This window comes from Streptosporangium saharense, from assembly GCF_014203715.1.
GTDB lineage: Bacteria > Actinomycetota > Actinomycetes > Streptosporangiales > Streptosporangiaceae > Streptosporangium > Streptosporangium saharense.
In genome coordinates, this window is record NZ_JACHJP010000012.1 from 1 (window position 1) to 56621 (window position 56621).

General features: G+C 69.3%; 54 protein-coding genes, 1 tRNA gene and 1 riboswitch. Of the genes, 32 read left to right on the forward strand and 23 right to left on the reverse strand.

Going from position 1 to position 56621, the window contains the following annotated elements:
• Positions 1-270 precede the first annotated feature (270 nt).
• Positions 271-849, reverse strand: a complete 579-nt coding sequence (locus tag FHS44_RS35130; RefSeq protein ID WP_184723352.1) for a GNAT family N-acetyltransferase — start codon at positions 847-849, stop codon at positions 271-273.
• 10 nt (positions 850-859) lie between these two features.
• Positions 860-1513: a TetR/AcrR family transcriptional regulator gene (locus FHS44_RS35135; RefSeq protein ID WP_184723355.1), complete on the reverse strand. Its 654-nt coding sequence runs from the start codon at positions 1511-1513 to the stop codon at positions 860-862.
• A 115-nt stretch (positions 1514-1628) separates the two neighbouring features.
• Here FHS44_RS35135 and FHS44_RS35140 point away from each other — a divergent pair, with 115 nt between their 5' ends.
• The 4 genes from FHS44_RS35140 (at position 1629) to FHS44_RS35155 (ending at position 5646) form a co-directional block, all read left to right on the forward strand.
• Positions 1629-2438 carry an SDR family NAD(P)-dependent oxidoreductase gene (locus FHS44_RS35140; protein ID WP_184723358.1) on the forward strand — a complete coding sequence of 270 codons (810 nt, stop codon included), beginning with the start codon at positions 1629-1631 and terminating at the stop codon, positions 2436-2438.
• A 190-nt stretch (positions 2439-2628) separates the two neighbouring features.
• Complete coding sequence (locus FHS44_RS35145; protein ID WP_184723361.1) at positions 2629-3390, forward strand: nuclease-related domain-containing protein; 762 nt, start codon at positions 2629-2631, stop codon at positions 3388-3390.
• A gap of 56 nt (positions 3391-3446) precedes the next feature.
• Positions 3447-3520 (forward strand) — tRNA-Lys (locus tag FHS44_RS35150).
• 275 nt (positions 3521-3795) lie between these two features.
• Positions 3796-5646, forward strand: coding sequence for a DUF262 domain-containing protein (locus FHS44_RS35155; RefSeq protein WP_184723364.1), 1851 nt, complete (start codon positions 3796-3798; stop codon positions 5644-5646).
• Between the two features lie 483 nt (positions 5647-6129).
• Here the strand turns inward: FHS44_RS35155 and FHS44_RS35160 are convergent, their stop codons facing one another.
• The 3 genes from FHS44_RS35160 to FHS44_RS35170 all read right to left on the reverse strand — a co-directional run bounded on the left by FHS44_RS35160 (position 6130) and on the right by FHS44_RS35170 (position 9532).
• Entirely contained in the window at positions 6130-6582 is a 453-nt protein-coding gene (locus FHS44_RS35160) for a pyridoxamine 5'-phosphate oxidase family protein (protein WP_184723367.1), read from the reverse strand.
• Positions 6583-6651: 69 nt separating this feature from the next.
• The gene (locus FHS44_RS35165; protein WP_184723370.1) at positions 6652-8805 is read right to left on the reverse strand and encodes a hypothetical protein; all 2154 of its coding nucleotides are present in this window, start codon (positions 8803-8805) and stop codon (positions 6652-6654) included.
• A gap of 1 nt (position 8806) precedes the next feature.
• Positions 8807-9532: a hypothetical protein gene (locus FHS44_RS35170; protein WP_184723373.1), complete on the reverse strand. Its 726-nt coding sequence runs from the start codon at positions 9530-9532 to the stop codon at positions 8807-8809.
• A gap of 279 nt (positions 9533-9811) precedes the next feature.
• On the opposite strand from FHS44_RS35170, the gene FHS44_RS35175 reads away from it, so the two are divergent.
• Together FHS44_RS35175 and bla are read left to right on the forward strand one after the other, a co-directional pair.
• Entirely contained in the window at positions 9812-11620 is a 1809-nt protein-coding gene (locus FHS44_RS35175) for a glycoside hydrolase family 15 protein (RefSeq protein WP_184723376.1), read from the forward strand.
• A gap of 198 nt (positions 11621-11818) precedes the next feature.
• Entirely contained in the window at positions 11819-12769 is a 951-nt protein-coding gene (gene bla, locus FHS44_RS35180; protein WP_184723380.1) for a class A beta-lactamase, read from the forward strand.
• Here bla and FHS44_RS35185 read toward each other — a convergent pair.
• The 3 genes from FHS44_RS35185 to FHS44_RS35195 all read right to left on the reverse strand — a co-directional run bounded on the left by FHS44_RS35185 (position 12756) and on the right by FHS44_RS35195 (position 15277).
• Positions 12756-13394, reverse strand: coding sequence for a maleylpyruvate isomerase N-terminal domain-containing protein (locus tag FHS44_RS35185; RefSeq protein ID WP_184723383.1), 639 nt, complete (start codon positions 13392-13394; stop codon positions 12756-12758). The genes bla and FHS44_RS35185 overlap by 14 nt on opposite strands.
• A gap of 50 nt (positions 13395-13444) precedes the next feature.
• Complete coding sequence (locus tag FHS44_RS35190) at positions 13445-14389, reverse strand: sugar kinase (RefSeq protein WP_184723385.1); 945 nt, start codon at positions 14387-14389, stop codon at positions 13445-13447.
• Positions 14390-14491: 102 nt separating this feature from the next.
• Positions 14492-15277, reverse strand: a complete 786-nt coding sequence (locus FHS44_RS35195; protein WP_184723388.1) for an IclR family transcriptional regulator — start codon at positions 15275-15277, stop codon at positions 14492-14494.
• A 173-nt stretch (positions 15278-15450) separates the two neighbouring features.
• Here FHS44_RS35195 and FHS44_RS35200 point away from each other — a divergent pair, with 173 nt between their 5' ends.
• The 10 genes from FHS44_RS35200 to FHS44_RS35245 all read left to right on the forward strand — a co-directional run bounded on the left by FHS44_RS35200 (position 15451) and on the right by FHS44_RS35245 (position 24527).
• Positions 15451-16713, forward strand: a complete 1263-nt coding sequence (locus FHS44_RS35200; RefSeq protein ID WP_184723391.1) for an extracellular solute-binding protein — start codon at positions 15451-15453, stop codon at positions 16711-16713.
• Positions 16710-17669 carry a carbohydrate ABC transporter permease gene (locus FHS44_RS35205; protein ID WP_246436576.1) on the forward strand — a complete coding sequence of 320 codons (960 nt, stop codon included), beginning with the start codon at positions 16710-16712 and terminating at the stop codon, positions 17667-17669. Before FHS44_RS35200 ends, FHS44_RS35205 begins: the two co-directional genes overlap by 4 nt.
• On the forward strand, positions 17666-18505 hold the full coding sequence (locus tag FHS44_RS35210) for a carbohydrate ABC transporter permease (protein WP_184723394.1): 840 nt from the start codon (positions 17666-17668) through the stop codon (positions 18503-18505). The genes FHS44_RS35205 and FHS44_RS35210 overlap by 4 nt, the downstream gene beginning before the upstream one ends.
• The gene (locus FHS44_RS35215; RefSeq protein WP_184723397.1) at positions 18502-20088 is read left to right on the forward strand and encodes a beta-N-acetylhexosaminidase; all 1587 of its coding nucleotides are present in this window, start codon (positions 18502-18504) and stop codon (positions 20086-20088) included. The genes FHS44_RS35210 and FHS44_RS35215 overlap by 4 nt, the downstream gene beginning before the upstream one ends.
• A 205-nt stretch (positions 20089-20293) precedes the next feature.
• Complete coding sequence (locus FHS44_RS35220; RefSeq protein WP_184724089.1) at positions 20294-21121, forward strand: DUF4253 domain-containing protein; 828 nt, start codon at positions 20294-20296, stop codon at positions 21119-21121.
• Positions 21122-21391: 270 nt separating this feature from the next.
• A complete protein-coding gene (locus FHS44_RS35225) occupies positions 21392-21952 on the forward strand; it encodes a hypothetical protein (protein ID WP_184723400.1) in 561 nt (186 codons plus the stop codon).
• Positions 21953-21959: 7 nt separating this feature from the next.
• Positions 21960-22475 carry a DUF6879 family protein gene (locus FHS44_RS35230; RefSeq protein ID WP_184723403.1) on the forward strand — a complete coding sequence of 172 codons (516 nt, stop codon included), beginning with the start codon at positions 21960-21962 and terminating at the stop codon, positions 22473-22475.
• A gap of 10 nt (positions 22476-22485) precedes the next feature.
• Positions 22486-23334, forward strand: coding sequence for a helix-turn-helix domain-containing protein (locus FHS44_RS35235; protein WP_184723406.1), 849 nt, complete (start codon positions 22486-22488; stop codon positions 23332-23334).
• A gap of 142 nt (positions 23335-23476) precedes the next feature.
• Positions 23477-23680 carry a DUF397 domain-containing protein gene (locus FHS44_RS35240; RefSeq protein ID WP_184723409.1) on the forward strand — a complete coding sequence of 68 codons (204 nt, stop codon included), beginning with the start codon at positions 23477-23479 and terminating at the stop codon, positions 23678-23680.
• Between the two features lie 37 nt (positions 23681-23717).
• Positions 23718-24527, forward strand: coding sequence for a protein kinase family protein (locus FHS44_RS35245; RefSeq protein ID WP_184723412.1), 810 nt, complete (start codon positions 23718-23720; stop codon positions 24525-24527).
• Between the two features lie 188 nt (positions 24528-24715).
• Here the strand turns inward: FHS44_RS35245 and FHS44_RS35250 are convergent, their stop codons facing one another.
• The 4 genes from FHS44_RS35250 to FHS44_RS35260 all read right to left on the reverse strand — a co-directional run bounded on the left by FHS44_RS35250 (position 24716) and on the right by FHS44_RS35260 (position 29707).
• Entirely contained in the window at positions 24716-26026 is a 1311-nt protein-coding gene (locus tag FHS44_RS35250) for an alpha/beta fold hydrolase (RefSeq protein WP_184723415.1), read from the reverse strand.
• Positions 26027-26104: 78 nt separating this feature from the next.
• Positions 26105-26758, reverse strand: a complete 654-nt coding sequence (locus FHS44_RS41400) for a response regulator (protein WP_312863942.1) — start codon at positions 26756-26758, stop codon at positions 26105-26107.
• On the reverse strand, positions 26755-28695 hold the full coding sequence (locus tag FHS44_RS41405; RefSeq protein ID WP_312863943.1) for a sensor histidine kinase: 1941 nt from the start codon (positions 28693-28695) through the stop codon (positions 26755-26757). Before FHS44_RS41405 ends, FHS44_RS41400 begins: the two co-directional genes overlap by 4 nt.
• An 82-nt stretch (positions 28696-28777) precedes the next feature.
• The gene (locus FHS44_RS35260) at positions 28778-29707 is read right to left on the reverse strand and encodes a lytic polysaccharide monooxygenase (RefSeq protein WP_184723418.1); all 930 of its coding nucleotides are present in this window, start codon (positions 29705-29707) and stop codon (positions 28778-28780) included.
• A gap of 270 nt (positions 29708-29977) precedes the next feature.
• A riboswitch (cyclic di-AMP (ydaO/yuaA leader) is annotated at positions 29978-30123 on the forward strand.
• 244 nt (positions 30124-30367) lie between these two features.
• Between FHS44_RS35260 and FHS44_RS42565 the strand changes: the two genes are divergently transcribed.
• On the forward strand, positions 30368-30988 hold the full coding sequence (locus FHS44_RS42565; protein ID WP_184723421.1) for a hypothetical protein: 621 nt from the start codon (positions 30368-30370) through the stop codon (positions 30986-30988).
• A 151-nt stretch (positions 30989-31139) separates the two neighbouring features.
• On the opposite strand, the gene FHS44_RS35270 is transcribed toward FHS44_RS42565, so the two are convergent.
• The 6 genes from FHS44_RS35270 to FHS44_RS35295 all read right to left on the reverse strand — a co-directional run bounded on the left by FHS44_RS35270 (position 31140) and on the right by FHS44_RS35295 (position 35325).
• Positions 31140-31511 (reverse strand): hypothetical protein, encoded by a 372-nt coding sequence (locus tag FHS44_RS35270; protein WP_184723424.1) that lies wholly within the window; start codon positions 31509-31511, stop codon positions 31140-31142.
• 12 nt (positions 31512-31523) lie between these two features.
• On the reverse strand, positions 31524-31907 hold the full coding sequence (locus FHS44_RS35275) for a roadblock/LC7 domain-containing protein (protein WP_184723440.1): 384 nt from the start codon (positions 31905-31907) through the stop codon (positions 31524-31526).
• A gap of 70 nt (positions 31908-31977) precedes the next feature.
• A complete protein-coding gene (locus FHS44_RS35280; protein WP_184723443.1) occupies positions 31978-32898 on the reverse strand; it encodes a hypothetical protein in 921 nt (306 codons plus the stop codon).
• A gap of 6 nt (positions 32899-32904) precedes the next feature.
• A complete protein-coding gene (locus tag FHS44_RS35285; RefSeq protein ID WP_184723446.1) occupies positions 32905-33285 on the reverse strand; it encodes a roadblock/LC7 domain-containing protein in 381 nt (126 codons plus the stop codon).
• Between the two features lie 151 nt (positions 33286-33436).
• The gene (locus FHS44_RS35290) at positions 33437-34648 is read right to left on the reverse strand and encodes a DUF4032 domain-containing protein (protein ID WP_184723449.1); all 1212 of its coding nucleotides are present in this window, start codon (positions 34646-34648) and stop codon (positions 33437-33439) included.
• A 32-nt stretch (positions 34649-34680) separates the two neighbouring features.
• On the reverse strand, positions 34681-35325 hold the full coding sequence (locus tag FHS44_RS35295) for a class II aldolase/adducin family protein (protein WP_184723452.1): 645 nt from the start codon (positions 35323-35325) through the stop codon (positions 34681-34683).
• A 330-nt stretch (positions 35326-35655) separates the two neighbouring features.
• On the opposite strand from FHS44_RS35295, the gene ngcE reads away from it, so the two are divergent.
• The 5 genes from ngcE (at position 35656) to FHS44_RS35320 (ending at position 39911) form a co-directional block, all read left to right on the forward strand.
• Positions 35656-37113 (forward strand): N-acetylglucosamine/diacetylchitobiose ABC transporter substrate-binding protein, encoded by a 1458-nt coding sequence (gene ngcE / locus FHS44_RS35300; protein ID WP_184723455.1) that lies wholly within the window; start codon positions 35656-35658, stop codon positions 37111-37113.
• A 6-nt stretch (positions 37114-37119) separates the two neighbouring features.
• Complete coding sequence (locus FHS44_RS35305; protein ID WP_184723458.1) at positions 37120-38031, forward strand: carbohydrate ABC transporter permease; 912 nt, start codon at positions 37120-37122, stop codon at positions 38029-38031.
• Positions 38031-38909, forward strand: a complete 879-nt coding sequence (locus tag FHS44_RS35310; protein ID WP_184723460.1) for a carbohydrate ABC transporter permease — start codon at positions 38031-38033, stop codon at positions 38907-38909. Before FHS44_RS35305 ends, FHS44_RS35310 begins: the two co-directional genes overlap by 1 nt.
• A 113-nt stretch (positions 38910-39022) precedes the next feature.
• The gene (locus FHS44_RS35315) at positions 39023-39628 is read left to right on the forward strand and encodes a hypothetical protein (protein ID WP_184723463.1); all 606 of its coding nucleotides are present in this window, start codon (positions 39023-39025) and stop codon (positions 39626-39628) included.
• On the forward strand, positions 39615-39911 hold the full coding sequence (locus FHS44_RS35320) for a 4a-hydroxytetrahydrobiopterin dehydratase (RefSeq protein ID WP_184723466.1): 297 nt from the start codon (positions 39615-39617) through the stop codon (positions 39909-39911). Before FHS44_RS35315 ends, FHS44_RS35320 begins: the two co-directional genes overlap by 14 nt.
• Here FHS44_RS35320 and FHS44_RS35325 read toward each other — a convergent pair.
• Positions 39908-40126: a hypothetical protein gene (locus FHS44_RS35325; protein ID WP_184723469.1), complete on the reverse strand. Its 219-nt coding sequence runs from the start codon at positions 40124-40126 to the stop codon at positions 39908-39910. The genes FHS44_RS35320 and FHS44_RS35325 overlap by 4 nt on opposite strands.
• A 138-nt stretch (positions 40127-40264) precedes the next feature.
• On the reverse strand, positions 40265-40912 hold the full coding sequence (locus FHS44_RS35330) for a GntR family transcriptional regulator (RefSeq protein ID WP_184723472.1): 648 nt from the start codon (positions 40910-40912) through the stop codon (positions 40265-40267).
• Positions 40913-41022: 110 nt separating this feature from the next.
• Here FHS44_RS35330 and FHS44_RS35335 point away from each other — a divergent pair, with 110 nt between their 5' ends.
• The 9 genes from FHS44_RS35335 (at position 41023) to FHS44_RS35375 (ending at position 52616) form a co-directional block, all read left to right on the forward strand.
• Positions 41023-43017, forward strand: a complete 1995-nt coding sequence (locus FHS44_RS35335; protein ID WP_184723474.1) for a beta-galactosidase — start codon at positions 41023-41025, stop codon at positions 43015-43017.
• Positions 43014-44345: an aminomethyl-transferring glycine dehydrogenase subunit GcvPA gene (gene gcvPA, locus FHS44_RS35340; RefSeq protein ID WP_184723477.1), complete on the forward strand. Its 1332-nt coding sequence runs from the start codon at positions 43014-43016 to the stop codon at positions 44343-44345. The genes FHS44_RS35335 and gcvPA overlap by 4 nt, the downstream gene beginning before the upstream one ends.
• On the forward strand, positions 44342-45901 hold the full coding sequence (gene gcvPB, locus FHS44_RS35345) for an aminomethyl-transferring glycine dehydrogenase subunit GcvPB (RefSeq protein WP_184723481.1): 1560 nt from the start codon (positions 44342-44344) through the stop codon (positions 45899-45901). The genes gcvPA and gcvPB overlap by 4 nt, the downstream gene beginning before the upstream one ends.
• On the forward strand, positions 45898-47049 hold the full coding sequence (locus FHS44_RS35350; RefSeq protein WP_184723484.1) for an ATP-NAD kinase family protein: 1152 nt from the start codon (positions 45898-45900) through the stop codon (positions 47047-47049). Before gcvPB ends, FHS44_RS35350 begins: the two co-directional genes overlap by 4 nt.
• Positions 47046-47813, forward strand: a complete 768-nt coding sequence (locus tag FHS44_RS35355) for an SDR family NAD(P)-dependent oxidoreductase (RefSeq protein WP_184723487.1) — start codon at positions 47046-47048, stop codon at positions 47811-47813. Before FHS44_RS35350 ends, FHS44_RS35355 begins: the two co-directional genes overlap by 4 nt.
• Before the next feature lie 91 nt (positions 47814-47904).
• Positions 47905-49215 carry an ABC transporter substrate-binding protein gene (locus FHS44_RS35360; RefSeq protein WP_184723490.1) on the forward strand — a complete coding sequence of 437 codons (1311 nt, stop codon included), beginning with the start codon at positions 47905-47907 and terminating at the stop codon, positions 49213-49215.
• 68 nt (positions 49216-49283) lie between these two features.
• On the forward strand, positions 49284-50159 hold the full coding sequence (locus FHS44_RS35365; RefSeq protein ID WP_184723493.1) for a carbohydrate ABC transporter permease: 876 nt from the start codon (positions 49284-49286) through the stop codon (positions 50157-50159).
• 13 nt (positions 50160-50172) lie between these two features.
• Complete coding sequence (locus FHS44_RS35370; RefSeq protein ID WP_184723496.1) at positions 50173-51027, forward strand: carbohydrate ABC transporter permease; 855 nt, start codon at positions 50173-50175, stop codon at positions 51025-51027.
• Positions 51028-51029: 2 nt separating this feature from the next.
• The gene (locus FHS44_RS35375) at positions 51030-52616 is read left to right on the forward strand and encodes an amylo-alpha-1,6-glucosidase (protein WP_312863944.1); all 1587 of its coding nucleotides are present in this window, start codon (positions 51030-51032) and stop codon (positions 52614-52616) included.
• 5 nt (positions 52617-52621) lie between these two features.
• On the opposite strand, the gene FHS44_RS35380 is transcribed toward FHS44_RS35375, so the two are convergent.
• Both FHS44_RS35380 and FHS44_RS35385 read right to left on the reverse strand, forming a co-directional pair.
• Positions 52622-53584 carry a pirin family protein gene (locus FHS44_RS35380; RefSeq protein ID WP_184723502.1) on the reverse strand — a complete coding sequence of 321 codons (963 nt, stop codon included), beginning with the start codon at positions 53582-53584 and terminating at the stop codon, positions 52622-52624.
• Between the two features lie 53 nt (positions 53585-53637).
• Positions 53638-54219, reverse strand: a complete 582-nt coding sequence (locus FHS44_RS35385; protein WP_184723504.1) for a TetR family transcriptional regulator — start codon at positions 54217-54219, stop codon at positions 53638-53640.
• A gap of 149 nt (positions 54220-54368) precedes the next feature.
• Here FHS44_RS35385 and FHS44_RS35390 point away from each other — a divergent pair, with 149 nt between their 5' ends.
• The gene (locus FHS44_RS35390; protein ID WP_184723507.1) at positions 54369-55103 is read left to right on the forward strand and encodes an SDR family NAD(P)-dependent oxidoreductase; all 735 of its coding nucleotides are present in this window, start codon (positions 54369-54371) and stop codon (positions 55101-55103) included.
• A 19-nt stretch (positions 55104-55122) separates the two neighbouring features.
• Here FHS44_RS35390 and FHS44_RS35395 read toward each other — a convergent pair whose 3' ends face one another.
• Positions 55123-56490, reverse strand: a complete 1368-nt coding sequence (locus FHS44_RS35395) for a serine hydrolase (RefSeq protein WP_184723510.1) — start codon at positions 56488-56490, stop codon at positions 55123-55125.
• Between the last annotated feature and the right edge of the window lie 131 nt (positions 56491-56621).

The window sequence follows — 56621 nt, forward strand, 5'->3', positions numbered from 1 at the left end:
GGCTTGGGCGCGTCGGTGAGCTGGACTGAGGAGCGACGGAGCGAAGCGGAGGAGCGACGAGGGAAGTCACCGACTTCAGGCGCCCAAGCCCTGCGACGCCGCCAGGCGTCGCAAAGAGGCACAGCACGAGGGAAGTCACCGACTTCGGGCGCCCAAGCCCTGCGACGCCGCCAGGCGTCGCAAAGAGGCACAGCACGAGGGAAGTCACCGACCTCAGGCGCCCAAGCCCGCGACGCCGAAGGCGTCGCAAAGAGACACTGCCAGGCGTCGCTATAGGCACAATCTTGTGCGGTGCGCTGGCCACTCGTCATCCAGGATGCTGAAGTAGACCGTGTCGCGCCAGGAGCCGTCGGTCCTGCGGCGGTGGCGGCGCAGGACGCCCTCCTGGACGCCGCCGAGACGGCGGATCGCCTCCTGCGAGCGGAGGTTGAGGACGTCGGTCTTGAGCTGGACGCGGTTCAGGCCGAGCTTGCCGAAGGCGTGGTCGAGCAGCAGGATCTTGCAGGCGGTGTTCACCCCGGAGCGCCACACGGCCCTGCCGTACCAGGTCCAGCCGATCTCGATGCTCTCGTCGAAGCCGGGGGTGTCGATGTAGGTGGTCCAGCCGACCGCGCGGTCCGTCTCCTTGAGGATCACCGCGAACGGCACGACGTCCCGGTCGTCGATGAGTCCCGCCGCGATCGTGGCCAGTTCCGTCTCGGTGCGCGGGGTGGCGACCGGGAGCCAGCGCCACACCTCGTCGTCGCCCCCACCGGAGAGGAACAGGTCGGGGACGTGGGCGGCGGTCAGCGGTTCGAGCCGTACGGTCTCGCTTTCGAGGGTGACGGGAGCAGGCATGATCGCGGTCATGGAGACGACCCTATGACCGGTCGTGACCTGCGGGAAGGTCCACTCCTGGCGTGTCCTGGACGGCAGGTGGACCGGGCCGCCGGGGTGCCAGGCCGTACAGGAGGGTGTCGATGATCAGGGTGGCGAGGGCGTCGGGGTCGTCGGCGGCCTGAGGCTGCGCGGTGGTGGGGGAATGGTGCACGGCCTCGCTGATCAACGCGAGGTAGACTTGCCGCGCCCAGCGCGGGTCGGTGCCGGGGCGCAGCAGCCCGGCTTCGAGCGCGCGGGCGAACACCGCGTCGCACTTGGCCATCACCGCGTCGTGGATGCGCGTGGCCTCCTCGCCGGGCGGGGGCAGCGTGCCGAGGGCGAAGCGCCAACCGGACTTGATCTGGACAACGTTGGCGGTCGCCTGGTGCATGGCGACCAGCGGCGGCGCGGTGTACGGCCTGGCCGCGTCGACGGCGTCGTCGATCTCCTGCCACGCGGAGGTCGCCATGGTCTCGACGAGGGCCTCCCGGCTGGCGAAGCGCCGGTGGACGGTGGTTCTGGCGACTCCGGCGGCCTCGGCGATCTGCTCCATCGTCGCGCCGGGATTCTCACTGAGCAGGCGTTCGGCCGCCTCCAGGATCGTCCTGACACTGCGTTCCGCGTCCGCCCGTAGCCGCCGACCTGTCGTTGCCATGCCCAGAGGCTACAGCACCGCCCCACTTGGGAAGCTATCTGCTACATCACTGTTGCGGATAAATGCATAGCTGCTACCTTGATGACACAGGAAAGTGAGTCAAGGGAGTTTCACGATGAACAGCACAGCTCTCGTGACCGGAGCCTCCTCGGGCATCGGCGTCGAGTTCGCCCGTCAGCTCGCCGCGCGTGGTCACGACCTCGTGCTCGTCGCCCGTTCCGTGGACAAGCTGGAGAGCCTGGCCGAGGAACTGCGCGGGACGCACGGCGTGCGGGCCGAGGTCGTCGCCCAGGACCTCGCGGCGCCCGACGCCGCCTCACGGGTGGCCGACGAGGTGGCCGCCAGGGGGATGACCGTCGATCTGCTGGTCAACAACGCGGGCTTCGGCACCGCGGGCCGCTTCGAGGAGATCCCGGCCGAACGTGAGCACGACGAGCTCATGGTCAACGTCGTGTCCCTGGTCGGTCTGACCCACGCGTTCGTCCCCGGCATGGTCGCCCGTGGCGGTGGCGCGGTCGTCAACGTCGGATCGACCGCGGGCTTCCACATCACGCCCTACTTCGCGACCTACGGCGCGTCCAAGACGTTCGTGCTCAACTTCAGCCTGGCGCTGTGGAGCGAGTTCAGGGGACGGGGGATCAAGGTGCTCGCCGTCACCCCAGGACCGGTCGAGACCGCGTTCTTCGACGTGATCGGCACCAGGGACGCGGCGATCGGAGCGCGGATGAGCACGCCGGACCGGGTGGTCCGCAGCGCGCTGCGGGCGCTCGACCGTAACCGGGGTTACGTCGTGCCGGGAATGAGCAACTTCGCCATGGCCCACCTCGTGCCGGAGCGTCCGCGCAAGCTCTCCGCGCTGATCGGGCGGCTGGTCACCAGGAAGGTCGCGGAGACCTCCCCGGCCGTCACCGCGACGGCCGGGTAATCGGTGCCTCATCATGGGGTGAGGAGATCGGCTTGGTCGGACCCCGGAAAGCTATCCGAGTTGTGTTAGTTCCATCACCTTTGGCGGGTCCGGGGTGCCCCCAACCCCCCACCGGGTATTTGATGGCCAAGGATCTTCAACGTCGCAGATCCGCGTGCCTACCTGACCGTTCGACTCTCGGGAGTTCGCTGTGCCCGGCGGATCCATCTACGTGACGAGTGAGGACCCGGTCCACGGGTTGTCGCCCCAGGTCATGTACGAGCAGTTCTGGCGCAAAGAGGCTGACCAGCGTTGGAAGATGCGCGGACTCAAGGCGGCCGGAGGCCTGGCCGTGGGACTGGTGATCGCCTACCGGTTCGCCATCCCCTCTCCCGTCCTCTTCGGGCTCGTGTGCGGCCTGCTGGTCGGCGCCGGTGACATGTTCTGGGCCTGGCGCTCCTACGAGGCGACCGCGGTCTGGCGGGGCAGGCGCAGGGGCGAGACCATCACCGGGAGGCGGCTGCGCCGCAGTCTCCGCAGACACGGCTACCGCATCCTCGCCGGTCGCGCCGTGCCGGGGGAGGCCTCGATCGACCACCTGGTCATCGGGCCCGGCGGCGTGTGGGTGATCGACAACGAGGCCTGGTCCCCGGACACCGAGATCGCCAAGTACGGCGAGCGGCTGTTCCTCGGCGAGAAGTACGGCACATCGGTCGCCAAGGCACTCGTCAAGGCCGCCGACTCCCTGGCCGAGGTGCTCTCCCGCGAGTCCGGTATCCCCGTGACGATCGAGCCGCTGCTGGCCGTACACGGCGGCGAACTCAAACGAACGGTCAGCGCCGAGGGCCTCACCCTCCTCAAGCCACGCCTGGCCGCCCGCTGGATCCTGGCCGGGCCACGCATGCAACTCGACGAGGAGCAGGTCGAACTACTCGCCAGGACCGCCGCCCGCGTCCTGCGCAGGATGAACTGACTCCCACCGGATTACGAGCCCATGGCCGAAGTGCGCTATCCTTCAAGAGCTTTGAGGCGCCGCTAGCTCAGTTGGTTAGAGCAGCTGACTCTTAATCAGCGGGTCCGGGGTTCGAGTCCCTGGCGGCGCACCTGAGGAGCCCCAGGTCGGACGTAGTCTGATCTGGGGCTTCGTTGTTTGGCGGCTGTGCGAATCGCTTAAGGATCATGATTGCGGCTCAAAGTGGGCCAGAGCTCCAAGATCGTTGTAGATCCATGCTCGCGGGGATCGGTGACGCTGGTTGGATTGAGAACATCAGTCCTGACTCGTATGGTTCCGTTTTTTCGGACGGTGGTGGCCTTGCTGTGTCAAGATATTCGTCTTGAGCACGATCCTGACAGATGTCCCTCTCGCCCCTGAGGAACAATGAAGGCCGACACGCGCACGCCAACAGAAATCTTCAGTGCCCCCATCCGTTATGTCATCCCATTGTTCCAGCGTCCATACGTGTGGAACCGGGAAGACCAGTGGGGACCTCTGTGGGAGGACGTACGGAAGGTTGCCGAGCAGGTCCTTGAGGCCGCTGATGACTTCGAGGTAAGTACGCCACCCCACTTCTTGGGAGCGATCGTCCTGGAGCAGCAGTGGATCAAGTCTGGGGTCATCCCGATCCGGAATGTCATCGACGGTCAACAGCGGCTGACGACACTGCAGATCCTACTGGACGCGGCACAATTGATTGCGGAGCGACACGGGGAGGACATTGACTCGAGCGCGCTTGAGTCATTAGTGCTGAATGACCGCCGACTGGCCAAGGATCCCGACGAGGTGTTCAAGGTTTGGCCGACAGATCGGGATCAGGAGGCCTTTTGTGCGGTCATGAACAACAGTCGGGAGCTGCCCGAAGATCTCATCTCTAGTGGAATTGCGAAAGCGCACGCATTCTTTGTGAGCGAGATCGTCCAATGGGTGGAGCCCGAGGGAGACTCCGATAAATCCCAACAGAAGATTGCCGCTCTTACCAGAGCACTGCGTGACTACCTGCGTGTGGTGGTTATCGACCTTGAGCCAGGGGATAATGCGCAGGTTATCTTCGAGACTCTCAACCACCGTGGTACCCCGCTGCTTGCAGCAGATCTGATCAAGAATTTGGTCTTCCAGGTCGCCGCTCAGCAAAAGGGTGACCTGAAGCGTCTTTACGACCAGTACTGGAAGCCCTTCGATTCCAACTACTGGCGGCGCGACATTCGACAGGGTCGATTGAAGCGTCCCTATGTAGATATCTTCATGAACTACTGGCTGACAATGAAGTTGCTCCGGGATATTCCAGCGGACCGGGTGTTCACGGAGTTCCGTGATTATATCCGGATCGGAAAATATCCCGCCTGGGAAGTGATGCGTGATATTGCTGAGGACGCTCGTGTGTACGCGGAGTTGGAGCACCTACCGTGGGATTCTCCGGAGGGGACGTTCTATTACCGTGTCATCAAAGTCATGGAGGCATCGGTCGTTGGGCCTTTCCTGCTCTGGATCTTGCGTTGGACAGATCAGCAGATGCCAACTGAGCAGCGGAGACGAGCGCTTGCTGCAATGGAGAGCTGGCTGGTTCGTCGCATGCTCTGCAAATTGACCACAAAGAATTACAACCGGATAGTGCTCGACCTTCTTCGCGAACTGAACCGTGGTGGTCCGCAATTGGCTGGGGAGATCACGGAAGCGTACCTAGCCAAGAGTGACGCAACCGCTGTTTACTGGCCTTCCGATGAGCAGGTCATTAATTTTCTTCAGACGGTGAAGGCGTATACGGATCTCACTCGAGGCCGGTTGCGCATGGTTCTTGAGGCCATTGAAGACAAGACGAGAGACAAATACGCCGAGCACGTGCATTGTCCACGCGGTGTTCTAACCATTGAGCACGTTATGCCGCAGGCATGGCACGATCATTGGGAGGCTCCACCTGATCTGGCGGGGCGTCAACGCCGTGACCTGCTCGTTCAGACCCTCGGCAATCTGACCCTTGTAAACGAGTATCTCAATCCAAAGCTTTCGAATCGTCCATGGACAGATGCTGAGGCGCTCGCGGGTGAAGTGGATCCGGTGTTCGGAAAACGGACCTTGCTCAACAAGTACAGCGTCCTCAAGCTCAATTCTGAGATAGTCGCAGAGCATATAAACTCCTGGACGGATGAGGCAATCGTTGCCCGCTCCATCTCGCTTGCCCGGCGAGCAATTGCGATCTGGCCTCGGCCGCCGCAGGTGGCATCGAGAGAAACCTGAAACCCAAGACGTCATGTATGGGGAATAGAATGCGAGTCACTCACTCATATTTTCTTTATGGAAATCATGAAGGTTTGTGAATCAAGCTGACATTCTCTGGGGCGAGTAGAACATCTAGGAAATCACTCGCCGGGCATAGGTACGGTCTAGCGCTAATCGTCCCATCTGTGCATGACCATATCCCGTATGGGGGCGGCTTGTCGGCATTTTCCTTGAGGGCGATTGGGTGATGTTTATCGCAGGCTGGCGCTTTTTAGGATATGGTCATATTTGTCTTGTGTTCAATGTCGCAATCATGTCATATTGAATGTTTTTGCGGGTGGCATTAATGATGACTGGGCCTTAATTGGCGGTCTGCGTTTTAATCCCTGGTGGCATGTCAGAAAAAGTTCAAAGTGAAAATTTCGGTCCGGGCTTCTGATTTATCAGCTCTTTTTGGGTGCGTTCAGTAGTACGGCTCCGCGCTGAGGCGGAGCCGTGTGGTTACTTGCGGCGGATGACTCGTACCGGTTGGCCCGGGTGCCAGAGGCGGATGACCAGCTCGTTGTCCTCGACCGAGGTGAGGACGGCCTCGTGGAGGTCGAGGCGGAAGGCGTGGAAGTCGCCGGGGGGTTCGTCGCCCGTGGTGTAGGCGCGTTTCTCGTCGGGGTCGGTGATCTCGACCGCGACCCCGGCGACCTTGGCGTCGCCGTCGTCGTGCGGGTGGGCGTGGATCGCGCACCGGCCGTCGCGCCGCAGGTCCAGGGCCTTGACCGCGCCGAGCATCGAGCCGAACGACAGGTCGGGGCCCTGGAAGTCGACCTCGGTGCCACTCACCCGGGGGGAACCGTCCTTGCGCAGGGTCGCGAGCACGTGGCTCTTGCTCGCCTCGAACCGGGCCCTCACCACGGAGGCCAGCTCACCGGCCTCACGTTCGAACTGTTGCCATGTTGCCATCCCCGCAGTCTGTCAGCCGCCCCCGACAAAAAGCCCACACCGAAGGCCCAGACCAAGAAGCAGGAACGGTTAGAGGACGGTGGTGCGCAGCCGTACCCAGGCGACCAAAAACCAGCGGTGCCACTCGGGGAGCAGGACGCGGGTGAGGATCGCCTCCTTGACCGTACGGCGGCCACGCCCACCGGCCGCCCAGGCGCGGACCCGGTCCGTCAGGAGCTGGCGGGAGGCCGGGCTCGGATGGGCGGCGGCGGTGAGGGCGGAGACCAGGGCGGGACGCAGGTCTTCGCGGGCGGCGGCGGTGTCCAGCCAGACGTGCAGGGCCTCGCCGAAGTTGGGGAACTCGCGGGTGGTGGCGAAGGCCGTACGCCAGGCGAGGGTGCAGGACATCGGATCGACGGGGCCGGACATCTCCAGCACCGAGGCGTGCTCCTCGAAGTCCAGGGAGACGGTCAGGGACAGGAAGAGGTCGGTGCCGAAGGTCGTGCGCTGCTTGGTGGCGGAGGCACCGGTGTTCCTGGTGAGGGACAGCGCCAGGATGAGCACGTGGACCGGATAGCCGGCGGCCAGTTCCCTGGTCCAGTCCAGCAGGCGGGTGCGGAGCTGGGGGGCGCCGTTCGTCACCAGGTGGTCCACGGTCTCCAGGACACGGCGGAGTTCGGTGCCGCCGAAGGCGGGGAGCAGGTCGAGCAGGAGACGCATGGCGACGTCGAGCCTGCCGACCATCTCCGTGCCGGAGCCCTGGGCTGTGCTCGCGGCCCACTTCAACACCGTCGAGAAGACCGCCATCGGGTCGAGGTCCGCCAGGGCGCGGGCCACGTCGAGGACCTCCCGCCTGACCTGCTCGTCGCCGTGGGTGGCCAGGTGTTTGAGCCGGGTCATGGCGATCGACAGGTGGGTCTGGCCGAGAACCTCGCAGACCTGCGCGACGGTGAGCTTCAGGCTCTGGGGCGCCTGGCGCTCCCGCGACCACTCGTAGAGCTTGCTGCGCACCCGGCCACCGACGAGGGGGTCAAGACAGGTCTGGGTGAGCGCGATGTAGGCCAGGTCGGCGGCGGGTCCCGTGCCCCAGGTCCGCGCCATCTGGGTGATCTTCTCCGGCTTGTTGTACTTGGCCGCGAGGTCGGCGAACGTCCTGACGAGCCGGTGGCCGAGCGTTCTCTCAAGCGCGAGGACGGTGTCGGTCGGCAGCTTGGCCAGCCAGGAGAGCAGCTCCATCCTGGCCAGCGGGTACTCGGCGAAGACGTGGGGCAGGAGCGACTCGGCGTAGCCGTACCGGCGGAAGACGATCTGGTCCTCGTCGCGGTCGGCGTCGAGCAGCTCGCTCAGGCCGGTGGTCGGGGTCCAGGCGAGGCCGCCTCCCGCGAGGGGGATGTCCAGGTGCCTGGCCAGGGACGAGGCGGCGCCGTACACCTGGGTCTCGTCGGCGGGGGTGATCGTCGTCGCGGCGATCATCAGGGTCTGGTCCAGCAGACCGGGATGGAAGTCGAACCACTTGCGGAGTTCCTCGGCCCATCCGAGGTAGGCGCGTTCGACCTCGTGCTCGTCACCGCCCCTGCGGCTCACCTCATCGACGATCTTGGCGAGGCGGGCGGCGTCGCCGGGGGAGGCGCCGCGCAGCAGCCGTGCCGCCCCGGACCATTCCTGCCACGGGGAGTCGAACATGCCCCTGCGGGCGAGGTGGCTGCGGTAGACGGTGGCGGCGGGCGGCGGCTCGACGGTGATCGCCGTCAGGAACTCGGTGAGGTGCCGCTGCTCGGCGGCCGTGCCGACGACGACGGCGAACCCGCCAGAGGCGCGTACCGCCTCCAGGAAGGAACGCAGCCGTGAGGGCTCCTCGTCGCGGGCGCGGATCAGGTATCCGCAGGGCGCGGACGCGGCGGCCTGCTCGACGTCGTCCTCGCCGGTGGAGAAGAGCCGGATGCGCAGGGCCGGGTGCAGGCGCCGCAACGCCGCGATGGCCGTGGTGACCACGCCCGCCCCCTGAGGACCGGCCAGCGCGATGACGTGGTCGGCCGCCAGGATCTCCACGATCCTGGCGTGGTTGAAGGCGGGGATGTAGACCTTGACCCGCTCGACGATCTCCTCCTCGGACAGCACCATCGTGGGACGGCCACGCACGATGGTGAGCTGGTTGAGGATGAGGTCCCGCGCGACGGTGTTCCCGAAGACGTTCTGCGAGCCGTCTCCGTTGATCGTGACGTCCTCGATCATGGTCGTGGTCATGTCAGCCCATCCTGAAGTCGCCGTTCACCGTGTTGCCGAAGGCGTTGCGTGATCCCCGCCCGTTGATCGTTACCCCGCTGATCGAGATTTCGCCACCCCGGACGGGAAGATCGGCCTCGGGGAGCGGTACGGCGACGGCGGACGGCACGGGAACACGCAGGTAGGCGGACTCGGAGAACTGTTTGACGACGGCGCGCACCCGCGTGAACTGGCTCTCGTGCAGTGCCGTACGGCCTGCGGCGACGTAGTGGCGGAAGACCTCGTCCGACAGCAGGAACGCGACGAAGGTGACGTCGGGGTCGCTGCCCGCGAGGGCGTCGCGCAGGGGCTCGCTGTCGCCGAGGCGGCAGACGGTGACGGCGGCGGCCGAGATGCCGGGGGCCTCCTCCCGTTCGTCGTCCACGAGGCCCACGTGCAGGGCCGCGCGCAGCCGCAGTCTCAGTCCTCTGGCCCGCAGTCCGGGCGCGGCCTCGGCCAGGGCCTCCTGGAGTCGGGTGGGGAAGGGCTCGACGAGCGCGGGGATCGTCTCGGCGGGCAGGACGACGAGGATGCCGTCGCCGGTGCTCTCCTTGAACCGGGCGGACTCCCAGGCCTCGGCCAGGCCGCAGGCCGTACAGGCGGCGGCGAGGGCGCGGCGGATCTCCATGTGGAGGTGGGGCAGGTCGGCGTCCCGGTGGGCGCTGAACTTCTCGGCGTCAACGGTGAGCAGCGCGCGGTACTTCTCCATGACGAACCTCCAGTTGGGCCTCGGCTCTGCCAACGATGCAGGGGAACCGTCAGGTGCGTTGTCGTAAATCAGACATCTTCCTGTCCTGAAGCGGACAGGGCGCGCGGTCTGGACGAGGCTGGGCCGCCGCACACCTCGCCTCCCAGGTCCGAGGGAAGCGGGCCGCGCTTCAGGGGCCGGGCCCGGCTGGTATGGGGTGATAAATGGTGGTTTGGGGGTAAAAATCATCTTTGGGTGGGCGGGGGCCCACGATCCTCACGGTTGGCGAGGTGCACGGCCTTGAGCACACGACCGATCAGCGACCACGCCATGTTGTCCGACTGCCGTTCGGCGGCCCTGGTCACCTCGGACGGCTCGATCGACTGGCTGTGCCTGCCCCGCTTCGACAGTCCCGCGCTCTTCGCCAGGCTTCTCGACGAGGACGCCGGGCACTGGGCCGTACGGCCGGCCTGTCCCGTCGAGGTCGAGCGCGCATACCTTGAGCAGAGTCTCGTGCTCGAAACCACCTTCCACGGCCGGGACGGGACCGTGGTCCTGCGCGACGCGCTCGCCCTGGGCAGGGGGGAGCGCGGGCACACGCTGGGGATCGGCTCGCCGGGGCTGCTACTGCGCGAGGCGACGTGTGTCGAGGGGCGGATGACGCTTGAGGTCGAGTACGCGCCGCGCCCCGAGTTCGGGCTCGTCCAGCCGCTGATGGAGCAGGTCTCCGGCGGACTGGTCGCACGGGGCGGCGCGAACGTCCTGACGCTGTCGGTCCCGGTGCCGCTGCGGGTGAGCGGCTCGACGGCGTACGGCACCGTCACCCTTGAGGCGGGTCAGCGCCTGGGCATGGCGTTGCAGGCCAGTTCGGGATGGGCGCCCGACCCGCCGCGCAGGGGCCAGGAGGGGATCCACCGCCGTATCGCGGACACCCTCGCCGGATGGCGCTCCTGGTCGCGGACACACCTGGGCTACCGGGGGCCGTGGGAGCGGGAGGTCGACCGGAGCGGACACGTGCTGCGCGCCCTGACCTTCGCCCCGACCGGCGCCATCGTCGCCGCGGCGACCACCTCGTTGCCGGAGAGTGTCGGCGGGGAGCGCAACTGGGACTACCGCTACACCTGGGTCCGCGACACCAGTTTCACCCTCCAGGCGCTCTCGACCGCGACGTGCGAGGTCGAGGAGGCGGAGTTCTTCACCTTCCTCGCCCGCGCCTCGGCCACGCAGCTCGACCAGGGCGCCGACCTGCAGATCATGTACGGCGTCGGCGGCGAGCGCGACCTGAGCGAACGGCCGCTTCCCCACCTGACCGGCTGGCGGGACAGCGCCCCGGTGCGTGTCGGCAACGACGCCTGGCGGCAGCGCCAGATCGACGTCTACGGCGAACTGCTCGACGCGGCGGCCCTGCTCCACGGCGACGCGCGCCAGCTCGACCCGCTGACCCGCTCCTTCCTGGTCGGCGTCGCGGACATGGCGGCCCGCCGCTGGCAGGAGCCCGACCAGGGAATCTGGGAGGTACGCGGCCCGGGGCGGCACTACCTGCACTCCAAGCTGATGTGCTGGGTCGCCATGGACAGGGCCGTGGCCTTGGCCCCGATCCTGGGGGTAGACGGGCGGGTCGCGGCCTGGAAGGAGACCGGGGAGCGCATCCGCGAGGCGATCCTGACCCACGGCTGGAACGCCGAGGTGGGCGCCTTCACCCAGGCGTTCGGCTCGCGGGACCTGGACGCCGCCGCGCTGATGCTGCCCATGGTCGGCTTCCTGCCCGGCGACGATCCCCGGGTGCGGGCGACCGTCGACGCCGTCGCCGAACGGCTGACCGACGAGCGCGGCCTGGTGCACCGTTACCTCGCGGCCGACGGGCTGGCGGGGGACGAGGGCACGTTCCTGCTGTGCACGTTCTGGCTGGCCCAGGCCCAGGCGATGGCGGGCAGGAGCGGACCCGCCAGGCGGACGTTCGAGACCGCGGCGTCGTACGCCAACGACGTCGGCCTGCTCGCCGAGGAGGTCGACTCGGTGACTGGGGAGGCCATCGGCAACTTCCCCCAGGCCTTCAGCCACATCGGCCTGATCAACGCAGCGGAGGCCGTACGGCGCGCGGCCCGATGACCACGCCATACCTACGGCCTCCCCGAGGGACGCACCTCCGGGCAGGCCGGGCACTCACGACGTCGAAGACGGCACGGCGATGCCCTCTTGAGGGACACACCCGGGCACATCACGACGCCGAGGGCGACACGCCGTTGTCATCTGGGGGGTTTCGCCGTGTGTCCGGGACCGGCGTCGGGTGGGGGTGAGAATCGAGGGATGCGAAACCGCACCCGTCGCCTCTTGGCGGCCCTGAGGACGACCGTCCCCGTGTTCGCGCTTCTCGCGGGCACCGTCCTGTACGGCCAGGCCACCGTGGACGGCGGGCATGCCACGCGGGTCGCGGCGGCGCGTCCGGCCGGTGAGGCCGACGTCCACCGGAGACTGCGCGCGCTGGAGAGGTCCTTCAGGGGGCGGATCGGGGCCTACGCCCTCGACACGGGCAGTGGAAGGACGATCACCTACCGGTCCGGCGAACGCTTCCCGCTGCTGTCCACCTTCAAGGCGCTCGCGGCGGCAGCCGTACTGCACAGAGCACGCACGTCGAGTCCCGGGCTGATGGAGCGCGTCGTGCGCTGGAAGCGGGGTGACCTGAAGCCGAACTCCCCGATCACGGAGAAGCACGTGAGGGACGGGCTGAGCGTCGCCAGGCTGTGCGAGGCGGCCATCACCCGTAGCGACAACACGGCGGGCAACATGCTGCTGAGGCAGATCGGCGGTCCCGCGGGGCTGACGAGATACCTCCGCTCGCTGAACGACCCGGTCTCCCGCCTGGACCGCTGGGAGACCGAACTCAACGACTGGAACCCCGGGGAGAAGCGCGACACCACCACCCCCGCGGCCGTGGCGGGTGACCTGCGGGCGGTCACCCTCGGGAACGCGCTCGTGCCCGAGGACAGGGCGCGCCTTGAGGGCTGGCTGCGGGCGAACAAGACCGGCGACGCGCGCATCCGCGCCGGACTGCCCCCGGGCTGGGGCGTCGGGGACAAGACCGGTTCGAGCGACTCCTACGGCGCCGCCAACGACATCGCCGTCATCCGTCCCCCGGGGTCGGCGGCTCCCATCGTCATGGCCGTCTACACCACCCGCGAGGGCGCGGACACCCGCTACGAGGAGAAGGTCATCGCGGAGACCGCGACCGTCCTCGTCGGCGCACTCAGAAGGCCGTGACGTTCGACGGGGCGCGTTCGGCGCGGCTGAGGGCGCGCAGGACGACGGTCTGGCCGTGCCGTCGTACGGCCACCAGGGACAGCAGGCCGACCACCCTGTCCACGACGCTCTCCGGCAGCGTGGGTGTCGGGATGCCCACGCTGACCGCGAGGTCGTCGGAGTGGACGACCAGCTCGACGGTCCTGGTGACCAGCGTGTCGTCGAACATCAGCGACCACGGCCCCCACCACGGGAAACGCACCGCCCGCTCGGGTGCGGCGGGCAGCCGTACGGCCAGTTCCTCGATGACCGCCTCGACGCGCGCCGCCAGTGCCTCGGGACCCTCGGCGGCGATCTGCTCGCCGCCCTGGCGGATGGTGACGTTGACCTCGTCGTCGAGGCTCGCCTCCACCCACAGGGAACGGCCGTAGTGCTCGACGAGGGAGACGACCGGTTCCTCGGGCACCGGATACTCCATGAGCTGGGGAACGAGCAGGATCTGGTTGACCATGTGCCCGGCCAGGCCGCCGACGCCGAACTCCGCCAGCGCGCTCGGCCTGTCCCACGCGGCGACGACCGCGGGGTCACGGAGCAGGGCGGCGGCCGAACGCGCCGCGGAGAGGAAGTCTTCTCTGATGCCGGTCATCGTGACCTCCAGATCGGATCTTGCTCGGGGGCCCCAGGATCTCACAGGGGTCAGCGGCTGACGGCGTCCGTGGGGGACAGGAGGGTGAGGTCCTGGCGGCGGGGGAGGCTCTCCCAGTCGCCCTCCGAGGTGACCGCGAACGCCCCGGCCGCGCAGGCCGTGGCCAGGCGCCGCTCCGGGTCGGCCTCCTCCAGCGTCTCGGCCAGCCAGCCCGCCGCGAAGGCGTCGCCCGCCCCAACCGGGTCAAGCTCGGTCACCCGGTACGGCTCCGCGTGCCGTACCACCCCGTCGGACAGCTCGACGGCGCCGAGCGGGCCGCGTTTGACCAGCACGTGGCGGGGGCCGAGGGCGGACAGGGACTTGGCCAGGCAGACCGGGTCGTCGCCCTCGGCGAGCAGCCTGCCCTCGGCCTCGGTGGCGAACAGGACGTCGGCGGAGGCCACGACGTCCCGCAGGGCGGCCGAGGCCTCGGCGGGGCTCCACAGGGCGCGGCGGTAGTTGACGTCGAGCGAGACCGTCACCCCGGCGGCGCGGGCCTCGGCGACCGCGGCGCGCACGGTCTCGGCGGCGGAGGCGGAGATCGCGAGCGTGATGCCGGTGACGTGCAGCACCCGGGCCGAGCGCAGCGTCGGCAGGTCCAGGTCGTCGGGGGAGAGCCGGGACCCGGCGCTTCCCGAGCGGTAGTAGCGCACGTCGACCAGTTCGGCGGTCCGCCTGCTCTTGACCATCAGGCCCGTCGGCGCCTCGGGATCGACGATCATGCCCCGGACGTCCACCCCCTCGCCCGCCAGCGTCGAGCGCAGCAGCTCCCCGAACTCGTCGGCTCCCACCCGGCCGATCCAGGCCGCGCGGCGGCCCATGCGGCTGACACCGATCGCCAGGTTCGACTCGGCGCCCCCCACACCGAGGCCGAAGTCGCGAGCGTGCCGGAGCAGCCCGGTACGGCGTGCGGTGAACAGCGCCATGCTCTCCCCGAGCGTCACCAGGTCGATCATCAAAGGTTGGTCCTTATGCTCTCGTCGGACATGCGGGTGGGAGCCCCCTGCTCCCACGGGCCCGGCGTCCCCCCCTGACGCCGGGCCCCGTCTGTGGGACGGTCAGCGGGTCGATCCCAGCTTCCTGGAGATGCGCAGCGCCGTCTCCGCGACCAACGGTCCCAGATCGCGGACGCGGGCGGCGGTGATCCGGGAGGTGAGCCCGGAGACGGAGATGGCGGAGGTCGCGGCGTCGGCGTGGTTGAAGATCGGCGCCGCGACGCAGCGCACCTCGGGCTCGTTCTCACGGTCGTCCACGGCGTAGCCGCGCTGCCGGATGCGGCCGAGTTCGGTGCGCAGTCGCTCGGCGTCCACGATGGTGTGGCGGGTCATCCTCGGCATCCCGGCGGCCACGACCCGTTCGACGTCCTCGTCCTGCTGCCAGGCGAGGATGGCCTTGCCGACGGCGGTCCGGTAGACGGGCGCCCTGCTGCCGATCCGCGAGGCCATCCGCACGGTGGCCTCGTTCTCGACCTTGTCGATGTAGACCACCTCCGGCGGGTCGTAGACCACGAGGTGGACGGTCTCCCTGACCTCGGTCATCAGCCGGTGCGACTCCTCGGCGGCGACGGTCCGCAGGTCGAGCGTGGACAGGTAGGCCTGACCGAGGTGGAGTGAGCCGTGCCCGAGCCGGTAGGCGCCGGTCTTGCGGTCCCGGTCGATCAGTCTGGCCTCGATGAGCGGGACGGTCAGCCGGAGCACGGTGCTCTTGGACAGGCCGGTGGCCTCGGCGAGGCGGGTGAGCGAGAGCCCCTGGCCCGCGCCCGCGTGGTCGCGGACGTGTTCCAGTACCGCCAGGGCTCGCCGCAGCGAGGCTGACTGGTTGCGTTCCGGGGCTGGTTCGTTCATCACGCCCTCACGTGTGGTCAGGCTGGTCGGGCATGGACCACAAACTAGGGGAATTGGAAGTCTTCTTTCCAGTTTGCGACACAAGGTTCTGCAATGCAGAACAAAGGACATTCCCCCCTTCCGGTGACGGGCGTCACCTTTCTAGGGTCTGCCGCCAACGGGAGGAGAGACCTGTGAAGATCCTGAACTGGGCCGCCGCGGGCGTGGCCCTGCTGGCCCTGGCCGCCTGCGCGCCGTCGACCGCCCCGGCCGCGAGCGGTGGTGACGACAAGTCCGGGACCCTGCGCGTGTGGCTGTTCGACGAGCCGAACCGCGCCCCCAAGGAGAAGGTCGTCGGAGAGGTGATCAAGGAGTTCACCGCCGCGAACGCGGGAGTGAAGGTCGAGGTCGCCTACATCCCGACGACCCCCGCCAGACACGAGAAGTTCAAGGGCGCCTTCAACGACCCGGCGAGCGCGCCCGACGTCGCCGAATACGGCAACACCGACCTGGCCGAGTACGCCGCGGCCGGTGGCTTCAGCGATATCGGCCCCGACCTGTCGGCCTGGTCGGAGGGCAAGGACATCGGCGCCGACCTGCTGAAGTCGGCGACCGTGGACGGCAAGGTCTACGGCCTGCCGTGGTACATCGGCATCCGCTCCCTGTACTACCGCACCGACGTCTTCGACGAGCTCGGCCTCAAGCCCCCGGCCACCCTGGAGGAGCTGACCGAGACCGCCCGCGAGATCCGCAAGAAGAAGCCCGACCTGTACGGCATCGCCGTCGGCGGCGAGTACACCTTCGGCGCCATGCCGTTCGTCTGGGACGCGGGGGGCGACATCGAGAACCTCGCCAGCCCCGAGTCCCGCAAGGGCGTCAAGACCTACACCGACCTGCTCAGCGACGACGTCTGCCCGCCGCAGGCGTGCGCGAGCCTGACCGGTGGCAAGACCGTCGAGCTGTTCGCCGGGGGCAAGGCCGCGATGGGCATCCTCGGCAACTTCAACCGCGCCGCGGTGGACGCGGGGGCCGCCGCGGGCAAGTACGCCGTGATCCCGCTGCCCGGCTCGAAGGCGGGCACCATCGCCCCGGCCTTCTCCGGCGGCAACAACCTCGGCGTCATGAAGAACAGCCAGCACCGCACGCTGGCCGTGAAATTCCTGCAGCTCCTCGGCGGCAAGGCCTACCAGACCAAGATGTTCGAGGCCATGGGCAACCTGCCGACCCTCACCTCGGCGCGTGACGAGCTGGCGGCCAAGGACTCCTTCCTCAAGCCGTTCCTCGACACCGTCGCCGCGGGCACCCGTTTCGTGCCGATCGACCCGGCCTGGGTGAAGATCGACAACCAGAAGGTCATCCCGACCATGCTCCAGAAGATCGCCACCAAGCAGGCCACCGTCGAGCAGGCGACCGACGAGGCCGCGGCGGCGGTGAAGGCCGCCTTCGGCCGGTCATGACCTCGGTGACCACCGCGACCGTGGTGCCGGGGGAACCAGGGGCGCCGAAGGCACCCGCGGGCCCGGGAAACCGGGCCCGCGGGGGTGCACGCCTGCGCCCCTGGCTCTATCTGCTGCCGTCCGCCGCCGTACTGGTGCCGCTGTTCGGCTACCCGATCTACATGCTGGGCCTGCTGTCGGTCTTCGACTACCGGCAGGCCCAGGTCAGCGGCGGGCAGCCGACCCGGTTCGTGGGGCTGGAGAACTACGCGACCCTCGTCGGGGACGGCCGTTTCTGGTCGGTGCTCGGGCAGACGCTGGTGTTCGCCGCGGCCCTGGTGGTCGCTACGCTCGCGGTCGGCGCGGCGCTGGCCGTCGTGCTCACCAGGGCGGGCAGGGTGCCCCGCCTGCTGCTCTCGCTGGCCGCGATGGCCGCCTGGGCGGCGCCCGCGATGACCGGCTCGACCGTCTGGATGTTCCTGTTCGACGCCGACCTCGGGCTGGTCAACCAGGTCCTCGGCATCGAGGGGTTCAACTGGTTCTACGACCGGTGGGTCACCTTCGGCGTCGTCGGGGCGACCGTGGTCTGGCACTCCTTCCCCTTCGTCATGGTGACCCTCTACGCGGGCATCCAGGCCATCCCCGGCTCCGTGTTGGAGGCGGCCTCGCTGGACGGCGCCTCCGCCTGGCAGTCCTTCTGGCGGATCATCGTGCCGATGCTGCGGCCGCTGATCACGATCGTCGTCATCCAGTCGATCATCTGGGACTTCAAGATCTTCACGCAGATCTACGTGATGACCAACGGTGGCGGCATAGCGGGCCAGAACTCGGTGCTCAACGTCTACGCCTACCAGACGGCCTTCGGCTCCTCGGAGTACGGCCTCGGCTCGGCGATCGGCGTGGTCATGACGCTGATCCTGCTGGTGGTCACCCTGTTCTACATCCGCGCCATCCACCGCAACGGGGAGAGGCTGTGAGCAGATCCCGACTGGTCGCCAACGTCGTGGCGGTGGCCACGGCGTTCGTCACCTTCTTCCCGATCTACTGGATGGTCCTGTCCGCGGTGAAGCCCGCGGGGGAGATCCAGTCGCTCCAGGTGCGCCCGTGGACCCTGGCGCCGACGCTGGAGAACTTCCAGCGGGTGCTCGGCGGGGAGAACTTCGGCCGCTACTTCCTCAACAGCGTCGTCGTCGCGCTGTCCGTCGTCGTGCTCTCCGGGATCGTGGCCTTCCTGGCCGCCGTCGCGGTGACCCGGTTCCGCTTCCGGTTCCGCACCACGGTGCTGATCATGTTCCTGATCGCGCAGATGGTGCCGGTCGAGGCGCTGACGATCCCGCTGTTCTTCCTGGTCCGCGACCTCGGTACGGCGGTGCCCGGCGTCGGCCTCAACACGCTCGGCTCGCTCGTCCTGGTGCACCTGGCCTTCAGCCTGCCGTTCGCGGTCTGGATGATGCGGGGCTTCGTCGCCGCGGTCCCCGAGGCGCTTGAGGAGGCCGCGATGATCGACGGCGCGAGCAGGTCCGTCGTGCTGTGGCGCATCCTGTTCCCGCTGGTCGCTCCCGGCCTGGTGGCGACCAGCGTGTTCTCCTTCATCGCGGCGTGGAACGACTTCATCTTCGCCAGGACCTTCATCATCTCGGCCACGGGCAACCAGACCCTGCCCGCGGCCCTGCTGGTCTTCTTCAAACCCGACGAGAACGACTGGGGGGGAATCATGGCGGCCTCCACGCTGATGACCATTCCCGTGCTGATCTTCTTCGTGGCCGTCCAGCGCAGGCTGGTGGCCGGGCTCGGCGGGGCGGTGAAGGATTGAGCGCCACCGACACATCCGCCCACGGCCTGGTCCCGGCGCCGTCGACGGTCAGGCCGGGTTCGGGCACCTTCGTCCTGACCCCGGAGACCGCCCTCGACGCCCCTCGGGAGCTGACCGCCGTCGCCGCCTGGCTGCGCGCCACCCTCGGCCCGCCGACCGGCTGCGCCCTGCTGCCCCCCGAGGAACCCGGCCAACAGCGCCTCACCCTGGCCCTCGACCCCGGCCTGGGGACCGAGGCCTACCGGCTGCGGGTCACCGCCTCCGGCGTGTGGATCACCGGGGGTGACGCGGCCGGGGTCTTCTACGGCGCCCAGGCGTTCCGGCAACTGCTGCCGCCCGCCGTACTGCGCCGCGCCCCCGTCACGGGCGCGCCGCCGACCGCGCCCGCCGTCGAGATCGAGGACCGTCCCGCGTACGGCTGGCGCGGCTGCATGCTGGACGTGGCCAGGCACTTCATGCCGAAGGCCGCTCTGCTGCGGTTCGTCGACCTGCTGGCCCTGCACCGGCTGAACGTGCTCCACCTGCACCTGACCGACGACCAGGGATGGCGCCTGGAGATCGCCAAGTATCCCCGGCTGACCTCGGTCGGCGGCTGGCGCCCGGCGACCATGCTCGGCTCCCGCCAGCACGGCACCGTCGTCGGGCGTCCGCACGGCGGCTTCTACACCGCCGACGACGTGCGGGAGATCGTCGCCTACGCGGCCGAGCGGTTCGTCACCGTCGTCCCCGAGATCGACCTGCCCGGCCACACCCAGGCCGTGGTCGCGGCCTATCCGGAGCTCGGGCTGCGGCCGACCGAGGTCCGTACCGGCTGGGGCGTCTCCGAGGACATCCTCGACGTCACCTCGCCCGCGGCCCTGGACTTCTGCCGTGACGTCCTGGACGAGGTCATGGAGCTGTTCCCCGGCTCCCACGTCGGCATCGGCGGGGACGAGTGCCCGGGGGACCCGGCCGCCCGCGCCGCCTTCCTGAGGGCGCTGTCCGAACACGTCACCGCTGCGGGGCGCACGCCGTACGCCTGGGACGAGATCCTGGAGGGCGGCGCGGTGCCGGGGGTGACGGTCGCCGCCTGGCGCGGGCCGAAGGCGACGGCGGTGGCGGCGCGGGCCGGTCACCGCGTAGTCGCATGTCCCGATATGTCGGTCTATTTGGATTACCGGCAGTCGGAGCTGCCCGAGGAGCCCACCCCGGTCGGGCCGCCCCTCACCCTCCGGGACGTCTACGCCTTCGACCCCGTCCCCTCCGAGATGGAGGACCGTTCCCTGGTGATCGGCGCCCAGTGCAACGTCTGGACCGAGCACCTGGACGACCCCAGGGCCGTGGACTACATGGTCTTCCCCAGGCTGTGCGCCTTCGCCGAGGTTGTGTGGACGGCCGAGCGCGCGCCGTACGAGGAGTTCACGCGGCGCCTCGACGTCCACACCGCCAGGCTGGACGCGCTGGGGGTCGAGTACCGGCCCAAGGAGGGGCCGAGACCCTGGCAGAGCCGTCCCGACGCGCCCGGCTGGCCGATCACCAGGGCCGACCGGGAGGCGGTGATCGCCGGGTTCGGCGTCGGCGCCCACTCCTCCGTCACCCCGTAACGCCTCTCCGTCCGTCACGCGCCCCGCCCCCTCCGTCACGCGCCGACGCCGCCCCAGGCGCCCGCGCCAGGGGGCGGGGCGCCCGTCAGACGGGCTCGTCTGATAGGCGCTGTACTGGGCGTTTGCCGCTGGTAAGGGGGAGAACTGTCGCTCGGCACGTCTGACGCGCCAAAATTGGTCCGTGGTCAGGATCGGATCGGTGGGGATGAGCGATTGCGAGCGTGGGCAACTTCCGCCGCTGCTGGGTCAACTGTTCGCCGACGGCGGGCAGGGGAGGAGCATCGCGGCCGAGTTGCCTCCGGGAGACGTGGTGTGGGCCGACCCCGACTACTCGCGGTTCGCGCTCGACCATCTCCCGGCCTTCTGGCTGAGTGACGAGGCGGTCCCCGCCGACCTGTGGACCAGGCTCAGGGTCGAGCACGAGCACTCGGGGCTGTGGCCGGTGCTGCTTGAGGACTCCGTCCAGCCGTGGTCGGCCGGGCAGATCGCCCCCGACACCGCGGCCGAGATCGACAACTACCGCGCGGACGCGTTCATGGCCGAGGTGTGGTCGGACTGGGTCGAGCGGACCCACGCCGACCAGCTCGACCTGCTTGCCCCGTACGGCCCGCAGTGCCCGGGGCCGGCCCCCGCGGGCGACCTCATCGCCGACCCCGGCGTGGTCGCCGACTGGTACGCCGGGATGGTCGCCGAGCGCAGGACCCCGCTCGGGCTGGTCGCCGCCGAGCGGGGAGCCGACGTGCTGGCCGTCATGGGCTGGCAGGGCGCGCTCAACCACAACGAGTGGATGGTCCCGCTGGCGGCCGTGCTGCGTAGCTGGGAGGACAGGTTCGGGGTCAGGGTCGTCGGTCTCGGCTTCAACACCCTGGACCTCAGCGTCGCCGCGCCCCCCGTCACCCCGGAGCACGCCCTCCACGTCGCCGCCGAGCACTGGACGTTCTGCCCGGACAGTGTCACCTACAGCTCGGGCACGCTGATCGACTACGCCGAGCGGATCGCGGGAAGGAACGCCTGGTCGTTCTGGTGGGACTGACGGCCGGGGGTCACTTCGGCGGCCGCACCGAGGAGCGGTCGAGCAGGAAGTCCAGCAGCAGCGAAGCCGCCCTACGACTCCCCGGCCAGGATCACCCGTTCCGCCCCGATGGTCTTCCTGATCGGGCCGAGGTCGGCGACGTGCCGGGCGACGGTGTAGCCGGAGACGTCGTCGAGCCGGGTCGACCGGCCGTCTCAGGCTGGTCGTAGGAGTAGCCATCGAAGCCCGACGCGGCCAGCTCCGCACCACTCTCGGGAAGCCTCGTCCGGGATGCTGAAACCACCGTGCAGGAAGATCACCAGCACGGCCAGGCTATACGGGACGCGGAACAGCGGGATTCGGTTCCTCGGCGTGTTGGCGGAGCGCGCTGAGCACTCCCTTGCCCTTGACGTTGAATTTCGAGTCGCACAGCATGATCTGAGGAGTGCAACATTCTTCAACCCCCGATGGAGGAGGCAGATCATGCACCTGAGGTTCCTAGGGAAGGCGACGTCCGGTGGACAGAGCCCGACGCTCTACGCGACGGGCGAGGACTCGTACGTCGTTCAGGGCTGGATCGTCACTGACGAAGCAATCCTGGCCAAGCTTGATCTCGACGACAACGAGACCGTCGTCGAGATCTACGCGCGACTCCTGAGTTTCCTGGAGAATGACGGCCTGAGCGGGACGGTCGGGAACATCGTCCCGCCTATCGTCCACGTCATGGAAAATGGGAACTACGTCGTCAAGGGGGCGAGGGTCGAGGACCCCGCGATCCTCGAACAGATGGACATCCCCAACTACGAGACCTGCGTACTCGTGGAGAAGAGAGTCATGGCCCTGCTGGGCTGAGGAGACCATGGAGCCGATCACCTACCGCGAATTCCAGGATGCGCTTCGGTCGGTCAAGCGTGCATGGCACCTCGAACTACGCGACACCTACAAGGTCACGTACGAGAAGGCCCCGATCGCCAGGTGGAGGAACGGAGAGCCTGAGGATTTCGCGTTCCTGGAAGAATGGCTCTCCTTCGTGCGGGAGGTGACCGACCGCGGCCTGGCGGTCGAGCGACTCCGACTGGTCACCCTCCCGCACACCGAATACACCCAATGGTCCCTGTTCGTTGCCGAGCAGAACGTCGCCGCAGGTGAGGATGTCCGCTACCTGCCGATACGGGAGCCGCTTGGCGTCGCCTTGCCAGCGGAGGACTGCTGGCTCCTCGACGACGACCGGCTGATCCTCAGCCTCTTCGCTCCGGACGGCGAGGCCGGCGGATTCGCGAGGGAAGAAGACCCCGAGTTGATCGCCGAGTACAGGGCGGTTCGTGACGCGCTGTGGCCGATGGGGATTTCTCACTCCGAGTACGTGACCCGGTAGCCTGCGCCCCGTGTCCACGCCCGCCCGTCAGGCTCGCCAGGCTCTTGGCAATCGCCTGCGAGACATCAGGAAAGATGCCCGCCTGACGGGCCGGGCGCTGGCGGCGGAAGCGGGGTGGCACTACAGCCTCGTCTCGAAGATCGAGAACGGTGTCATCAATATCTCCGAAACGCATGTACGCACCTGGTGCCGCATCTGCGCCGCCGTTGATCAGGAGCCCGATCTGATCGCGACCGTCCGCTCCGTCGAGACGATGTTCGTCGAGTGGCGGCGGCTGTTGCGGACCGGTACCAAGAAAAGGCAGCAGGAGAGCGTTCGCTTCGAGGCAGAGACCAATCATTTCCGAGTGTTCGAGCCCTTCCTCATCCCAGGGCTCCTCCAGACCGCCGACTACGCCCTCACGATCCTTTCCCGGTTCATTGAGTTCCAGGGGCTGCCGAACGATGTTGAGGAAGGCGTGCAGGCCCGGATGGAGCGCCAACAGATCCTCTATCGCGGAGACCGCAGATTTCACATGGTCTTCTGCGAGGCAGCGCTCACAATCGGCGTCGCGTCCCCCGGGGTGCTCGTCGGCCAGCTCGACCGGCTCCTGGCACTGTCATCCCTCCCGCGCGTTCACCTCGGCATCATCCCGACGCGAGCTGAGCATAGGTTCCTGCCTCTGCACGGGTTCTGGATCCTCGACGATCGAGAGGTTCTCCTGGAGACGATTTCTGCCGAGGTGAAGCTCACCCAACCGCAAGAGATCAACCTCTACCGGAGGGCTTTCGACCACATGGCGGCCTCGGCTGTATACGGGAAGGAGGCCCGGATCCTGGTCACACGAGCCATCGCAGACCTGGCTGACGAGGCACTTTGATTCAACTTCGTTCAACAACCTGTTCTGCGCCACTTGGCGCACCTAACGTGAACGCCATGAGCGCCGCAGGACGACGGCCCCGGTCGTCGGTTCGACCCAGCGCACGCACCTGGCGTGCGGGGAAGGCTTCTGAGGAGGAGCCATGGAGAACCTGTACGGGATCGACCTCACCAACGCGAACTGGACCAAGCCGTGCGGTGGGAACGTCGGCGACGACTCCCCCGAGAGCTGCATGGAGTTCACCCGCTTCGACGGCGGCATCGCCATCCGCGACTCCAAGGCCCCCGGTGTGGCCCCGATGCGGTTCAGCGACGCTGAGCTGACCGCGTTCCTCGGCGCCATCTGATCCACCTCCATCCTCCACCTCTGACAGGCTCAGCCGCATGACGAAAACCCTGTGGTACGAGCTGCCCCGTGAGGTGCGGGGCGCCGTTCAGCGGGAGGTGGGCGGTGTGGCGGGCGTCGAGGAAGTGTCGGACGGCTTGAACTCCGACCTCACGCTCGCCGCGGAGACCGGGGCCGGCAGGTTGTTCATCAAGGGCTCGAAGCTCGATGACGACCTCAAGACCCGGCAACTGCGGCGGGAGATCTCGATCAGCCCGTACGTCACGCACCTCTCTCCGGCGATGAGGTTCCACGTCGAGGCGGCCGGGTGGCTGGTCGTCGGCTTCGACCACGTGGACGGGCGGCGCGCGGACTACTCGCCGCTCTCTCCCGACATCCCCCTGGTGCTCGATCTGCTCGACCGGCTCAGCGAGACCCCGTGCCCCGACATCCCCCTGCGCGTCTCCGACCGCTCGGCCCACGCCCGGCCGGAGGACCTGCACAGGTTCGACGGTGAGGCGTTGGCGCACTCCGACCTGAACCCGGGCAACGTCCGGATCACCGCAGACGGCCGCGCCTACCTGCTCGACTGGGCACGGTACGTGCGCGGCGCGGCGTGGTCGGACGCGGCAGCCTTCGCGATGTGCCTCATGACCTGCGGACACACTCCCTCCGACGCGGAAGACATCCTGGCCGCGCTCCCCGTCTGGAAGACGGTCGCCCCCGGTGACCTCGACGCGATGGCCTACTACCAGAGCGCCATCCGGACGTCGTGGAGGCCGCGACTCGACCCCTGGACCAACGCTTCCGTGGCTGCCGCGCGCCGCTGGCACGACTACCGGACAGATCTGGCTGCGGGTGGCCGCTGAGGGTGGCCCAACGCGGGAAAGCCCCCCGGCCGGCGCGGGCCACGACGCCGCGAACCCGCCAAACCCCACGGCTACCCCCATTTGCGAATCTTCTTGCGCGGCCGCGGTATCGTCCCGCGCATCGCCCGTCGAGGCGTCGAGCACGCTGATCGACTACGCCGAGCGGATCGCGGGAAGGAACGCCGGGGTCACTTCGGTGGCTGCGCCGAGGAGTGGTCGGGCAGGGCGAGCGGCCGGTCGAGCAGGAAGTCCAGCAGCAGCGAGCGGTACATCCTCGGCTGTCCCCGCTCGACGGCGTGGCCCGCGCCCCGCAGGTAGACCAGCTTCGCCTCGGGCAGCGTGCGCCGGTAGTCGTGGGTCACCGGCCAGGCGACGTAGTCGCACTCGCCCCGCATGACGAGCGAGGGCACCCGCACCCGGCGCAGCGCGGGCCTGGGGTCGGGGACGGCGGCGAAGTCGGCGTTGGTGAGCTGGTTGACGTAGAAGCCCTGCGGGTTGTCGTGCGGCCTGGCGGGCGGGCCCGCCACGCATCCGGTCGCGTCCTTGCCGGTCAGCGCGAGCCGGTGCAGGTGGGAGTCGGCCTCGGCGTCGGGAACCAGCGCGTGCGCCGCCCGCGGGTTGATCCCCATCAGCGTGAACAGGGCCAGCACCCTCGGATCCTCGTTCAGCGCGTCGTAACGGGCGCGCTCCTGCGGGGGAAGCCGGTCCCAGGGGCTGCCGTAGTCGCCGTCGGGGTAGGCGCCCTCCCAGATCGGTCCCGGCGAGACGAAGACCGTCTTCGCGACGTTGCCCGGGTGGGCGGCCATGTACTGGGCGGCGAGCGAACCGCCCCACGACTCCCCGACCAGGATGACCTGTTCGGCACCGACGGTCCTCCTGATCGCGTCGAGGTCGGCGACGTGCCGGGCGACGGTGTAGCCGGAGACGTCGGCGAGCCGGGTCGATCTGCCCGCGCCGAGCTGGTCGTAGGAGTAGACGTCGAAGCCCAGCGCGGCCAGCTCCGTGCCGACCTCGGGAAGCCCCTCGTCCGGGGTGCCGGGACCGCCGTGCAGGAAGATCACCGGGGTGGGACGGGGCCTGGCGGCCCTGAGGGCCACGTAGGCGATCCTGGAGCCGGTCGGCAGGTCCCAGAACCCGGCGCCGGAGGGGACGGGACCCCGGGCGATCACCGGCAGCGGCCGGAACACCGTGACGGCCGCCGTCCCCGCGACCGCCACGGCGACCAGGACCGCGAACACGGCGGCCGCGGTCGTACGGCGGCGCACGCCGTACAGGGCGAAGGAGGGCAGGCCGAGCGGGAACGCGACGAGCACGGTCGCGGCCAGGCCCGCCGCGCACAGCGCCGGAATCACGGCGGTGACGGAGGCCGTGCCGAGGAAGGCGGCGACGCCGCAGGCGGTGGCGACCATGGCGGAGACAACGAGCAGCAGGACTCCGGCCAACCGCCGCGCGAGCCGCGCCCGGGAGCCTCGGGAGAGAAGTGGGGAAGGGTCTGTCATGGATCTCACGCTAGGAACGCCGTTCCCGGCGATCGTCCTGCTCAGGGACCGTTTCCCACCCCGCCGTGCGGCGGGGGGTCACCGCGCCCCGGGGCGGACCAGACCGGCCTCGTAGGCCGCGATGGTGGCCTGCACCCGGTCGCGGACCCCGAGTTCGGCGAGGATCCGCGCGACGTGGTCCTTGACGGTCGCCGGGCTGATGCCCAGCGCCGTCGCGATCTCGGCGTTCGACAGGCCACGGGCCACGTGGAGGAGGACCTCCGTCTCACGGCGGGTGAGGCCGGAGAGCCTGGCGGCCTCCTCGGGGCCGGGCCTGCCGGTGAAACGGTCGATCAGCCTGCGGGTCACCCCGGGGTCGAGCAGCGCGTCGCCCCCGGCGACCACCCGGACCGCGTCGATGATCCGCCCGGGGTCGGCGTCCTTCAGCATGAACCCCGCCGCCCCCGCGCGCAGCGCCGCGAACACGTACTCGTCGAGGCCGAAGGTGGTCAGGACCACCACCCTCGTCGCCGGGACCTCGGCGGTGATCCTCGCCGTGGCGGCCAGCCCGTCGAGTCCGGGCATCCGGATGTCCAGCACCGCCACGTCCGGGCGCAGGGCCGTGGCCTGCGCGAGCGCCGTCTCGCCGTCGGCGGCCTGGCCGACGACCGTCATGTCCGGCTCGGCGTCGAGCACCGCGGTGATGCCGATCCTGACCACCGCCTGGTCGTCGGCGACCGTCACCCGGATCACGCTGGGAACACCTCCGGCAGCCACACCCGAACCCCGTCCTTCGTCTCGGTGACCGTACCGCCCGCCGCGTCCGCCATGGCACGCACCCTCCTGGCCTCCCCGGGCCCGGACAGCGCCAGGCCGTCGTCGAGGTAGGTCACCGTCACCGTCCCGCCGTCGGCCAGCAGCACCTCCGCCAGGCGGTAGGCGGCCACCTCGACCGTCGCGGGCAGCGGGCGGCGCCGTCCCTCGTGCTCGACGACAGCCCCGCGCCTGGCGGCCAGCGCCGCGATCCCGGCGACGACGGGGGGAGGGGTGTCGTCGGCGGGGTCCGAGCCGCCGCGAAGCTCGTCGAGGAGTTCCCTGAGCGCGGTGAGCCCGGCCCTGGCCTCGGCCAGGACCAGGTCGAGCCGCCCAGACTCGGCGGCCTCGACCACGGCCCGCGCCCGTGCCCCCGCCGTACGGCGCAGCCCGGCGGCGATCCGGCTCCGCTCGGCCCTGGCAGCCTCGGCCACCCGCCGGTCGAGGCGGTCCCGGTCGAGGGCCGCCGCCCGTGACCGTCTGCGTCTGCGCCCGCCGACCAGCAGTCCCGCCGCCCACGCCAGCCCCGTCGGTACGGCCAGCCCCAGGCTCAACGTCGCCCACACGGCCAGGGGCGGCCCCGTCATCCCGGAGACCAGGGGGAAGGCGCCGAGCCCGGCGACCGCGAGCGGGGCGGGCCAGCCCCGGGAGCCGTAGGCGCCCACGGTGTACAGCAGCGTCAGCTCGACCCACCAGCATTCGAGGACCAGTTGCGCGGAGTGCGGCGCGGTCAGCCCCGACGCGTCGCACGCCAGCCAGACCAGCAGCGTCCCCTGCGCCACGGCCAGGCTCACCTTCGGCGCCAGGCGGCGTCCGCGCAGCGGCAGGGCGTGCAGCACGAGCAGGACCAGCAGCGACGCGCCGGGGGCGGGGGCGGTGAACGGCTGGGGCACCTCCGTGGCCAGCAGTCCCAGCCCTGCGGGCAGCGCGACCGCGAGCACCACCAGGGCCCAGTCGAGCGCCGCGGCGCCCCGCCAGCTCGCCGTACGGCGTGGCCTGGCGGGGTTCATAGTCTGTGAGGGCAGCGGGAGCGCCGCCCTGACCGTCCACCCGTCCCCGTCCGGGCCCGCCTCCAGCGTCCCTCCCACGGCGCGTACGGCCCCGCCGAGCGAGGCCAGGCCGGTTCCCGCGCCGAGCCCCTCGACGGCGGCCGGACCGCCCTCGTCGGTGACCGTGACCGTCAGGCGCCCCGCGTCCTCCTCGACCAGGACACGCACGGCGGCACCGGTGGCGTAGCGCATCGCGTTCGTCAGACTCTCCCTGACGACGCGGAAGGCGAGCGCGGCGGTTTTGGGCGGCGCTGAGACGGCAGTACGGCGGTAGCCGACCCCGGGACGGCCGTCCACCAGGGCGTCGATGTCGGCCAGGGTCGTCTCGCCGCGCCGGTCGACGCGGGCCAGGCGGTCGAGCTCGGCGACGGCCAGGCGGCCCGCTTCGGCGGCGTGGGCGGTCGCCTCCGCGGCCATGGCGGGGTCGGCGAGCCTCAGGGCCGCGGCCGAGGCGACCGCGATGCCGGTGAGCCGGTGCGCGGCCACGTCGTGGAGCTCGGCGGCCAGCCGGTCACGCTCGGTGGTCGCGGCGAACCTCGGCACGGTGGCCGAGGCGGCGCGGTAGGCGGCGAGCGCGGCCCTGCCCGCCCTGCGGCGCCGGTGGGAGCGGCCGAGGGACCACACGGAGGCGGCGCCGCCCGCGGCGAGTGTGCCGAAGCCCGCGGCGTCCCTGACGCTTCCGTTCATGACGCCGACCGTGACCGCGACCGCGAGGGTGGCGGCGACGGCTCCCATCGCCGCGGTCTCCGCCGTGCCGTACAGGGCCAGCGTGTAGAGCGCGGTGACGGTCACCAGCGCGGCCAGGCAGCAGCCGAGGATCAGCGGCACGCGCCCACGCTACTGCGCGTCACGGCGGCGTGAGCCTCCCACCGGCCCCGCGCCCGGGAGCCGGTGGGAGGGGTTCACACGGTCACACGCGCTGCCAGAGCGCGGGGACGTTGGCGGGCTCCCAGCCGGGCAGGGAGGTGTGCGCCTGCAGGCACCGGTAGGAGGAGCCGCCGTAGGTCACCAGGCTCCCCGCGGTGTAGGAGACACCGGCGGCCCAGGGCTGCGAGGTCGGCGGCGTGGCGGTCGTCGTCACCGTGGGCGTGGAGCTGGGGGAGACCGTGGGGGACACGGTGGGGGTGGGGGTCGGCGTGAGCGTCGGCGTCACCGTGGGCGTCGCGGTCGCCGTCGCCGTGGCGGTCGGCGTGGGGGTGGACACGGTGCCGAAGGTCACGTCGGAGCAGGTGTAGAACGCCTCGGCGCTGTCCGAGCGCTGCCAGATCGAGTAGATGATGTGGCGGCCGGTCTTGGCGGGGAGGCGGCCCTCGATGCGGTACTCGCCGTTGACCTTGGGCGGGTTCTTGACCTTCGCCAGCAGCGTGGAGTCCAGGTCCGACCACTTCAGCGTCTGGAGCGGGTTGAAGCCGTCCTTCGTGATGTAGATCTCGAAGGTGCCGGGGTGGTCGGCGGTGTAGGGGTAGCGGAAGGTGTAGGCGCCACCGCCGGTCGGCAGGGCGGTGGAGGGCCAGTCGGTGCGGGCGGCGTCGTAGGCGTGATACTTGGCGCGTCCCGCGCTGCACAGCTGACCGTCAGGGATGATCTCCCTGTGCTTTCCGTTGGCGGTGCCGATGTTCAACTCGTCCCAGTCGTAGAGCGGCTGGGTGTCCCACTTGCCGACCGCGTCCTTGCAGGCGGGGGTGTCGGGAGACTCGGGGTTCTCCAGATAGCAGGCGTAGACCCGGCTGACGGGCGTTCCCATCGAGCCGTGGGCGGATGCCGAACCGGCCATTACCGTCGACAGAAGGACGGGGACGGCCGCGGCCGTGGCGATCGCGCCGAGCTTCCGCTTGTTCATGAAGCGCTTCTCCTGGGGGGATAAGGGGAGAGAAGATGCAGGTCAGGCCCATGATTACGGGTTATTTATTAGGTAAGTTTCCTAACAGTTTTACCGAACTTAACGCCCTGGGCGGAGTGGGGTCAAGACCCGGCCAATGTCCCTTTCTTGGGGGTTGCAGGTAGATCTTCTGGGGTTTTCATGGCTTTTGCTTTGCTTTGTCCACTTGTGGTGGGTAGTGTCCTAGTTGTTCTCGACCGGTGACTTGCCCTTCACGAGAAGGAGCGGCCGGCAGACGTCGAATCCCGAAGCCTCCCGAGGGCGAAGGGAACCGGGGACCCACCTTCTGGGGTGAATCCGCCGCCACCGCGCGACGGTAGGGCAACTCCACCGCCCGAACCCGTCAGCTAACCCGGTAGACGAGATGGAGAGGAGATCCCCTCATGGATCACGTCGTCGCCTACCCACCGGCACGCGCCGCCATCAGGCGGATCAACTAAGACTTCTCGTCGCGCCCGACCGCGGCACCCCCGCCTCGCACCGCGCTCCGTGTGCGCCCGCCTGTTCTGGTGTGGCCCCTCTTCCCTGTGAGCGCTCACGCCCCGTGCCCCGTTGACCGTGGAACGTTTCCGGTCAGGCACGCGCGGCTGTCCTGTTCCCTCGTGAAAGAGCCCTGACTTCATGCGTTTCTCCGCTGCCCTGCGTCATCGTCTGATCGCCGCCACCCTCCTGAGCGCGAGTGTCCTGACCTCAGCGGGTGTCGTCTCCGCGCTTCCCGCCACGGCCGACACCGGCACCGGAACCACCGCCGCCTCCACCCCCGCCACCGAGCCCGTCCTGCTCAAGGGCTCCACCAAGGCCTCCTACTTCTGGGACGACTCCTCGGGCCGCGCCGGCGACACCGGCCTTCCCGCGAGCGGCAAGCCCATGCAGAAGGGCATGATCGCCAGCCCGAGCTGGCCGCTGCTCACCGAGGGCTACGTCCTCTACAACGGCAAGAAGGCCAAGTTCTTCGTCGGCGACCGCGGTCCCGGCGTCCCGTCGAGCAGTGGCGTCATGATCGACCTCGACGCCAAGACCTTCGCCGACCTGACCGGTGGCACCTTCAACTCCAGCACGCTGGGCGTGGACGGCGTCGACGGCCAGGGCCACATCAAGGTCGAGTACGTCATCACCAAGTGGGGCGACGGCGTCGGCAAGAAGAACTACCCCGTGGCCTACGCCAGCGGAGCCTGGAAGGTCATGGACCACAACCCGGCCACGCCGCCGCAGACCGCCCTGGCCGACGCGTCGCAGCCCTGAGCTCCCCGTCTGCCGAAATATCCCCCAAAATCCCCCGAACCCCCGAAAAATCCCCCTGAAGATCCCTCGAAGTCCGAGACCCCCTCAGGAAAGACGAGGGCGGGCAGCCCGCACGGGCCGCCCGCCCTCGTTCCGCGTTCTGGGCCGGACCTCAGATCTCCAGCTTCTCCTCGGTGCCGCGCAGGTTGTGCCTGGCGAGCGCCAGGTTGGCCCGGTTGCGGTCGAGCGCGAGGTAGAGGAACAGCCCCTTGCCGCCCCTGCCGCTGACTGGGCGGATCAGGTGGTACTGGTTGGTCAGCGTGATCAGGATGTCCTCGATGCCGTCCTTGATGCCCAGCGACTCCATGGTCCGCATCTTGGCCCTGACGACCTCGGTGTTACCGGCCGCGGCGACCTGCAGGTCGAGGTCCTTGGAGCCGCCGACCACACCCAGCGCCATGCCGCTGTTGTAGTCCACGACCGCCGCGCCGACGGCACCGTCGATCGCCATCATCTCCTTGAGGGAGATGTCCATGTTGCCCATTCATTCCTCCGGTCACTGGGTTGTCCAAACACGGGATGTGATGGCGGCCAGATTCGCCGCTGTCTTGCGCCCCTCAAGTCGCAGCAGCCCGAGGTTGGTTCCCGGGCGGGCGAGGACTGTGAGGACGATTTTTGGGCCCGCGGCGTAGAGGACCGCGTAGCCTTCGCCCGCGGAGACCAGCGTCTCCTCGAAGGCTCCCTTGCCCGTCATGTTCGCCATCCGGCGGCTGAGGGCCAGCAGCGCGGAGGACAGGGCGCCGGTCTGCTCGGCGAAACCGCCGTCCATGTCGCTGGCTATCGTCAGGCCGTCGGCGCTGCACACGACGCTTCCGTCCACATCGGGTATCCGCTCACGCAGCCGGGCCATCTCCTGGCGCACCTCGTCGCGGAGTTCCACCGGCACCCTCCTTCCGATCCGCTTCAGCGTCCGCAGTCTTATGGGCATCCTCAGGGGCATCGGACCGGGCTCACGTGAGTGCCTCCAGCGCGTTCCTCAGCCGGATGAGCAGGTCCACGTCGGTTGGATCACCCGCCGTCACGGCCTCTCCCACCAGCTCGGGGAGCGGCCCCGTGAGCGGTCCCGTGGGAGGCCAGCGCGTGCTCTCCCTGGTGTACGGCGCGCCCGCCCCCGCCTGCCCGATCTCGCTGGCCCCGGCCACCCGCCTGGGCAGCTCCCCACGTTCCGGCGCCGCGGTGATCTCCCCCCGCGGCAGGCGCAGCAGCCCGGCCGCCGCCAGTTGCCGTACGGCCAGCAGCACCGCGTAGGCGGGTCTGCCGAGCCGGTGCGCCAGCTCGACCGGGGTCGCCGTGGCGTCGGCGCGGGCCACGACCTCCCACTGCAGGGAGGTCAGGACCACCCGCTGCGCGGGAACACGGCCGACGGGGACGACCGGGAGCGAGTCCAGATCGGCGGACGGCCAGGTCCGGTCCAACTGCGTCCTCCTTCTCGCGCACTCCCGCAGGAGTCCGGTCATGTCGAAGTACCTCTGCGGTCCGAGCCAGTGCCGCTCACCCCGCCTGAACAGCGTCCTGCGCACGGGGGAGCCGAGCAGGAAGAACACCGCGTCCAGCACCGCGCAGAGCACGCAGAACTCCAGCTCGACCCTGGTGAGCACCCCCTGGGCGAGCAGCGCCGCGCCCCCCGCGCCGTCCGCGCCGCTCACGTCCCCGGTGCCGCCGGTCCCACCGGCCCGCATCGCCTGCCGTACGGCCTGGCCGGAGATCCTGCCGTGGGCCAGGAGCAGGTCCTCGACCCGTGGGGCGGCGGGGCTCTCGGCGTAGGTGACCCGGCCGTCGGTGAGATAGAACGTGCCGCCCCCCTCCAGGTGGAGGGCGCCGGTCGCGCGGTTCGCGGACAGTTCGCTGAGCGCCTTCTGCGTGGTCGGCACGGCGCGTCACATCGTGGTCAGACGGCCGGACAGGGACTGGAGCCGATGGCGCGCCAGCGCCAGATTCGCGCGATGCATGTCAAGGCGGACATAAATCACGAGTGGGCCGTCGAACACCGTTTCCAGAGGTTTCAGTAAATGGTGTCCGTCGTCAGTGGTTATGATCACATCACGGATCTTGACGGTCTCGCCGGGGGAGCTCATGGCGAGGCCGTCGAGCATCGCCCGCAGGGTCTCGCCGAGCCCCGCCGCGGACCTGTCCACGTCGAGCTCACGGGTCACACCGCCGCTGGCCACGGCCGTCCCGCTGGTCTGATCGATCAGGATCGCGTCCAGCGCGCCGGGGATGGCCATGACCTCGGCCAGGCAGCCTTCGATTCCGAGCACGGGATCTCCCTCGCCAACGACTTCACAACGCCGCCCGGTCAGCGTAGGGAAATCACTCCGAACCCGGAGCTACTCATGAAAAGTCGGATATGGCGAGGAAAAGAATTCCGCCGGACGGTAGAAGATTTCTCCCCCGATGTAGGAAATATTGCTACTCCTCAGAGATGAGCGCTTTCTCATCGGGCTTGTGAACAAGAACATTTTTCACATATGACGCGACGGAAGCGGGCAGTCCGACGTCCTGCCCGGCCTTCTCCGACATGAACCAGCGGTGGTCGAGCACCTCGTGGAAGAGCTGGGCGGGTTCGAGCTTGCGCCGCATCTCCGCCGGAACGGCCTCGACGGTCGGCTGGAAGACCTCGGCCAGCCAGTGGTGGGCCACGATCGCCTCGTCCTCGTGGCGCAGACCACGCGCGACCCGGAAGGCGTCGAGGTCGTTGAGCAGCCGCCTGGCCTGGTTCTCCTCGACGTCCAGACCGGTGAGCCTGAGCAGCCTGCGCTGGTGGTGGCCCGCGTCGACCACCTTGGGACGCACGACCAGTCGTCCCGTGCCCGCCTTGCGGCGGACCATCATCTCGGCGACGTCGAAGCCGAGGTCGTTCAGCCTGCGGATCCGCTGGTCCACGCGGTGCCAGTCGACCTCGTCGATGATCTCGTCGGAGGTCAGCTCGCCCCAGAGCCGGTGGTAGCGCGCGCAGACCGAGTCGGCGACCTCCTCGGGGTCGATCGAGGAGTGCAGCAGCTCGCCCGCCTGCAGGTCGAGCATCTCGCCGAACAGGTTGACGTGCGCGAGGTCGATGTCGTGCAGCCGCTGCCCCTCGCTGATCATGGGGTGCAGCTCCCCGGTCTCCGCGTCGACCAGGTAGGCGGCGAAGGAGCCCGCGTCCCTGCGGAACAGCACGTTCGACAGCGAGCAGTCACCCCAGTAGAAACCGGTCAGGTGCAGCCGCACCAGCAGTACGGCCAGCGCGTCGAGCAGCCGGGTGAGCGTCTCGGGGCGGACGGTTCCCGACATGACCGCCCGGTAGGGCAGGGAGAACTGCAGGTGCTGGGTGACCAGGGCGGAGTCGAGCGGCTCGCCGTCCGCGTCCGTCCTGCCGGTGACCACGGCCACCGGCTCGACCGAGGGGGCGTCCAGCCGGTTCAGGTCCCACAGCAGGCGGTACTCGCGTTTGGCGTAGTACTCGCTGATCTCCTTGATCGCGTAGACCCTCCCGGAGAGCCTGGCGAAGCGCACCACGTGCCGGGAGATGCCGCGGGGCAGGGAGACCAGGTGGTGGTCGGGCCAGCGCTCAAGGGGGACGTCCCAGGGCAGCCGGATCAGGTCCGGGTCGCTCGGGGTGCCGGTGAGCTGCAGGGGCATCGCGTCGGTCCTCACGTCGAGGGGAGCCGAGGTCAGTCCTCGGAGAAGGGGAAGGCCGGGGCCTGGCGGCGCCGTACGACCGCGGAGAGCTGTTCCTCGGTGAGCGTCGTCGGCTCACCGAGAGCCCTGGCCCGCACGTAGACCTCGCACAGCCATTCGAGCAGCCTGGCCGCCTCGAAGGCCTCGGGCAGGTCGGCGCCGAGGGTCACCCCGCCGTGGTTGGCCAGCAGCACCGCCCGCCGGTCGCCGAGGGCGGCCATGACGTTCGCGGCCAGTTCGGCGGTGCCGTACGTGGCGTAGCCGGCGACCTGGACGACGCCGCCGAGCAGCGTCGTGTTGTAGTGGACCGGCGGCAGCTCGGTCAGCGCCGCCGAGACCACGGTGGCGAAGGTCGAGTGGGTGTGCACGATGGCGGCCGTACCGGTCGCCGCGTAGATCGCCAGGTGCATGGGGGTCTCCGAGGACGGCGACAGGTCTCCCTCGACCAGGTCGCCCCCGACGCCGACGACCGGGCAGGCCTCGGGTTCGAGCCGGTCCAGGGCCAGACCGCCAGGGGTCACCGCGACCAGGTCGCCGAGACGGACGCTGAGATTGCCCGACGTCCCGAGGACGAGGCCGGTCTCGACGACCCGGCGACCGTGGTCACACAGCAGCCGACGCTGCTCCGCCAGCAACATGCCCCAAAAGTAGGGTCTTGCGGTGGTATGCGGCAAACCGCCATTATCTGGTCTAGACCGGCCCTTCCCAAAAGGTTGCCCTAGGACCTAGATTCTTTACTCACGCGCAGGTCGCGAGTCAATGGCGATGTGCGAAGTATCGGGTACTGTGTGCAAATCTGTCAGGGTCAGGATTGCTTTGCTGTCTCGTTGCTACCGGATATGTCGCAGGGACATCACGGCTCGGTCTAGACCGGCTGCGAACCCTTGACGCTGTAGTCCGGGGCTACGTACCTTCAGGCAAACGTTTAGGAAACTTTCCTAATTGATCCCCCGCCCAGGAGGGTTACAATGTCCTACTCGGCCGGTACGCCCGGAGATATCACCCGGCGGCAGATGCTCCGCCGGATCGGCCTGACCGCCCTCGTCGCAGGCCCCGCCGCAGGACTGCTCAGCGCGTGCGCGACCGGGGGCAGCAACGCTCCCGCCGCCACGACCTCCGCGGCCCCCTCCTCCGGCGGTGCGGTCTCCGCGGCCAACCCGTTCGGTGTCGCCGCCAACGCCCCCCTTGAGGTCGTCATCTTCAAGGGTGGTCTCGGCGACAGCTACGCCACCGACGTCCACGAGCCGCTGTACAAGAAGACCTTCCCCCAGGCCACTGTCAAGCACGTCGCGACCCAGCAGATCGCGCAGACCCTGCAGCCCCGCTTCGCCAGCGGCGACGTGCCCGACGTCATCGCCAACTCCGGCACCGACCTCATGGACACCGGCGCCCTGCAGCAGGAGGGCCAGCTCCAGGACCTCACCGAGCTGTGGGACGCCCCCTCGATCGACGACCCCGCCAAGAAGGTGCGCGACACGGTCGCCCCGGGCACCATCGAGTCGGGCCTCATCGACAACAAGCCGTACCTGATGAACTACGTGTTCTCCGCCTACGGCCTGTGGTACGACTCGGCCCTGTTCGAGAAGAACGGCTGGACCCCGCCGAAGACCTTCGAGGAGTTCAAGGCCCTCGCCGAGAAGATCAAGGCCGCGGGCATCACCCCGTTCGCCTACGCGGGCAAGAACGCCTCCTACTACGCCTTCTGGATGATCCTCATCTCCGCCGCGAAGATCGAGGGCAACCAGGTCCTCATCGACATCGACAACCTTGAGGACGGCGTCTGGAAGCGTGACTCCGTCAAGCAGTCCGCCGCCGCCTGGGCCGAGATCGGCAAGTACATGGACAAGTCCTTCGAGGGCCTGATCCACACCGAGGTGCAGACCCGCCAGAACCAGGGCAAGGTCGCCCTCTACCCGTCGGGCTCCTGGCTGGAGAACGAGCAGAAGAGCCAGACCCCCGAGGGCTTCAAGTACGCCCTGACGCCCACCCCCAGCGTCACCGCCGCGGACAAGATGCCCTTCGAGGCCATCCGCGCCGCCGCGGGCGAGGCCTACATCGTCCCCTCCAAGGCCAAGAACCCCAAGGGTGGCCTTGAGTACCTGCGCATCATGCTCTCCAAGGAGGGCGCGCGCGGCTTCACCGAGAAGTCCGGCAACATCACCGTCGTGACCGGTGCCGCCGACGGCCTGGACCTGTCGCCCGGCAACGCCAGCCTCAGCGCCGCCCAGACCGCCGCGGGCCAGAACATCGTCACCTTCAGCTCCTTCGAGAACTGGTACAAGGAGCTGGAGACCGAGCTGCGCAAGCAGACCAACGCCCTCATGTTCGGCCGCATCACCGCCGACCAATTCTGCGACAACATGCAGAAGGCCGCCGACAAGACGAAGTCCGACTCTTCGATCACCAAGCAGAAGCGGACGGTGTAGTCCCCCATGCGGCATGGCAGGTACCGGTTCATCTTCGGCTTTCTCGCCGCGCCGGTGATCCTCTACGTGGTCTTCGTGATCAGCCCGTACATACAGGCTTTCTACATCTCGTTGACCAACTGGAAGGGCATCTCGGCGAACCCTCAGTTCATCGGCCTGGAGAACTACACCCGGCTGCTGGACGACGAGGTCTTCTGGGCCGCGGTGCGTCACCACGGTGTCCTGTTGCTTGTCATGCCGCTGGTCACCATTGTGATCGCCCTGTTCTTCTCCTTCCTGCTCAACCTGAGCGGAGGGCAGCGGGGCGGACAGATGAGAGGAATCTGGGGTTCGAAGGTCTATCGTGTGATCTTCTTCCTGCCCCAGGTCCTCGCCGTGGCCATCGTCGGCGTTCTCTTCCAGGCGATCTACCGCCCCGACGAGAGCGGCGTCATCAACGGCCTGCTCGGCCTGGTCGGTATCGACCCGGTCGGCTGGCTGATCGCCCCCGACCTCGCGCTGTGGTCGATCATCGGGGTGATGGTCTGGCAGGCGGTCGGCTTCTACGTCGTGCTGTTCTCCGCGGGCATGTCCTCCATCCCCAAGGACGTCTTCGAGGCCGCCGAGCTTGACGGCGCGAACCGGAGCACGCTCTTCTTCAAGATCACCCTCCCGCTGCTGTGGGACACCATGCAGGTCGCCTGGGTCTACCTGGGCATCGCGGCCTTCGACGCCTTCGCGCTGGTGCAGGTGCTCTCGGTCGACCGGGGCGGTCCGGACAACTCGACCACGGTCCTCCCGCTGGAGATCTGGCGGACCGCGTTCAACTTCTCCAAGTTCGGCTACGCGTCGGCGATGGGCGTGGTGCTCTTCTTCATGACCATCACGTTCGCGGCGCTCACCCTGCGCGTGACCAGGCGCGAGAGGATCGAGTTCTGATGGTTTCCAAGCCCGCCTCCCACGGCAGGCCGAGGCGCAGGCGCAACCCCCTGGGAGCCTTCGGCGCGCTGTCCCACCTGGCGCTGCTCGTCTGGGCGATCCTGATCATCGGCCCGATCCTGTGGACGTTCCTGGGCTCCTTCAAGTCCAACGCCGAGATCTTCGGTGATCCCATCACGCTCCCCGCGACCTACCACTGGGACGCCTGGGGAAGGGCCTTCCAGAAGGCCCACATCGGCCAGTACATGATCAACACGGTCTTCGTGGTGACCTGCAGTACCGCGCTGACCATGCTGCTCGGCTCGATGGCGGCCTACGTGCTGGCTCGCTACAGCTTCCCCGGCAACCGGGCGATCTACTTCCTGTTCGTCTCGGGCATGACCTTCCCGGTCTTCCTGGCGCTGGTCCCGCTGTTCTTCGTGGTGCGCAACCTCGGCCTGCTCGACACCCACTTCGGGGTGATCCTGGTCTACGTCGCCTACTCGCTGCCGTTCACGGTCTTCTTCCTGTCGGCGTTCTTCAAGACGCTGCCCACCTCGGTGGCGGAGGCGGCGCTGATGGACGGCTGCTCGCACACCAGGACGTTCTTCCAGATCATGGTGCCGATGGCCAAGCCCGGCCTGGTCAGCATCACGATCTTCAACATCCTGGGCCAGTGGAACCAGTACCTCCTGCCGATCGTGCTGCTGTCCGGCAACGTCGAGGACAAGTGGCTGATCACCCAGGGCATCGCGAACATCTCGACGAACGCGGGCTACGAGGCCGACTGGCCGGGCCTGTTCGCCGCGCTGAGCATGGCGATCATCCCCGTCATGATCGTGTACATCATCTTCCAGCGTCAGATCCAGTCGGGCCTGACGTCGGGCGCCGTCAAATGACCTCGCCCCGCCGGTAATCCGGCGGGGACGCGGGGGAGTCGTTCTTAGGCGCGTTCCGTGGATCTTGTCGCGGGACGCGCCGAGCCCGACACGAGACCCCGCCCCGGAGAGTCATGCCAGTTCTGGAACCTCCGGCCTTTCCCTTCCCGTTCTTCGGGGCGGGGGAGGCCGGTTACTACATGTGGGCCGAGGTGCACGTGCGCTTCGCCCGCGAACCCTCGATCTCCCAGCGTGAGACCATCGCCGAGACCGTTCCCTGCCCGCTGCGGGAGACGGTCGAGTGGTGCGGGGGCCGTCAGCTCACGGTGGCCAGCGGCCTGTTCCTGCACGAGATCCTCGCCCGCGCCTACCCCGCCGCGGGCGGCGAGCGCGACCGGGTCGGCGACGACGGATGGTTGCGCGCGGCCCCCTCGCGGGTCGCCGCGCTCAACGCCGCCATCGACGACTGGCTCCGCCTGATCCACGGCCAGTGCCCGATCCTGCTGGCCTACCGCGCCGAGGACCCCGACGCGGGCGGCACCCGCCTGTCCGGTTGGCACGACTGGAGTCTCACCCGCCTGCCCGACCTGCTGGACGAACTCGACGGCCTCCTCGACGAGACCGGCCACGCCGCGGCCATGACGAGAGGGGTCATGGCGATGGCGCGGCGCGCCGGGGCGCTGTCGGGGCTTGGCGCCGCGACGGCGGGCGTGATCTCCTGGACCGATGGACCTGCTTGACGACTCCGCGATCGAGCGGAGACTGGCCGACCTGCCCGGCTGGCGGCGCGAGGGCGACGAGATCCGCCGGACGATCACCGCCAGGGACTTCCCCTCGGCCATCCGCGTCGTCGACGAGGTCGCCACAGAAGCCGAGAGGATGAACCACCATCCCGACATCGACATCCGCTGGCGCACCCTCCACCTGGCGCTGTCCACCCACGACGCGGGCGGCCTGACCGACCTGGACTTCACCCTCGCCGCCCGCATCGACGAGATCGCCGAGCCGTACGGCCGGACCTAGGGGGTGGCCGTGGCCAGCCGTTCCTGTTCGGTGAGGAGCGCGTCCAGCGCCTCGGCGTCGTCGGCGTGGACGGTCATGGCGAGGTTCGCGGCCAGCTGGTCCCTGGACAGGGCCCTGGTCAGCCGGGTCGCGTACCACCGGCCGGTGTCGCTGCGCCAGATGGACCACGTTCCGGCGTAGCGTCCGAGGACGTGCTCCACGTCCGTCTCTTCCACGGTTTCTTCCACAGAGGACCGCACTCTGTCACCACCTTCGTGCTCGCCTGTCGCACCCCATGATGGGTTCGCGGCGGGGGAGCCGGTAGTGAGAGGTGCTCTCCGCGAGGCTGAGAGGAGCTTTCCTGCGGGCGGCTCTCAGGACGTCTCGGGGATGCGCGACATCATCCGTTCCATGCCGTTGACCCAGTTGTCCCGCAGGGCCGTCGCCGCCCCTTCGAGGTCGCGGGCGATCAGGCGCTCGGCGATCCTGCAGTGCTCCTCGGCGGCGCGCTCCATCGGGGTGCTCTCCCCGGCGACCAGGTGCGAGTAGCGGCGCATCCCCGCCTTGACGCTGGTGATCAGGTCGAGCAGCCGCTCGTTACGGCAACCGCCGAGCAGCAGGTCATGCCACTCGTCGTCGTGGCGCTCGATGTCCTGCTGCTCGGCGATGTTGTCGGAGAAGTCCTGGGCCAGCCTGAGTAAGTCGGGGGCGACCCGCCGCAGGTAGGCGGGCTCGGAGCTGTCCAGCGCCAGCGCCTCAAGCGCCGCCACGATGGCGCACAGCTCGCGGAACTCTTTTCGGCTCACCGGCGCGAACCGAAAACCCCTGCCCTGGTTGCTCTCCAGCACCCCCTCGCCCGCGAGCGTGATCAGCGCCTCACGCAGTGGGGTACGGCTGACGCCCAGTTCGGCGGCGAGCGCGGCCTCGTTGATGTCCGTTCCGGCCGCGAAGTCCCCCCGGTCGAGCCTGAGCATGAGCTCGTCGCGGATCTGTTCGCGGAGGGGGCGCCGCTCGATCGGCATGGCTCTCCTTGGCATTGATCTTGACCGAAACCTACCACTTGACGCAGTACAAAATACTGCACTATGAATTCTGCATACAAAATAGTACATGTCATAGATCGGAGTTTCGGGTGGGTCTGACCAGGGTTTCCGGTCTGCTGTTCGGCGGGGACTACAACCCCGAGCAGTGGCCGGAGCACGTCTGGGACGAGGACGTCCGGCTGATGGCCGAGGCGGGGGTGAACATGGCGACCGTCGCCGTCTTCTCCTGGTCACGCCTGGAACCCCGCCCCGGCGAGTACGACTTCGGCTGGCTCGACCGCGTCATGGACCTGCTGCACGCCAACGGCGTCGCCGCCGACCTGGCCACCGCCACCGCGACCCCGCCGCCCTGGCTGGTCCGCGAGCACCCCGAGGTGCTCCCCGTCGACGCCGCGGGCACCCGCCTCGACTTCGGCTCCCGGCAGAGCTACTGCCCCAGCTCCCCGGTCTTCCACGCCGCGACCGTACGGCTGGCCCGCGCGATGGCCGAGCGCTACCGCGACCACCCGGCGCTGGCCATGTGGCACATCAGTAACGAGTACGCCGACCACACCCTCGAATGCTTCTGCGAGGAGTCGGCAGGGCACTTCCGCCGCTGGCTGCGTGAGCGCCACGGGTCGATCGACGGCCTCAACGCCGCCTGGGGCACCTCCTGCTGGGGGCAGCACTACACCGCGTTCGACCAGGTCAACCCGCCCAGGAAGGCGCCGGGACCGGTCAATCCCGCGCAGGTGCTCGACTGGCGCCGCTTCTGCTCCGACGCGCTGCTCGAATGCTTCGAGCTGGAGAAGGCGGTGCTGCGCGAGGTCACCCCGGACGTCCCGGTGACCACCAACTTCATGAGCGTCCTGCACGGCCTGGACTACTGGAAGTGGGCCGGAGCCGAGGACGTCGTCAGCGACGACGCCTACCCCGACCCCGCCGACCCCACCTCGCACGTGACCGTCGCGCTCAGCTACGACCTCATGCGCTCGCTGCGCCGCCAGCCGTGGATCCTGCTCGAACAGGCGTCGAGCGCGGTGAGCTGGCGCGAGGTCAACGTCCCCAAGCCGCCCGGCATGATGCGCCTGCACAGCCTGCAGGCCGTGGCCCACGGCGCAGACGGCGCCATGTTCTTCCAGTGGCGGCAGGCGAAGTACGGGCCGGAGAAGTTCCACTCCGCGCTGCTGCCGCACGGCGGCACCGCCTCCAGGGGCTGGCGGGACACCCTCGCCCTCGGCGCCGACCTGCGGCGGCTCGCCGAGGTCGCCGGGACCCCGACCGAGGCGCACGTCGCCCTGGTCCTCGACTGGGACAGCTGGTGGGGCCTTGAGGCCCCCGAGTCGATGCCGTCCAACCGGCTCAGGCTCAAGGAGCTGCTGCAGGCGTGGTACGGACCGCTGCACGCCTCGGGCGTCGCGGTCGATCTGGTCCCGCCGCTGGGCGACCTGTCCGGCTACCGCGTGGTGATCGCCCCCAACCTCTACATGTGCACCGAGGAACAGGCCGCCTGGCTTGAGGCCTTTCCCGGCCACCTCGTCGTCGGCCCGTTCAGCGGCGTCGTCGATCCCGACGACCAGGTCCACGAGGGCGGCGCCCCCGGTCCGCTGCGCGGACTGCTCGGCATGACCGTGGACGAGTTCTGGCCACTGCCCGACGGAACGCTCCAGCAGCTGCGGCTCGGCGGGCGGGCCGTACCCGCGCGGACCTGGGCCGAGTGGCTGCGCGTCGAGGACGCCGAGGTGCTCGCCCGCTACGAGGGCGGCGACCTGGACGGTCAGGCCGCGATCACCCGGCGGGGGAGGGCCACCTACCTGGGCTGCCTGCCCGAGGACGTCACCCCGGTCCTGCGGGAGGTCCTGGCGGCCGCGGGCGTCGAGCTGGTCGCCACGGTGCCCGAGGGCGTCGAGGCCACCCGCAGGGGCGACTACCTCTTCCTGCTCAACCACACGAAGGACCCGGTGAAGGTGGACCTCGCCGAGCCGGGGACCGACCTGCTCACCGGCCGCGACCTGAACGGCCTGACCGAAATTCCCGGCCGCGACGCCCTCGTGCTGCGCCTCGCGAGCTCCGGCACCCGCCGTACGAACGAAGGAGAACGGTGACACACCCCTACATCCCAAACGCCGAGCCCGGCGTGCGGGCCGAGATGCTCGCCGCCATCGGCGCCGCGAGCGTCGAGGACCTCTACGCGGACATCCCGGAGGGGCTGCGGCTGCGCAGGCCGCTCGACCTGCCCGAGCCGATGGCCTCAGAGCACGAGCTGGTCGCCCACATGCGCTCCCTGCTGGCGCGCAACACCGACACCACCGAGACGCTCGCCTTCCTGGGGCACGGCTGCTACCCGCACCACGTCCCGGCCGTCTGTGACGAGGTCAACGGCAGGAGCGAGTTCCTCACCGCCTACGCGGGCGAGCCGTACGAGGACCACGGGCGGTTCCAGGCGATCTTCGAGTACGTCAGCATGATGGCCGAGCTGCTGGAGATGGACGTCGTCAACGTCCCCACCTACGACGGCCACCAGGCGGCGGGCACCGCGATCAGGATGGCGGCCCGCTACACCGGGCGGTCCAGGGTGCTGGTCAGCGGGGCCGTCTCCGCCGAGAAGATGAGCAAGCTGCGCGACTTCCTCAGCCACGACATCGAGCTGGTCGTCGCCCCCGTGGGCCCCGACGGCGAGATCGGCGAGGTCGAGATCGACGAGACCTACGCCGCGATCTACCTGGAGACCCCGAACGTCTACGGCGTCGTGGAGACCAGGGGCCGGGAGCTGGCCGACCTCGCGCACGGCGCAGGCGCCCTGCTGGTCGTCTCCGCCGACCCCATCTCGCTGGGCGTGCTCGCCCCGCCCGCCTCCTACGGCGCCGACATCGCCTGCGGCGACATCCAGTCGCTCGGCATGCACCAGAACTACGGCGGCGGCCAGGCGGGCTACATCGCGACCCGCGACGAGGAGCGCCTGGTCGCGGAGTTCCCCTCGCGGCTGTTCGGCATCGCGCCGACCTCGGTCCCCGGGGAGTACGGCTTCGGCGACGTCTTCTACGACCGGACCTCCTTCGCCCTGCGCGAGGAGGGCAAGGAGTGGGTGGGCACCGCGGCCGCCCTGTGGGGCATCACCGCCGGGGTCTACCTCGCGCTGATGGGCCCCGAGGGCATGCGCGAGCTCGGCGAGACCGTCCTGGCCCGCACCCGCTACGCCATGGACCGCCTCGCCGAGGCCGGGGCCACGGTGCTGCACCCCGGCTCCGTCCACTTCCGCGAGTTCGCGATCGAGGTGCCGTCCGCCGACGCGCTCCTGGCCGCGCTGCGCGAGCACGGCATTCTCGGCGGCGTCCGCCTGGACGACCGCACGCTGCTGGTCTGCGTGACCGAGCGGCACTCCAAGGACGACATCGACCGGCTGGCGGCAGCCGTACGGGAAGGACTGGCATGAGTGGGCACGCGGGAGAGCCGTTCGCCGAGCTGCCGGTCGCGCCGAAGCCGCCGCTGCGCCGCTTCCACCAGGCCCGCTGGGACGAGCCGATCATCTTCGAGCAGTCACGGCCGGGACGCAGGGGCGTGGCCGTACCCGCCGCCGGGGTGCCCGCCGTCGAGCTGCCCGCCTCGGTACGGCGCGCCGAGCCGCCGAAGCTGCCGGAGATGTCGCAACTGCACGTGCTGCGGCACTACGTCAGGCTCTCCCAGGAGAACCTGGGCGTGGACCAGGCCATCGCGGTCGGCCAGGGGACCTGCACGATGAAGTACAGCCCCAAGGTCAACGACCGGTTCGTCACCGACCCCAGGATCGCCGAGCTGCACCCCCTGCAGCCCGAGGACACCGTGCAGGGCGTCCTGGAGATCTACTGGCGCCTCGAACGCATGCTGGCCGAGATCTCCGGCATGTACCGGGTCTCGCTCCAGCCCGCCTCGGGATCGGCCGCGATCTACGCCAACGTCGCGATGATCCGCGCCTACCACGCCTCTCGGGGCGACGCGGAACAGCGTGACCAGGTCATCACCACGATGTTCTCCCACCCGTCGAACGCCGCCTGCGCCAAGGTCGCCGGGTACGAGGTCATCACGCTGCTGCCGGACGAGAACGGCTACCCGGACATCGAGGCGCTGCGCGCGGCGGCCGGGCCCAGGACCGCGGCCCTGATGATCACCAACCCCGAGGACACGGGCATCTTCAACCCGCGCATCGAGGAGTTCGTCAGGATCGTGCACGAGGCGGGCGGCCTGGCCTGCTACGACCAGGCGAACGCCAACGGCCTGCTGGGCATCACCCGCGCCGCCGACGCCGGGTTCGACCTGTGCCACTTCAACCTGCACAAGACCTTCTCCACCCCGCACGCCTGCGGAGGTCCCGCGGCCGGAGCGAGCTGCGTCTCCGAGGCGCTCGCGCCCTTCCTGCCCTCCCCGACCGTCGAGTTCGACGGCGAGAGCTACCGGCTCGACGACGACAGGCCGCAGTCGGTCGGCAAGATGCGGCCCTTCCTGGGCGTCACCCCGAACGTGGTGCGCGCCTACGCCTGGATCATGGCGCTGGGCGCCGAGGGGCTGCGCGAGGTCGCCGAGACGGCGGTGCTCAACAACAACTACCTCATGCGCAAGGTGCTGGACATCCCCGGCACCGGTACCCACTGGGACAGGAACCGCCTCGAACAGGTCCGCTACTCCTGGCAGGGACTGTTCGAGGAGACGGGCGTCCACTCGGAGGAGATCGGCGTGCGCGCCGCCGACTTCGGCGTGCACTACTGGACCAGCCACCACCCCTTCCTGGTCCCGGAGCCCTTCACCCTCGAACCCACCGAGTCCTACTCCAAGGAGGACCTCGACGAGTACGCCGCGATCCTCGCCCACGTCGCCGACGAGGCCCGCCGCGACCCGGACCTCGTCAGGGGAGCCCCCTACAACCAGACGATCCACAAGATCGACCCGGCCACGCTCGACGACCCCAAGCAGTGGTCGCCGACCTGGCGCGCCTACACCCGCAAGCACCTGGCATGACGCCCGTACGGCCCCGCGTCCCCGGCTTCACGGTCGGACTCGTCGTCAACCCGGTCGCCGGGATCGGCGGTCCCGCCGGGCTCAAGGGCAGCGACGGCGAGCGGACCCAGCGGCTCGCGCTGGCCAGGGGCGCCTCGCCCAGGGCGGCGGAGCGGGCGGCGCAGGCCGTACGGGCACTGCTGGCCAGGCGGCCCGGCACGTCGATCCTGACCGTCGCCGGGCCGATGGGGGAGGACAGCGCGCGGGCGGCGGGGGCCAACCCCCTGCTGGTGCCATTCGCCCCCGGTGACCCCTCGGAAGGGCGGGACACCACGGCCGCCGTCGAGGCCATCCGGGAGGTGGTCGACCTGCTGCTGTTCGCCGGAGGGGACGGCACCGCGCGGGACGTGCTCGACGGGGCGCCGTCGTGTCCGGCGCTGGGCGTACCGGCCGGGGTGAAGGTCTACTCCGGCTGCTTCGCGCTCAGCCCGGCGACCGCCGGGGTCATGGCCGCCGAGTTCGCCGACGCCCGCGAGACGGCCGAGGCCGAGGTCGTCGATCTCGACGAGGACGCCTACCGGCGCGGCGAGGTCGGCCCCCGGCTCTACGGCACCCTGCGCGTACCCGCCGTCAGGTCCCGCCTGTCGGGCCGCAAACTGGGCTCGGCCGCATCTCCCGGTACGGCGGAGGCCGTCGCGGCCGAGGTCGTCACCCGGATGCGGCCCGGCGCCCGCTACGTCCTGGGCCCCGGGGCGACCACCATGGCCGTCGGCAGGCGGCTCGGCCTGGCCACCACCCTGCTGGGCGTGGACGTGGTCCAGGACGGCGCGCTGGTCGCCTCCGACGTGACCGAGAAGCAGCTCCTCGACCTCGTCGACGGGCGTGAGACCCACGCCGTCGTCTCGGTGATCGGGGGACAGGGATTCGTGCTCGGCCGGGGGAACCAGCAGCTCAGCCCGGCCGTACTGAGAAAGATCATGGCTTCCGGCGGGCTCGTCGTCCTGGCGACCCAGCAGAAGCTCGCGGGTCTCGGCGGACGGCCCCTGCTGGCCGACACCGGAGACCCGGAAACGGACGCCCTCGTCGAGGGATATGTCCCCGTCATCACCGGACACCGCGAGAGCGCGCTGTACCGGATCCGTCCCGCCACCGAGGAGTTCCCGGCATGACCATCATGACCAACGCGCTGGGCGGCAAGGTCGCCATCGTCACCGGTGGCGCCTCCGGCATCGGCCAGGCGACCGCGCTGCTGTTCGGCCGTCAGGGCGCGGCCGTCGTCGTGGCGGACATCGACGGTCAGGGCGCCGAGCGGGTCGCGCGGGAGATCGAGGCCGGGGGCGGCAGGGCCGTCGGCGTCGAGACGGACGTGGCAGCCGAGGCCGACTGCGCGCGGGCCGTACGGACCGCCGTGGAGACCTTCGGCGGGCTGCACGTGGTGTTCAACAACGCCGGGATCATCCGCCGCTCGACCGCGCTCGAACTGACCGCCGACGAGTGGGACCGCGTCATGGCGGTCAACGTCCGCTCGGTCTTCCTGATGTGCAAGCACGCGATCCCCGCCATGAAGGACGGCGGCTCGATCGTCAACACCGGCTCGGGCTGGGGTCTCAAGGGCGGCGGCAACGCCCTGTCCTACTGCGCCTCCAAGGCCGCCGTGGTCAACATGACCCGCGCGCTGGCCATCGACCACGCCAAGGCCGGGATCCGCGTCAACTCCGTCAACCCCGGCGACACCGACACCCCGATGCTCCGCGAGGAGGCCAGGCAGCTCTCGGAGGACTGGGCGGCCTTCGCCGCCGACGCGGCCGACCGGCCGATGGGGCGCGCGGGGACCCCCGACGAGATCGCCCAGGCGGTCCTGTTCCTGGCGAGCGACGCCGCGAGCTACGTCACGGGCACGGCCCTGGTCGTCGATGGCGGCGGCCTGGCGTGACCTGCCGCGCCGCCCTCCGCAAATCCTGATTTTTCGTGAAAAAACACCCCCACACCCCACCCCCCGCAAGGAAAGCTCCAGGAGGCACACCGTGTCCTTTTCCCCGTCCAAGAAGTTCCTGGCCGCGGCGGCCCTCGTCGCGACCGCCGCGACCGCGGCGTGCAGCGGCAGCGGTGGTGGCACCGGCGGCGCGGCCGACGCCCCAGCGCAGGGCGAGAAGGTCACCATCAGGTGGTCGACCTGGGGCTCGGCCGAGGACGTCGCGCTCTTCAAGGGCTTCAACGACGACTTCATGAAGCGCCACCCGAACATCGTGCTCAAGATGGAGACCGTCCCCAAGTACGAGGACTACCACCCCAAGCTGCTGACCCAGCTCACCTCGAAGACCGCCCCCGACGTCTTCTTCGTTGGTGACGACAACGTGGGCAAGTTCGTCGCCGCCGGGGTGCTCGCCCCGCTCAACGACAAGCTCGCCGGGGCCGACAGCAAGAGCAAGCCGGAGGACTTCTTCGACGGCATCTACGGCGGCGCCAGGAAGGACGGCCAGATCTACGGCGTCCCCAACGACACCAACCCCGAGGTCCTCTGGTACGGCAAGAAGGCCCTCAAGGACGCCGGGATCACCGAGGACCCCGCCGAGCTGAACGCCGCGGGCAAGTGGACCATGGCCAAGTACCTTGAGATGAACGCCAAGCTCAAGGCCGCGGGCAAGGGCGGGTCCATCTTCTGGAACTGGTACGGCTCCACCTACAGCGTCATCGGCGGCTTCGGCGGCAAGGTCTGGGACGGCGGCAAGTTCGTCGCCACCACCGACCCCAAGTCCCGCAAGGCCCTGGAGACCCTCGCCAAGGGCTACGCCGACAAGACCTTCCTGTCGGCCGACGTGCTGCCCGCCAGCAACGGCGCCAGCACCCAGTTCCTCAAGGGCACCGCGGGCTTCTACGCGGGCGGCCGCTGGGTGATCGACTCCCTGCGCAAGGGCGGTGACCTGCCCAACTACGACATCGTGCCGTTCCCGTCCGAGACCGGCCAGCCGATGCCCGGCGCGGTCGCCGCGTCCTACCTGTCGCTGAACAAGAACTCCGCGCACCCCAAGGAGGCGTTCACCTTCCTGACCGAGTTCGTCAGCAAGGAAGGGCAGCTCCTGCGGCTCAAGGGCGGCGGCGCCGTACCTTCCGTGAAGGGGGCCGAGCAGGTCGTTCTTGAGGGCAACTACCCCGCGCACGCCCAGACCTTCATCGACGTCCGTGACACCGGCTTCGCCAACTACCCGGAGGAGGTCGCGATCCCCGGTCTCACCAAGGACATCAACGACCACCTGCTGAAGGTCTGGACCGGCAAGATCCCCTTCGAGCAGGGCATGACCGAGCTGCAGGCGCTCGTCGACGGCAAGATCGGTTAACGGTGGCAGGCGTCGTCACCGGGACGCGCCCCGCCACGAAACCCGGTTCCGCGCGCACGGCGACGCGCGTGCGGAACCGGGACGGCTGGTGGGCCGCGCTCTTCCTCGCTCCGCAGGTCGTCGGCCTGCTCGCCTTCCTGGTCTTCCCCCTCGGCTTCGCCGTCGTGCTCGCCTTCATGAAGTGGGACGGGCTCGGCGAGAAGTCCTGGGTCGGCTTCGACAACTTCACCGCGCAGCTTTCGGACCCCGCCTTCGGCACGGCCGTCTGGAACACCGTCAAACTCGCCTTCCTGACCGTCCCGTTCGGTCTCGGCCTCGCGCTGCTCATCGCCGTCGCGCTCAACCACGTCAAGGGCAAGACGTTCTACCGGGTCGTCTACTTCATGCCGGTCGTCACCAGTTCGGTGGCGGTCGCGGTGATGTGGCAGATCATCCTGGCGGGCGGCGACTACGGCGTGCTGAACAGGACCGTCCAGGACTGGTTCGGGCTCACCCTGCCCGACTGGCTTGAGGACCCCACCTGGGTGATCGTCGCCATCGCGATCGTCACCATCTGGTCCTCACTCGGCCTCAATGTCGTGATCTTCCTGGCCGGGCTGCAGACCATCCCGCCCTCGCTGACCGAGGCCGCCCGGATCGACGGGGCCGGGCCGGTCAGGGTCTTCCGTTCGGTGACCCTGCCCATGATCTCCCCGACCCTCTTCTTCTCGACCGTGGTCGCGGTGATCAGCTCCTTCCAGGCGTTCGACCAGATCTACGTGCTGGTCGATCCCGACCACAACGACGGCGCCCGCACGATCGTCTACCAGGTCTACGACCTGGGCTTCAAACGGTTCGAGTTCGGGATGAGCAGCGCCGCCGCGCTGATCCTGCTCGCGCTGACGCTGCTGGTCACCCTCGTCCAGTTCGGAGTGCAGCGGCGCTTCGTCCACTACGACTCGTGAAAGGGGGACGTCGATGTCTGTGATCCCCACGGGTGTCTCCCTGCCCCGTCGCCTGGGTGGGATCGCCCTGCACGTCGGACTCGCCGTGGGCGGGCTCGTCATGCTGTTCCCGTTCGTCTGGATGCTGCTGACGTCGTTCAAGGGCACGCACCAGATGCTCAACGCGCCCCTGGACTGGCTGCCCAACCCCTGGCGGGCGCAGAACTACCCCGACGCCTTCGGCGCGCTGCCCTTCGCCAACGCCTACTGGAACAGCTTCTACATCGCGGCCCTCAACGTGGTGCTGACCCTGCTGACCTCGGCGATGGCCGCCTACGCCTTCGCCAGGATCCGCTTCCGTGGCTCCGGGCTGCTGTTCGGGCTCTTCCTCGCGACGCAGATGGTGCCCGCGCAGGTGACGATCGTCCCGCTGTACCTGATGCTCTCCGAGCTCGGCTGGATCGACTCCCACCTGGCGCTGATCGTGCCCGGCTACGTCAACCCGTTCGCGGTCTTCCTGCTGCGCCAGTTCATCAGGGCCGTCCCGATCGAGCTTGAGGAGGCCGCCCGCCTCGACGGGGCGGGCCGCTGGACGATCTTCTGGCGGATCGTGCTGCCCAACGTCAGGCCGGGCATGGGCGCGCTCGGCATCATCGTCTTCCTCGCGAGCTGGAACAGCTTCTTCTTCCCGCTGATCTTCCTGAACTCGCCGGAGCTGGCCACGGTCCCGCTGCTGGTCAGCCAGTTCGCCGGGCAGCACGGCGCGACGGAGTACGGCCTCACCCTCGCCGCCTCGGCCATCTCGGTCATCCCGATGATGATCGCCTTCCTGATCGGCCAGCGGCGCATCCTCAACAGCATGGCCATGTCCGGCCTGGGAGGACGTTGATCGTGTTCGAACCGACCCCCTTCACCGACCGGGGCTCCCGGCTGCTGGTGATGCCCGCCGACGACGGCTCCCTGTGGATCGCCCGCGCCGAGTACGAGACCCGCCTGACGGACACGACCGTCCTGACCGGCCTGCGGCTCCTCTCCGGCACCACCGAGCTTCCCGTACGGCACGCCCGCGCCGACCGTCTCACCTTCGAGGGAGGCGTTGAGCTGGTCTTCGCCGACCCCGAGACCCTGGTGCTGGTCGGCTCGGGAGCCAGGGCCGTCTGGGACGGCGGCGAGGGTCCGGTCGAGGGGACGCTCGTTCTGACCGGCCACTCCACGCTCGACGGCGCGGTTCTACTCGACCGGGCCGAGCGGCGCTGGCAGGAGTGGTTCGGACGGATGCCCGCCGTACCCGACGAGCTGCGGGAGCGGGCGGAGCAGGCGTGGTGGACGCTCGGGGTGAACCTGCTGCCCATCGCGCAGGCGGGAGGCAGGCAGGGCGTCGTCCCCTCCAAGTTCGGCTACGTCGGCGTCTGGAACTGGGACGCCTGCTTCCACGCGGTCGGCCTGCGCCACGGCGCCCCCGGCCTGGCCCGCGACCAGATCCGCATCCTGCTCGCCCACCAGCGTCCCGACGGCCTCGTCCCCGACGTGGTGCACGACCTGGGCGTGCTGGCCGAGACCACCGACCTTCCCCGCTCCGACCACGCCCGCCTGGCCCAACATGTCGGTACGGCCGGCCCGCACGAGGCCGTGTCGGACGGCCAGCCGATCGGCGGTGTCGTGCCGGTCACCAAGCCCCCGCTGCTGGCCTGGGCCGTCTGGAAGATCCACGAGGTGGCGCCGGACAGGGCCTTCCTCGCCGAGGTGTACGAGCCGATCGCCCGCTCCCACGAGTGGTGGCTGACCGTCTCCGACCCCGACGGGGACGGCCTGGCCGAGTATCTCCACCCCTACTCCTCCGGCCTGGACGACAGCCCGATCTGGGACCACGGCCCCAGGGCCGAACCCCCCGACCTCAACTCCTACCTCGCCCTGCAGGCGGACCGGCTCGGTGACATCGCCGAGGCGCTCGGCCGTACGGCGGAGGCCACCGAGTGGCGGGCGCGGGCGGCGGAGCATGTGGAACTGCTCGTCGCCAGGCGGTGGAACGGCGAGCGCTTCACGACCCTGGCCAAGACCTCCCGGGAGGTCGAGGTGGCCTGCCGTACCCCCCTCGAACTGATGCCGCTGTTCACCGGCCGTCTGCCCGGCGAGATCGCGGAGAGGCTGGTCGCCGACCTGGTCTCACCGAGCTTCTGGGCCGAGCGCCCGGTGCCGACCGTCGCCTTCGACGACCCGGACTTCGACCCCGACGCGATGTGGCGGGGGCCGGTGTGGCTCAACGTCAACTACCTCCTCATCGAGGGGCTACGCCGCTCCGGCTTCCCCGAGGTCGCCGACGAGCTGACCGCACTGACCCTGCGGATGGTGAACGACGGCGGGGGTCTGTACGAGTACTGGAACCCCCTCACCGGCACCCGCGCCCCCCGAGCCACCCAGAACTTCGGCTGGTCCAGCGCCCTCTTCCTCGACCTGGCCACACTGGAGGACAGGCCGTAGGTGAATCACGCTTCGGCCGGGATGACGCCGAGGCGGCCCGCCTTGTAGTCGTCGAAGGCCTGGACCAGTTCGGCGTGGGTGTTCATGACGAAGGGGCCGTAGTGGGCGACCGGTTCGCCGATGGGCTCGCCGCCGAGGACGATGACCTCCATGCCCTCGCGCGGCCCGGCCGAGACGGTGATGGTCTCGGCGTCGGTGGACAGGCCGGGGCGGTTGCCGAAGCCCTCGAAGACGGCGAGCTGTCCGGTGCCGACGGGGGCCTTCTCCGCGCCGGCGCTGCCCTTGCCGGACAGCACGTAGGTCAGGGCGTTGAAGTCCTTGCGCCACGGCATGGTGAGCTGGGCGCCGGGGCTGAGGCTGGCGTGCAGCAGGGTGATCGGGGTGTGGGTCGCGCCGGGTCCGGCGTGCCCGGCCACGTCACCGGCGATCAGCCGTACCAGGGCACCTCCGTCGTGGCTGCTGAGCAGGGAGACCTTGGCGCGTCCGATGTCCTGATATTTCGGGGCGAGCATCTTGTCCTTCGAGGGCAGGTTCACCCAGAGCTGGATGCCGTGGAAGAGGCCGCCCTGCTGGACGAGCCACTCCGGCGGCGCCTCGATGTGCAGCAGACCGGATCCCGCCGTCATCCACTGGGTGTCGCCGTCGGTGATGACGCCGCCTCCGCCGTGGGAGTCCTGGTGGACGAAGGTGCCGTCGATGATGTAGGTGACGGTCTCGAAGCCGCGGTGCGGGTGCCACGGCGTGCCCTTGGGCTCTCCGGGCGCGTAGTCCACCTCGCCCATCTGGTCCATCATGATGAACGGGTCGAGATACTCGGGCTTGATGGCGGCCAGGGCCCTGCGGACGGGGAAGCCCTCTCCCTCGAAGCCGCTGGGCGCGGTCTCGACGGCGAGCACCTTCCTGCCGACTCCCCGGTTCTCCGGGATGCGGGGCAGGGCCAGGACGTTGTCGACGGTCACGGCGGGCATGTCTGCGCTCCCTTCATCGTGGTACGCCACCCACAACTCAGTTGACGTTTCAACTATTCCGGGAGGGTGCCGGTCAGGAGGTCGTCGAGCCCCGCCCGGAGGCCGTCGAGGGTGAGCTCCCGCCGGTAGGACAGCAGGTTCGCGGCCAGCGGGGCGAGCAGGGCGTCGGCCAGGAAGGACGGGTCGCGCCCGGGGCGGAGCTCGGCGACCAGGATCGCCAGGTGGCGGTGGTAGGCGTGGTAGGCCCCGCCGAAGCGGGCGAACGGTCCCGCGGTCTCCGCCACGAGCAGCAGGTCGAGCTGCTCGACCGTACGGCGGGCCAGCGCGTGCAGGAAGGCGCGGATCCGCTCGGCGGCCGGGGCGCCGGGCCCGAGCGGGGGCGGTCCACTCAGGTAGGCCGCCTGGAACTCCCGCTCTCGCCGGTCGATGAGCGCGTGGGCGAGGCCGGACCTGTCGCCGAAGCGGCGGTAGAGCGTGCCGACGCCCACTCCCGCGGCGGCGGCGACGTCCGCCATGGCCAGTGCCTCGACGCCGTGGGTGGCCACGATCTCCTCGGCGGCGGCGAGGATCTTCGCCCGGTTGCGCGCCGCGTCCGCGCGCTCCTCACCTGGGCGACCGGCGGGCCGTTCACCCACGGCCAGGGCGTCCCCGGCCGAAACGGTCGAGGGTTCCGTCGCTTGGGGTCGTCGGCTCCGAGGCACGCCCCAAGACTATCGACTTGCCATTCGGAACTGATTCCGCTTAACTCCAAACGGAATCAATTCCGCATATAGGGGGAAATATCATGCTCAACGGAAAGGTCGCGCTCGTCACCGGAGGCAGCCGTGGCATCGGCGCCGCGATCGCGCGTCGGCTGGCGGCCGAGGGCGCGGCCGTCGCGATCACCTACGCCCGCGCCGCGGACCGGGCACACGAGGTGGTGCGGGAGATCGAGGCGGCCGGGGGCCGGGGCCTCGCCGTACCTGCTGAGGCGACCGACGCGACGGCGCTGGCCGAGGCGGTCGAGCGGACCGTCGCCACCCTGGGCGGGCTGGACATCCTGGTGAACAACGCCGGGATCGCCCCCTACGGCCCGATCGAGGAGGTCACCCTGGAGGAGGTGGACCGGACGCTGGCCGTACACGCGAGGGCGTCGTTCCTGCTGGCCCAGGCCGCGGTCCGGCACATGGGGGACGGCGGGCGGATCATCGGCATCGGCAGCAGCCTGGCCGAGCGCGTGACGGCGCCGGGCTGGACGCTGTACTCGATGAGCAAGTCCGCGCTCATCGGGTTCACCAAGGGGCTGGCCCGTGACCTCGGGCCCCGGGGCATCACCGTCAACCTCGTCCACCCCGGCTCGACCGACACCGAGATGAACCCGGCCGACGGGCCGGACGCGGCGCAGGAGCGCTCCTACACGGCGCTGGGGCGCTACTGCGATCCCGAGGACATCGCCGCGACCGTGGCGCACCTGGCCGGGCCGGGCGCGCGCAACATCACCGGGACCTCCGTCACCGTGGACGCCGGGACCACGGCCTGACCGCGGTCCCGGCGAGGGGCTACCTGGCCCTGACCAGGGAGAAGGAGCCCTTGGAGAGCGAGACCATCTGGGGGATGACCGTGTCCTCGTCGAGGGCCTTCTTCTTGTCGTAGGCCAGCGCGGTGACGACGTAGGTCTTCCCCGAGGACGAGCGGCCGAGGTAGGCCAGGTCCAGCAGGCCCACCTCGGAGCCGCCCTTGAACCAGACGGTCGGCCACTTCCTGGCGTCGAGCTCCAGGCCGTCGAAGCCGGACAGCGTCTTGTCCAATGTCTTGGAGTTCAGCTTCGTCAGGCCCGCGTAGGCGCGGCAGACGTCACGCGGCGAGCCGAACCACTCGATCGTGTCGACCTCACGGGGCGTGGTCCACGGCTTCATGTCGGAGCCCGACTGCTTGGCGACGACCTCGCGCAAGTACTTGCGCTTCTTGGCGGTGCTGAGCCCCAGGTAGGTCCTGGCCTGCCGGGGGTGGTCGATCCCCTTGAGCAGGAAGAACTCCTTGGTGGTCAGGAAGGGGACGTTCAGCTCGGGGTGGTCGGACCACTGGCGGACCTTGGCCTCGACGGCCTCGCGGCCGACGGTGTGGATGAGGATGTCGGCGGCGGTGTTGTCGCTGATCGAGATCATCAGCTTCGCGGCCTCGCGCACCGTGACCTTGCTGTTGTCGGGCCGCTCCCACAGGCCACCCTCGCTGGGGCTCTTCCACTCCGGCCTGATCGTGATCTTGGTGTTCCAGCTGAGCCTGCCGTCACGGATCTTCTCGGCCACCGCGCCCAGCACGTAGAGCTTGAAGATCGAGCCGAGCGGCCTGGGCTTGTCCACGTTCACGCCGTGCACGGTCTGGCACCGTCCCCGGGAGTCGATCTCCGCGGCGAGGAAGCCGACGTTCGGCGCGACCGAACGCAGCCGGGTGTCCAGCTCACGCCAGTTCTTCGGGCCGGGCGGCAGGGGCTGGGGCTGGTTGATCCGCATCCCGTTGATCTTCCCGTCGCCGTCGACGGAGAGGGTGATGACGTAGTCCTTGTCGCCGAGCTTCGCCGTACCGTGCAGCGACGTGGCGCCGGTGGCGGTCACGCTCTCCAGCTTCAGCCCCTTGAGCGTGGCGGCGAACTTGTTGATCTCGTCGGCGGGGACCTCCTTCAGGAAGCCCGCCGCGAAGTGCTCCCGCAACTCGCTCTCGGCCAGGGGAACGCGGGACAGCGCGTCGAGGAACCAGGTCAGTTGCTTACCCGCCGGGGTGTCCGGAATCTGCGGGGTGTCGGCGGCCGTCTGGGCGGCCCAGGACGTGGCGGACGCGCTCTGCCCCCCGGCGGCCACGGCGGTCACCGGGACGACCGTCGCCGCGAGGGCGAGGGCGAGCACGCGCGTCGATCTGAACGGCAGTCTCACGAGGATCTCCTTGGTGGAAGTGGATTTTCCGGCCGCACCCCCGCGGCGGCCACGATCCGAAGCTAGGGAGGGGAGGACCTGCGGGAACACCCGGCCATCCTCCGTTTCCCGAGGTGAGGCAGACTGCATCG

Bases quoted from the DNA above. Each gene is read 5' to 3' on its own strand.
- FHS44_RS35250 (WP_184723415.1), bottom strand. From the start codon at position 26,026: ATGACAGACCCTTCCCCACTTCTCTCCCGAGGCTCCCGGGCGCGGCTC.
- FHS44_RS35330 (WP_184723472.1), bottom strand. From the start codon at position 40,912: ATGCCGATCGAGCGGCGCCCCCTCCGCGAACAGATCCGCGACGAGCTC.
- FHS44_RS35355 (WP_184723487.1), top strand. From the start codon at position 47,046: ATGACCATCATGACCAACGCGCTGGGCGGCAAGGTCGCCATCGTCACC.
- FHS44_RS35195 (WP_184723388.1), bottom strand. From the start codon at position 15,277: ATGAACGAACCAGCCCCGGAACGCAACCAGTCAGCCTCGCTGCGGCGA.
- FHS44_RS35315 (WP_184723463.1), top strand. From the start codon at position 39,023: ATGCCAGTTCTGGAACCTCCGGCCTTTCCCTTCCCGTTCTTCGGGGCG.
- FHS44_RS35245 (WP_184723412.1), top strand. From the start codon at position 23,718: ATGACGAAAACCCTGTGGTACGAGCTGCCCCGTGAGGTGCGGGGCGCC.
- FHS44_RS35320 (WP_184723466.1), top strand. From the start codon at position 39,615: ATGGACCTGCTTGACGACTCCGCGATCGAGCGGAGACTGGCCGACCTG.
- FHS44_RS35370 (WP_184723496.1), top strand. From the start codon at position 50,173: ATGTCTGTGATCCCCACGGGTGTCTCCCTGCCCCGTCGCCTGGGTGGG.
- FHS44_RS35170 (WP_184723373.1), bottom strand. From the start codon at position 9,532: ATGGAGAAGTACCGCGCGCTGCTCACCGTTGACGCCGAGAAGTTCAGC.
- FHS44_RS35205 (WP_246436576.1), top strand. From the start codon at position 16,710: ATGACCTCGGTGACCACCGCGACCGTGGTGCCGGGGGAACCAGGGGCG.
- gcvPB (WP_184723481.1), top strand. From the start codon at position 44,342: ATGAGTGGGCACGCGGGAGAGCCGTTCGCCGAGCTGCCGGTCGCGCCG.
- FHS44_RS35290 (WP_184723449.1), bottom strand. From the start codon at position 34,648: ATGCCCCTGCAGCTCACCGGCACCCCGAGCGACCCGGACCTGATCCGG.
- FHS44_RS42565 (WP_184723421.1), top strand. From the start codon at position 30,368: ATGCGTTTCTCCGCTGCCCTGCGTCATCGTCTGATCGCCGCCACCCTC.
- FHS44_RS35390 (WP_184723507.1), top strand. From the start codon at position 54,369: ATGCTCAACGGAAAGGTCGCGCTCGTCACCGGAGGCAGCCGTGGCATC.
- FHS44_RS35225 (WP_184723400.1), top strand. From the start codon at position 21,392: ATGCTGAAACCACCGTGCAGGAAGATCACCAGCACGGCCAGGCTATAC.
- FHS44_RS35305 (WP_184723458.1), top strand. From the start codon at position 37,120: ATGCGGCATGGCAGGTACCGGTTCATCTTCGGCTTTCTCGCCGCGCCG.
- FHS44_RS35260 (WP_184723418.1), bottom strand. From the start codon at position 29,707: ATGAACAAGCGGAAGCTCGGCGCGATCGCCACGGCCGCGGCCGTCCCC.
- FHS44_RS35165 (WP_184723370.1), bottom strand. From the start codon at position 8,805: ATGACCACGACCATGATCGAGGACGTCACGATCAACGGAGACGGCTCG.
- ngcE (WP_184723455.1), top strand. From the start codon at position 35,656: ATGTCCTACTCGGCCGGTACGCCCGGAGATATCACCCGGCGGCAGATG.
- FHS44_RS35380 (WP_184723502.1), bottom strand. From the start codon at position 53,584: ATGCCCGCCGTGACCGTCGACAACGTCCTGGCCCTGCCCCGCATCCCG.
- FHS44_RS35190 (WP_184723385.1), bottom strand. From the start codon at position 14,389: ATGATCGACCTGGTGACGCTCGGGGAGAGCATGGCGCTGTTCACCGCA.
- FHS44_RS35130 (WP_184723352.1), bottom strand. From the start codon at position 849: ATGACCGCGATCATGCCTGCTCCCGTCACCCTCGAAAGCGAGACCGTA.
- bla (WP_184723380.1), top strand. From the start codon at position 11,819: ATGCGAAACCGCACCCGTCGCCTCTTGGCGGCCCTGAGGACGACCGTC.
- FHS44_RS35350 (WP_184723484.1), top strand. From the start codon at position 45,898: ATGACGCCCGTACGGCCCCGCGTCCCCGGCTTCACGGTCGGACTCGTC.
- FHS44_RS35220 (WP_184724089.1), top strand. From the start codon at position 20,294: ATGAGCGATTGCGAGCGTGGGCAACTTCCGCCGCTGCTGGGTCAACTG.
- FHS44_RS35160 (WP_184723367.1), bottom strand. From the start codon at position 6,582: ATGGCAACATGGCAACAGTTCGAACGTGAGGCCGGTGAGCTGGCCTCC.
- FHS44_RS35310 (WP_184723460.1), top strand. From the start codon at position 38,031: ATGGTTTCCAAGCCCGCCTCCCACGGCAGGCCGAGGCGCAGGCGCAAC.
- FHS44_RS35135 (WP_184723355.1), bottom strand. From the start codon at position 1,513: ATGGCAACGACAGGTCGGCGGCTACGGGCGGACGCGGAACGCAGTGTC.
- FHS44_RS35230 (WP_184723403.1), top strand. From the start codon at position 21,960: ATGGAGCCGATCACCTACCGCGAATTCCAGGATGCGCTTCGGTCGGTC.
- FHS44_RS35295 (WP_184723452.1), bottom strand. From the start codon at position 35,325: ATGTTGCTGGCGGAGCAGCGTCGGCTGCTGTGTGACCACGGTCGCCGG.
- FHS44_RS35270 (WP_184723424.1), bottom strand. From the start codon at position 31,511: ATGGGCAACATGGACATCTCCCTCAAGGAGATGATGGCGATCGACGGT.
- FHS44_RS35140 (WP_184723358.1), top strand. From the start codon at position 1,629: ATGAACAGCACAGCTCTCGTGACCGGAGCCTCCTCGGGCATCGGCGTC.
- FHS44_RS35185 (WP_184723383.1), bottom strand. From the start codon at position 13,394: ATGACCGGCATCAGAGAAGACTTCCTCTCCGCGGCGCGTTCGGCCGCC.
- FHS44_RS35155 (WP_184723364.1), top strand. From the start codon at position 3,796: ATGAAGGCCGACACGCGCACGCCAACAGAAATCTTCAGTGCCCCCATC.
- FHS44_RS35240 (WP_184723409.1), top strand. From the start codon at position 23,477: ATGGAGAACCTGTACGGGATCGACCTCACCAACGCGAACTGGACCAAG.